Here is a 57,671-nt window from a genome sequence, read left to right as displayed (position 1 = left end):
TTTAAATCATTTTTATGAAAAACTTTTGAAACTAAAAGACTTAATGAACACGAATGCAGCAAAACAAGAGGCTGAAGTTCGTCATCGTTATATGGAACAGTTTATTGAACAATTTATGAAAGAGTGGAATGCACAAATATGAAAATGTTAACTGTGGAAAACTTATCGAAATCATACGGAGAAAAACCGTTATTTGATGGATTATCATGTAGTATTACAGAAGGACAACGTGTCGGAATTATTGGTGTAAACGGTACTGGTAAATCGACATTATTAAAAATTATTGCAGGGTTAGAAACTCCTGATACAGGTGATATGACGCATTCACGTGGTTATACAATTAGTTATTTATCACAGCAACCAGAGTTTGATGAAAAACTAACAGTATTAGAGCAAGTGTTCCATGGTGATACTCCTTTAATTCGTCTTCTTCGTGATTATGAACAATCGTTATTAAATATCGAAAAAGATCCAAGTAATGAAAAAGTACAGGAACAATTATTTGCAGTGCAACAACGTATGGATGCGATGAGTGCGTGGGAAGCAAATGCAAATGCAAAATCGTTATTAACGAAATTAGGAATTACTGATTTCACAGCAACTGTTGGGAATTTATCTGGTGGACAGAAAAAACGTATTGCGATGGCGCAGTGCTTTATTGAAACACCGGATCTATTAATTTTAGATGAGCCTACGAACCATCTTGACCATGAGACAGTGGAATGGTTAGAGGAATATTTAGCACGATATAATGGTGCCGTATTACTTGTAACCCATGATCGTTATTTCTTAGATCGTGTGACGAATCGTATTTTCGAATTAGATAATGGAAAACTGTATAGTTATGAAGGGAATTACAGTACATTTTTAGAAGCGAAAGCACTTCGTGAAGAACAAGAAATTGCGCAAGAATCAAAACGTCAAAACTTATATCGCCGTGAACTAGCATGGATCCGCCGCGGTGCAAAAGCTCGTTCGACAAAGCAAAAAGCACGTATTCAACGATTTGATGAGTTAAAAGGTCAAGAAGGACCAGCTGCAAAACAGTCAGTTGATATTGCGCTTAGCGGGAGTCGCCTTGGCAAAAAAGTACTTGAGTTAAAAGATGTAACGAAAAAATTCGGTGATAAAACGGTATTACACAACTTTAATCATATAGTGAAGCCGGGCGATCGCATCGGGATTATCGGAGCGAATGGAAGCGGGAAATCTTCTCTTTTAAATATGCTTGCAGGTAAGCTGTCTCCTGATAGTGGTGAAGTTGAAGTAGGACAAACTGTAAAAGTTGCTTATTATACGCAAGAAAATGAAGAGATGAATTTAAATCAGCGTATGATTGAATACATTAAAGAGATTGCAGAAGTGATTCATACGACAGATGGAAAAGTAATTGGTGCATCTCAAATGCTAGAACGTTTCTTATTCCCGACGCATTCACATGGTACACCGCTTGGTAAACTATCTGGTGGTGAAAGAAGACGTTTATTTTTATTACGTATTTTAATGGGCGAACCGAATGTACTATTACTGGATGAACCTACGAATGATTTAGATACACAAACATTAACAGTACTGGAAGATTATTTAGAAGATTTCCCAGGTGTCGTTTTAACTGTATCGCATGACCGTTACTTCTTAGATAAAGTAGTAGATGAATTGTTCATCTTTAGTGGCGGAGGCGAAGTGCGTGAATTCCTAGGTAGTTATACGGACTTTTTAGAAATGGAAAAGACGAAAGAACTTATTGAGAAGGCGGAAGTTCAAAAAGAGAAAAAAGTGGTAGAAGAAGCGCCGAAACAACAACGTAAACGTAAACTCTCATACAATGAGCAGCGTGAATGGGAAACAATTGAAGATACAATTGCCGAACTAGAAGAGAAAATTGAGTCAATTGGAGAAGAACTTGCGAAAGTTGGATCTGATTTCACAAAGGCACAAGAATTATCTGAAGCACAGCAGAAAACAGAAGAAGAGCTAGAAAAAACGATGGAAAGATGGAGTGAACTATCAGACATCGTTGAAGGATTAAAATAAAAACAAGCTGCATATATTGAAAAGTAAAGAGAAAAACTTTACACTATTGGTAGAACCTATTTTAGGAGGGAAAAAATGAGAACATCTAATCCAATGTTGAAAAAAGAGGCATTCCGTAAAGAGGGAGCAAGCGCTTCTGCGATGACGATTGGCGGAACAGTAGGCAAAACGTTTATTATGCTTATCTTGCTACTTGCAACGTCTGTCTATTCATACATACAGATGATAGAGGGTACGATGAAAATGCCAGTATTAATTGGTGCTTTAATCGTTGCGGCAATCATCGCATTTGCGTCTATGTTCTTCCCGCGTATTTCACCTTTTGGTGCACCAATCTATGCGGCAGTAGAAGGGGTAGTATTAGGTAGTATTTCAGCTGTTTATACAATGAAGTTTGGCGATTCTATCGTTTTAAACGCTGTATTACTAACAATCTCAATTCTATTTGCAATGTTAGTGTTATATGCAACGCGCGTAGTAAAAGTAACGGATAAATTCCGTACAGGCGTGATGGCAGCGACACTTGGAATTATGGTTATGTACTTAGTCGTATTTTTACTAAACATGTTTGGTGTAACGGTTCCGTACATTCACCAAGGTGGTACAATCGGTATTATTATTAGTGCAGTTGTAATCGTAGTTGCTGCATTAAACTTATTACTAGATTTCGATTTAATCGAAAATGGTGTACGTAGTCAAGCTCCGAAATATATGGAGTGGTACACTGCAATGGGACTAATGCTTACATTAGTTTGGTTATACTTAGAAATTCTTCGTTTCGTTTCTTACTTTACGAAAAATGACTAATAAAAAAACCCTGCATGAAAAATGCAGGATTTTTTTATTTTTAAAGATAAATTGAGAATGTAGTATTATTGGATGCTGTTAACTTGAAATGAAGGGGATGGAGTATGATGAAAGAGAAGAAAGGGATTATGAAAAAGCTATTTTCTAAAAGTTTTTTCATAGAACTAGATGATGCTTTAACGTATCCATCATCAGAAGTTATTACTACAGCAATAGAAAGATATGCGGCTGAGTGTAATGAAAGACTACAATTCGAGAGTAAAGTTAAACCGATTACTTTTTACTTAGAAAATGTAATGTACAGCGTTGAGATAAAGATGGCTCGCGGTGGATATTACATTTCATGCAGTGAAGTATAAAGTGAAACTTTAATCAGTGGAGGGTTTCTTCATCCCCCACTAATTATTAGTTGAACCAATCGGACTTTAATGGGCAGCCCGACCCCCACCTAAATTCTTTGCTTTCGCTGAATTGTGAGGTGGGGGTCTTACTGCCCATTAAAGCGGGATAAATTTTGAAACCCTACATGTTTAAAATATGTAAGGTTTCTTTTTTTCTTTTATAGCATATAAAATAATATTTTTCACTTTAAAATATATTATTTTACACTTTTTACCCTTCATACATTTTTCTTTACAATAAAGAAAAATATGTGAGGTGGTATAACTTATGATGAATCGAGTTGTATTAATCGGTAGATTGACAAAGGAGCCAGAATTATACTACACAAAGCAAGGCGTCGCTTATGCACGCGTATGCGTTGCGGTGAATAGAGGTTTTCGAAATAGTTTAGGTGAGCAACAAGTAGATTTTATTAATTGTGTCGTTTGGAGAAAATCGGCTGAGAATGTAACTGAATATTGTAAGAAGGGGTCACTTGTTGGAATTACCGGACGTATTCATACGAGGAATTACGAGGATGATCAAGGAAAGAGAATATATATAACGGAAGTTCTGATTGAGAGTATTACATTTTTGGAGAAAAGGCGGGAGGGTGCATCACAATAAGAGGGCTTAGTAGTATAGCCCTCTATCACTTTTGATTGATACCTTCCCAAACAACATCTAATTGTTGATTGAGTATATTTTTCGCGTTTATTTCATTAGCATGTAATAGTGAATTGGACATTAATGTATAAAAATAAGTACTCATAATAGTAGAAGTGATAATATGTATATCCCATTTACTGTTTAATTTTCCTGTCTCTTTTGCTTCTGCGATAATTGAAGACAAACCATCTTGTAGCTGGTGTATACTTTTTACTTCATTTTCTACTAAGGAGTTAGACTTTATAATCTCAAATACGGCATGCTTCATTAAATCACCATGTCCAGTAAAACGGTCTAGTAAGTCTCCTAGAACAAGTTTAATTCTTTCTTTTGGATGCTCCACATTTTCATATGCTTTTAAACTTTCATTCCATAGCTCAATTTGAGAATCACCTAAAAATAATAATATGTTTTCTTTTTTCGGAAAGTAGTTGAAGAAAGTTCCTTTTGCAATCCCGCATGCAGTAGTAATATCTTGAACCGTTACATTTTCGTACCCGCGTTCTTGGAAGAGCTGTACTGCTTTTAGGAATATAAGTTCTTTTAATTCTTTTTTTCTCGTTTCTCTAAGCATATAATCTACTCCTAACACAAACAATTATATCTGTTTAATAGATAATCTCAAATGAAATCTTACTTCATGATTAAGTTTATTGTTTTATAAAGTTTAATGTAATTGAAAGAAGGGTAAAGAATGCCGTTTCTCATTTTTGTCATAAATGAAAACTGTATAGTAGATGTGCTTGTCTATCAGAAACCCATTTCGGAATACGTTTCATTACTTCGTTTCTTACTATAGTTAAAGGTTTACTTTCCATTTGCGCCATTTTTCCAACGTTCCATGCAGTGTTTGAGATTTTCTCAATTCTATCTCGTCTTTTTTGTTCGTATTCTATAAATGCTTGACGATAGTGGGTATTATTCTTGATACATTCAGCAAGAATAATCGCATCTTCAATTGCCTGACAAGCGCCTTGACCTAAATTAGGAGTAAGTGCATGGGCGGCATCCCCAATAAAGACGATGCGTTTTTCAAAAAACTGTTTCATTGGTGTAATGTCTACAATGTCACGTTTAATCATAGTAACGTCCGATGCATTATTTAAAATAGATGGGATGGGATTGTGGTAAGTTTTGAAATGATTATATAAATCAGCTGTTGTGTAAGCCTTGTATTTTGGATCTCTAGCTTTCGCATTTATGAGCGCATACCAGTATACTTCGTTGTTAGGAAGAGGGACAATACCAAATCTACCGTTCGTTCCCCAAGTTTCAATAAAATCGTTTGTTAAAGAAAGGTTGTTAGTAGAAGTTACGCAGCGCCAACACGTATATCCTGCATAGCGATAATTATCAGTTTGTGTCACTTGTTTTCGAACGACAGAATGAATACCATCAGCAGCAATCAGTATATTGCCGGATGCTTCACTACCATCTTGAAATACTATTTTTAAGACGTTTTCTTCATTCTGTTCTATTTTTACGCATTCTTTTCCCCATTCGACGGTATCTTCTTGTAGTTCAAAAAGTAGTAATTGATGTAAATCTTTTCTATGAATAGAGTACATTTTTGGATAACAAGCTGGAATGATCAATTTATTGAAAACAGTTCCTTTTTCGGATACAAGGTTAAAGCCGTCACTTTCGTTGCCGAATTTTTTAATTCTCTCAGAAATCCCATACGGTTCAAGTGCTTGCATCGCATTCGGAGCAATGATAATCCCTGCACCAGCAACAGTAGGTTCAGTGTTCTTATCATATACTTTTACATCTAATCCTATTTTTTGTAAGGAAATTGCTGCGCAAAGACCAGCAATACCGCCACCAATAATTATGACATTATTCATTTGTTATCCCTCCACTTTAGAGTGACTTTGATCATAAAATGACCATGGTCATTTTATGGGTTAAGCTTAATCCCTTTTTATGGTATTGTCAATTAGACTTTTAACTATAGTTTTGGAACGATTAGGTGAAAATATAATGAAGGAAACTTCTAAGAAATGTAGAAAAGGAATTAGCAAAATTAAGCATCCGAGTAGGAGTATAGAGTGATAACATGTTACAATACACGTAAGAACACGCAATAAAGGAGAGTTTTTTACGTGAAGATTAAAGCAATTGAACCGACGCCAAGTCCAAATACAATGAAAGTTATTTTGAATGAAGTATTACCATCAGGAGCGCGTAATAATTATACAAATGAAAATAAAGAACAAGCACCAATGCAAGTGCAAGAAATTTTGAAAATTGAAGGCATTAAAGGTGTATATCATGTAGCTGACTTTTTAGCAGTTGAGCGAAATGCAAAGTTTGATTGGAAAGTTTTATTACAACAAGTTCGTGCTGTGTTCGGCGAAGAGGTAGTAGAAGAAAGTGAAGAACAACAACTTGCGCATTTTGGGGAAGTGAAAGTGTTTGTTCAAATGTTCTTTACAATTCCAATGCAAATAAAGTTAACAGATGGAACAACAGAAGAACGTGTTGGTTTACCAGATCGTTTTAAAGAATCAATTATGAAAGTTCAAATGTCTGCACCAAACGTTGTAAAAGAACGTAAATGGGTGGAACAAAGTACACGTTACGGTAATTTTGAAGAAATAGGGAAAGAAGTAGTAGAAGAGATTGTTGCTGCTTATTCAGAGGAACGTGTAAATGAAACGGTTAAAGAATTATTAAACCAGGCAGGTGCTGTTGAAGTAACGATTCAAAAGCGTGAGCCATATAAAGTAACAGAAGAGATGATGAAAGATGCTGACTGGAAAAACCGTTTTGCAGCATTAGAACAAATGGATCCTACTGGAGAAGATATGCCAGTGTTGAAGATGGCATTAGATGATGAAAAAGTTTCGATCCGCCGTTTAGCAACAGCGTATTTAGGTATGGTAAAAGGTGATGGAGTATTGCCGTTATTATATAAAGCGTTATTAGATCGTTCAGTAAGTGTTCGCCGTACAGCGGGTGATTGCTTATCTGACGTAGGTGATCCAGCAGCGATGTTCGTTATGATTAAATCACTGAAAGATTCAAGTAAATTAGTACGCTGGCGTGCAGCGATGTTCTTATTTGAACTTGGAGATGAAAGTGCGATTCCGGCATTAAAAGCAGCGCAAGATGATCCAGAGTTTGAAGTAGCGATGCAAGCGCGTCTAGCATTAGAGCGTATTGAAGGCGGAGAAGAAGCAAAAGGTTCTGTATGGAAACAAATGACGGAGTCTCGTAAAGGGGAATAATGTATGATTGTTTTCTATGATAGTTGGTGCCCGATGTGTACGGCGGTTGCAGAACGTACGAAAAAATTAGATAAAAAGGGTAAAATGAAATTTGTTTCATTTCGAGATGAAGATGTAGTTGAGAAGTACGAACTCTCTCAAGAACTACAAAGTAAGATGGAACAAAGATTGTATATTTTAAAAAATAATAAGTGGTATGACGGAATTCATAGCATACATGTATTAGCAAAGGCCGTTCCATCTTACTGGTTTGCTGTTCCTTTTCTAAAACTATCTATCGTACTCGGATTTGGAAGTAAAGTATACGATTATATCGCTAACAATAGAAAACTTCTCCCAGTTGGACATTGCCGTGAAGGGGTATGTGAAATCCCTACAAAAAAATGAAATCATCGTAATCTTTCTTTTGCACCTAGTAATAGAGCGTGATATGATGAATTTGGAATGAAAGTTGAAGGAGAGATTACAAGATGTCAAATGCTTATGAAGAATACATGCGCCAAATGGTAATTCCAATGCGCCAAGAATTAGTGCGTTCTGGTTTTGAAGAGTTAACTACAGAAGAAGCTGTAACAGAATTTATGGAAAACACGGCAGGTACGACTTTAGTAGTTGTAAACTCTGTTTGTGGTTGTGCAGCTGGTTTAGCACGCCCATCAGCAGGTCAAGCAGTTGTTCGTGCTGAAAAACAACCTGATCATCTTGTAACTGTATTCGCAGGTCAAGATAAAGATGCTACTGCAAAAATGCGTGAATACTTCGGAGAAATCCCTCCATCTTCACCATCTATGGCATTGCTAAAAGGAAAAGAAGTTGTTCACTTCATTCACCGTCATGAAATTGAAGGTGCAACTATGGACGAAATTATTACAAACTTAGAACAAGCTTTCGAAAAGAATTGCTAAAGAAGGGGGAGAGTAAATCTCCCTCTTTTCTTTATATAGAGGTGAAAAAATGATCGTAACAACAGCAGGAAGAACAAACAAAGAAATGACAGAGTATGCAAACGAGGTAGCGGCAGAATTAAATGGTTCATTCGTTAAACGTAATGATATACCAGTACATAAACTGCATGAGCAATATGGACAAGATGTACTCGTTGTAGGGAAAAATCGATTAGCTATTTATCCAAAAGGAACGGAAGAGTCGTTTTTCTTTCATCCAAACTCAGCGATGTTTCGTGTGAAAAGACTAATGCGCGGAGAACATGACCCGTTTGTACAAGCCACACAATTAGAGAGTGGAATGACAGTGTTAGATTGTACGCTCGGTATGGCATCAGATAGTATTGTAGCTAGTTATATTGTTGGTGAAAACGGAAAAGTAACGGGACTTGAAGGCAATGAATATATGGCTTATATTATGGGAAATGGTTTAAAAACATGGTCTTTATCCGTTTCTGAAATTGATGAAGCAATGAAACGAATCGATGTGAAGCAAACGGAGCATTACACATTTTTAACACAATGTGAAGATAATAGTTATGATGTTGTGTACCTTGATCCAATGTTTGAAGAAACTGTTATAGAATCAGATGGAATAAAAGGATTAAAACACTTCGCTTTGTATCATGATATTACTGACGAAACAATTGCAGAAGCGAAGCGTGTGGCGAGAAAGCGTGTCGTTTTGAAAGATCATTTCCGTAGTTCTAGATTTGAAAAACACAATTTTCACGTATATAAAAGAAAAAGTGCTAAGTTTCACTTTGGTGTAATTGACCCTTGCTAATTGTTTGAAAAGATGTATAATAAGCAATAATTAATTAAATATATTGTCGGTGATGAAGAGAGTAGTCTTTTTTAGAAGGAAAGCGAGCTAGGGATGGTGTGAGCCTAGTGCGGAAGAAAAAGATGAAGCGCACTTCGGAGATGCTTCTTGAACGAATAGTAGAGTAAGCCGAGGCCCCCTGTCCTCGTTATAAACGGGAAAGTGGTTCGTAATGAACAACAAGGGTGGTACCACGGGTTTAAACTCGTCTCTTTTTAGAGACGAGTTTTTTGTGTTTTAAAAAATAAGGAGGTTATATAGTATGGATTATAAAACGCAGTTTGGGGAAAGTTTATCCGTTATTTTTACGAATGCATTAACACAAAATCAAATTTTAGATTTAATTGAAACACCGAAACAAGATGAATTCGGTGATGCAGCATTTCCGTGTTTTTCACTTGCAAAGCAATATAAAAAATCACCAGCTAGTATCGCAAAGGAAGTTGCGGAGAAATTAAATGATCCATTTTTTACGAAAGTAGAGGCCGTTGGTCCTTACGTAAATGTATTTTTTAATCGTGAAACTGTAAGTGATGATGTATTAAAAACGATTTTAGCTGAGAAAGAAGAGTACGGTCAAAATCACTTTGGATGTGAAAAAACTGTAGTACTTGATTATTCCTCTCCTAATATCGCGAAACCTTTCTCAATGGGGCATTTACGTTCTACAATGATTGGAAATTCACTGAAACATATCGCTGAAAAATGTGGTTATGAAGTTGTAGGAATTAATTATATTGGGGATTGGGGAACACAGTTTGGAAAGTTAATTACCGCTTATAAAAAGTGGGGAAATGAAGCAGTAGTTAAAGAGGATCCAATACGTGAACTATTTAAGTTATACGTTCAATTCCATGAAGAGGTAAAAAACGACGAAGGACTAGAAGAAGATGGACGTGCTTGGTTTAAGAAATTAGAAGAAGGTGATGAAGAAGCTGTTGAGCTTTGGAATTGGTTCCGCCACGAATCTTTAAAAGAATTTTCTCGTATTTATGAACTTCTCGGTGTTGAATTTACTAATTTTCAAGGAGAAGCTTTTTATAATAACTTAATGGAAGATTTTATTGGGATTTTAGAGGAGCATGATTTGCTTGAAGAGTCAGAAGGCGCGTTAGTCGTTAATTTAGAAGGCGAGGGAATGCCTCCGTGCTTAATAAGAAAATCTGATGGTGCGACGATTTACGCAACGCGTGACTTAACGGCAGCGTTATATCGTCAAAACACATATGCGTTTGATAAAGCGTTATATGTAGTTGGTCCAGAACAAAGTTTACATTTTAATCAATTTTTCACTGTATTAAAAAAGCTTGGTTACAATTGGGTTGATGGCATGGAACATGTACCGTTTGGATTCATTTTAAAAGACGGTAAGAAAATGTCGACACGTAAAGGAAGAGTTATTTTACTTGAAGAAGTACTTGAGGAAGCCATAGACCTTGCAAAACAAAATATTGAAGAGAAAAATCCAAACTTAAAACAAAAAGAAGAAGTAGCAAAGCAAGTCGGTGTAGGGGCAGTTATTTTCCACGATTTGAAAAATGAGCGTATGCATAATATCGAATTCTCATTAGAAAATATGCTGAAATTTGAAGGGGAAACAGGACCGTACGTACAGTACACGCATGCACGAGCTTGCTCTATTTTAAGAAAAGAAAGTGTAGAATTTGAAACGTGTACGTTTGCATTAAAAGATGACCATAGTTGGAGCGTCGTAAAATTACTGAATAAGTTCCCACAAGTAATTGAGACAGCCTTCAACAAAAATGAGCCATCAATCATTTCAAAATACGTATTAGATGTAGCACAATCGTTTAATAAATACTACGGTAATGTTCGTATATTAGAAGAGAGCGAAGAGAAAGACAGCAGACTTGCATTAGTGTATGCTGTGACAGTTGTATTAAAAGAGGGATTACGTTTACTTGGGGTGGATGCTCCTGAGGAGATGTAAAATAAATAGGTATACGTATCATAGTAGATATGTATGCCTATTTATTTTTATAGAAAATGTGAAAGCAGAAGTTTTATTTTATTAACTCTAAACTTTTCTAGAATTGTTTCAAGTGTAGGAATGTCCGTATTAAATGGAGAATTGTAATGTCATATATATAAAGGAGGCGTTAAATTTGGAAACGTACGATTGGAATAGTAAAATAATATATTTAAAAAATACGAGAGATTTATATTACAATGACGATTATGTAAGTTTTTTAGTAAATATAGTTTGGAAGATTTCTAAGCCAGTACATATCGTTGATTACGGTTGTGGATATGGTTATTTAGGCTTAATATTAATGCCATTACTTCCAGAAGGTTCAAAGTATACAGGTATTGATAGCGGAGAAAGATTACTAGCTGAAGCGAGAGATTTGTTTCGCTTACTTCCGTATGAGTCACGATTTCTTGAGGGGGATGCTACAGAAATTGAATTGAACGATACATACGATATAGCAATCTGTCATGCTTTCTTATTACATATAAGTTTACCAAAAGCAATGCTACAAAAAATGATGCATTCAGTTAAAAAGGGCGGAAAAATAATTTGTTTTGAACCACATTGGATATCAAATATGTCGTCATACTTTTTAGATGGAGAGAATCAATCGGAAATTATTAGGCTAGGAGCTTTGCAGAAGTTATTTGAAAGTGACACGCAGAGAAGCGGAAAAGATGGAAATATTGGTATGAAAATACCGATGTTTTTAAGTGAACTAGGCGTAAAAAACATTGAATGTAGAGTAAGTGATAAAGTGAACTTTTTAGATCCTAATATGCATCATAATGATAAAGAAAAATTGTATCACTCATTAAAAGAAGAGGGGATTGCAGGGAATCCAGGTGATAAACAGCAATTTATAGAACGTTTAATGGCTAGAGGATTAACATATGATGATGCGCTAGCTCAATATAAAGTTGAAATCCGATTTTATAAAGTTTTTCATCTACATTCCTCTTTAGTATATGCCCCGAATATGAAAATTACCTTTGGTGACATAGAATGTTAAAAGGCAGCAATTTATTGAGAATTGTCATTTTTTTCGGTAAGTCGATATCCACCGTATAATCGCTGATATATTTAAATTATCGCCGATATAATTTCATGTACTGATTTGAGCTTCCAAAAGATAAGATCCTCATGTTACGTTATTCCATTTAATCAAACAAAATATGGAGAAAAACAATCATTTTTACTATATTTTGTTATAAATTCGAATAATATTAAATAATACTATCCATTATAGGAGATTTTAGTTGAATACCTACAATATGATGTGTAAAATCTAAGCAAGTAGCAGTGCAAAAAATTATTCGAGGTGAATACATGCTAGATTTTAAGCAGTTAGATGCTTGTTTGAAAGACAAGAGATTTATAGATGGATTACAGGAAATAAATAATGAAATTTCATATATAAAAGAAAAGAATACTTTATCTTATTTGAAGAGTTGGCTTGCTAATATTCCTTCACATAAGGAGTTTGATATATTAATACGTCTTACTGATGAAGGGCTTATGCACCAATACAGTTCATTCCTCATTCGCTACGCCTACAAAAAATTCCCAAATATGAGAACGCTCTCTTTATATTGTGATGAGTTAATTGATGAGCGGAAAATACTTGAAGTAGAACAGTTGTTAAAAGATTCATTAGAAGAGGTAAATAAAGAAGAGATAGAAGTTGATCTTTTAGCGAAAACATATTTTACGTTAGTACGATGTTTGTTAGAAATGAAACGAAATGAAGAAGCGCTTATTTATATGCAAAAGGCAGAGGAGTACAGTGCACGTGCCGTATTTGATAAATGGGGTTACGTCTATATGCATACAGGTGAATGGGAGAAAGCAGAAGAACAATTTATAGCTGGCATGCAGCATAAAGATTGTGAAGAGTTATCTACTTATTTATTAGCACAGTTATATGCAAATAAAGGGGAACAAAAACGTGCATTACAGCTAATTGATGATGCAATTGTAAAGTTCCCGCAAGTACCATATTTTCATTTTGAAAAGGTGAAATATTTATTAGATTTAGGGAAGTATGAAGAAGTGTTAGACGTAATAGATAACATAAATAATCAGCTTCCTTATCATGCGTATAAAACTTACTTTGTACATTTACGTGCAGAAGCGCTTTACAAAATGAATAAACTTGTAGATTTACAACAGTTATTAAAAGAAGAAACAAGTTTAAAAGAGTCTTTATATCATAATTTAGAAAAAAATCCAGATGGCCAAAAGGTTCACTTACCGATAGTTCCCATTGTACAAAAGGATAATTATTGTGTGCCGACAAGTTTAGAAATGATGTTGCAGTTATGGGGAGAAAAACGTACGCAAGATGAAATAGCAGAGTTCATTTTTGATATGACGGGCTCGAAGTTTTCAGATACTGTTTCTTATTTAGAAGATTTAGGTTATGAATATCGTTATTTTAAAGGAAATGTGGAAACTTATAAGAAATTACTCGGCGAAGGAATTCCCGTTTTATTAAGTATTGATATTGAGCATGCTTCACATGTGCAAGTGTTAGCTGGGTATGATGATAGGTTACAAGCTTTTTATGTTCAAGATCCAAACTTTATCGAACCAGTCATTGTGGAGTATAGTAAGTTACAAGAAAAATATCGTTATACAGGGTGTTTAGCGATTACGTTTGTTCCGCAAGAAAAGAAGGGACAATTATCATTTTTAAATGAGGAAGAGCATCATTATTTTAAATCCATTTTTTCTTTAACGGATCATTTAGATGAACAAGATAATGAGGGGATTCATAAGTTAGTACAATTTTTAAAAGAGACGAGTGATAATCCGAATACGTGGTTGTATACGGTTAAGCACTTAGATGTTGAAGTAGATAACGAGTTTATTATATCTTGTATTGAAAAGTTAATGGAGAAGTTTCCAAACTCAGATTTTGTTAAATTACATGGTGCACAGTGCTTTATTCGCCTTGAAGAGTTAGAAAAAGCGGGGCAAATGCTTGCGAGTGTTGAGAAGAAAAATAATCGTGCTTTATATCATTTAATAAACGGAAGGTATGCTTTTGAGCAGGAAAGTTATATAGAAGCGATTTCAAGTTTTCGTTTCTCGTTACAATTAGACGCAGATCAGCCGATTGCTTGGAGTTTTCTCGCTTTATCGTATATGTATATCGATCAGTCTGAAAAGGCGTTACAGTTTTCTCAAGTTGCCTTGGAACGTAGTCCAGAACGATTCACTTTAACGAATCACGGGTTAATATTAATAGATTTAGAAAGATATGAAGAAGCGTATGAAATCTTTAATGATTTGTTAAAAGAATATAAAAATGAAGCACATGTATGGTATGAGCGAGCGAGATGTGCGCATCATTTAGGGAAATTATATTTAGCGATAAAAGGGCTTAAAATAGCAATTCATTTGGATAGTAATGCACCATACATTTATACGAAACTTGCGGAAATATACGAATCTGATTTGAAGGATGAAGAAAGTACGAAAGAAGTTTTATTAAAAGGTATTGAGAATTGTGACGATAAGGCACCTCTATACGTAAAGCTCGGTGATTACCATTTCCAAAATGATAGTCTGGAAGAAGCTGAAACATTGTATGCTCGTGCTTTGGAAGAAAATCATGATGATGTATACTCTCACTTCGGACTTACACAAGTTTATATGGCAAGAGAACAATATAAAGAAGCAAAAGAATATATTCTCAGTATCGAAAAACAAATTGAAAAGAGTCAAGATTTCCTTATGAACGCAGGGATGGTTTTATGGGATGCAGAGGTTGAACTTGGTGGAAGTGAAGAAGGATTTAAAGTAGCGTTGTCTAAGTTAGAGAGTGGTATAAAGCAGAGCGAATATAATGTAGCAAGTGCGTTAGATGAATATGTGAATCGAATTAAAGGAACAGTATTTGTACAAAGAGGTATAGCATTCTTAAGAACGTTACAGAAAGAAAGAAATGAAGTAAGTGAATACGGCTGTTATACAGGTATTTTATATGAATCGATTGGACAGTACGGCCAAGCGATGAAAAGATATAATAAGGCGATAGAACAAAAGGAAACGGCATTACCGTATTACCGAATTGGTGAAACACTTATGCTATTAGGGCAATTGACGGAAGCAAAACAAGCGTATGAAAGATGTTTAGAGCTTGATGGGAATTTCGTAGGTGTACATTTACAGCTTGCGGAAATATACGAAAAAGAAGAAAATCGTTCTAAAGAACAAAGTCATATGGTTCAGGCGATGAAAGAAGAGCCGTTGCATATTAATATGGAATATTTGGCACAGCTTTCAGTAGAAATGAATCTACAGAAAGAATTGCTAACTGAGCTAGAACAATTAGCAGACGAAGTACCTGAAATATGGAGATTAGATGCGGTTGCATATGTGTATGGAGCGATGGATGAAATAGATAAAGAACAAGAACAGATTGAATACGCACTACAATTAGATGGTGAGCATACAGAAGTTCTATATCATTATGCAAAAGTACTAGTGAAAAATAGAAATGCAAAAGCAATTGAAATTGCGATGAAAGTGATACAAAAAGATGCAAATAATGAACGTATATTTGATGTATATGTAAAAGCGATAGAACAACATAAGAAATGGTCTAATATACGAGATTTTCTTCATACACTAAAAGTGAAAAAGGCAGAAAGAAGTATGGCATTTATGTATGCTGCATCTGCGGTTACAGAAAGATGGATTGAACGTCAACAAAATGATCAGCCGAAGAAATCCATAATTACGAGAGCTTTTTATCGCATGAAAAACCGTGCGAAAGAAATTTCGATTATTACTACAATCATTGATTTATATGAAATTTCGTTAAAGTTAAATCAAAAAAATAGTTTGGCAGCGCAGCGATTTGCACTATTTTACGAGAATGTGACGATGAACAACGAGGCAATAGATGTATTGCAAACATCGTTAGAAAATAAATGGGATTACGATGTAGCGAAGCAGCTTGTAAATGTTTTCATAGAGTGTGAGGAAGAAGATATGTTACGGGATGCTTCAGAGTTAACGAAGCAAATGGTTCGAGAATTACCAGATGATTATGATACTCTTCTTTTACAAGCACAAGTATTGTTTAAAGCAGGGGAAGAAAGAAAAGCAGAAAAGATTACCTTACAATTAACGGAGCAAACACCGTTTGTAAATAGAGCGTTTCTTGCTTTAGGAGAAATATATCAAAGTCAAGAACGGTTTGAAGAGGCAATTCATGTATTAGAAAATGCTTCTATACATCATCCAAATGAAACAGCGATTCTTCTTTCTTTAGCATCTGCATATCATGGTGCCGGTCAAACACTAAAGGCAGAGAAAATAGCGAATGAAGTATTAAAAATTAATGCGAATGATCTGTTAGCGAGATACGATCGTGCTTGTTATTTAGCACAGTTAAACAGAAAGGAAGAGGCGAAGGAAGAACTTGAAATTGTACTTCGTGAGGATGAGTCGGGATTTTTCGCTGAACTTATTGAGGATGATGAAAATTTAGCAGCATTGCAAGAATTTGAAAAGTAATTGTATAAGAATAGGGAAAAAGGGTATAAATAAAATATATTTCGAATTAGTTGACAATTCGTTGCCAAATGGCATAAAATAGCTTTTAACAAAGTATACAAATCTGAAGACGAGAAAGAGTAAAATAGTGTACTGTTCCCCAGAGAGCCGGTATGTTGCTGAAAGCCGGCGTGCAGACGTTATTTGAAAATCATCTCCGAGGAGCCGAGGCTGAAAGTGAGTAAGCCCGGACGGATGTCTACCGTTACAAAGAACACGTATGATAGTACGTTGCTAAGTGCTATTAGTGAAGAGCTAATAGAATTAGGGTGGTAACGCGGGTAAACCCGTCCCTACTTTATAGGGACGGGTTTTTTGTGTGCTTTAAAACATTCAAAGGAGTGATTGTAGATGAAGAAAGTAGATGTAAAAGAGTCAGCTGTAGGGAGAGAAACACGTATTCGTAAGCAGTGGAACGAGCAAAGTATTTTCGAGCAATCAATTCAGAATCGAGAAGGCGCACAGTCTTTCGTATTTTATGAAGGACCACCAACTGCGAATGGATTACCGCATGTAGGTCATGCACTTGGACGGACAATTAAAGATGTAGTAGCAAGATATAAAACGATGGCTGGATATAAAGTGTTAAGAAAAGCGGGATGGGATACGCACGGTTTACCTGTAGAATTAGGTGTTGAGAAGCAACTCGGTATTTCTGGTAAACATGAAATCGAAGAGTATGGAATTGAGCCATTTATTCAGAAGTGTAAAGAAAGTGTATTCACATATGAAAAGCAGTGGCGTGAATTTACTGAAAGCATCGGTTATTGGGTAGATATGGATAATCCATACGTTACGCTAGAGAATCCATATATCGAAAGTGTATGGCATATTTTAGGAACGATTCATGAAAAAGGCTTATTGTATAAGGGACATAGAGTTTCACCATATTGCCCAAGTTGTCAAACGTCACTAAGTTCACATGAGGTTGCGCAAGGGTATAAAACAGTAAAAGATTTAAGTGCAACAGTTAAGTTTAAAGTGAAAGATAGTGAAAATGAGTATTTCCTAGGTTGGACAACGACACCTTGGACGCTTCCAGCAAATGTTGCGCTCGCTGTACATCCAAATATGGAATACGTGAAAGCGAAACAAGAAGGTCATGTATATATTGTTGCAAAAGAACGTGTACAAGATGTATTAAAAGAAGACTATGAAGTACTATCTGTCCATAAAGGTGAAGAATTAGTAAACACATCGTATACAGCACCATTTCCAATGAAAGAAGTTACAAATGGCTACCGAGTTATAGCAGCAGATTTTGTCACGGCAAATAGTGGTACAGGACTTGTTCATATCGCTCCAGCATATGGGGAGGACGATTATAGAGTCGTTCAAAGTGAAGGATTGTCATTCCTGCATGTTGTAGATGAGAAAGGTGAGTATACAGAAGCAGTACCATTTTTGAAAGGGAAATTTGTGAAAGATTGTGACGTGGATATTGTTCGTTATTTAGCGAAGGAAGGCTTACTATATCATAAAGAAAAGTATGAACATAGCTACCCGCATTGCTGGCGCTGTGATTCACCACTTCTTTATTATGCAGGAGAGAGTTGGTTAATCCGAACAACTGCAATTAAAGATAAATTTTTACAAAATAACGATTCTGTTACTTGGTATCCAGACCATATGAAACATGGACGCTTTGGTAAGTTTTTAGAAAATATGGTGGACTGGAATATTAGCCGAAATAGATATTGGGGAACACCATTAAACGTATGGGAATGTGAAAGTTGCGATCATCAATTCGCACCGAAAAGCATTGTGGATTTAAGAAAGCATAGTATGAAAGAAACACCGGAAGATTTAGAACTGCATAAACCGTATGTAGATGAAGTGCAAGTTTGCTGCGAAAAATGCGGAAGTACAATGAATCGTACACCAGAAGTAATTGATGTTTGGTTTGATAGTGGTTCCATGCCATTTGCGCAATATCATTATCCATTTGAAAATAAAGAGTTATTTGAAGAGCAGTTTCCAGCAGATGTTATTGCGGAAGGCATTGATCAAACACGCGGCTGGTTTTATAGTTTATTAGCAGTATCAGCGCTATATACAGGAAAAGTGCCTTATAAGCGAGTGTTATCACTAGGGCATGTATTAGACGAAGAAGGACAGAAAATGTCTAAAAGTAAAGGGAATGCACTAGATCCAGTTGATTTAGTAAATCAGTTTGGTGCAGATGCTTTAAGATGGGCGCTACTCGTTGACAGTGCTCCGTGGAATGCGAAGCGTTTTTCTGAAAGAACAGTACTAGAAGCCAAATCTAAGTTTGTAGATACATTAGTCAATGTGTATAGCTTCTACGTTTTATATGCAAATTTAGATGGGTATAATCCGAAAGAAACGTATGATGTAAAGCGGACGAAATTGGATGAATGGGTATTATCAAGATTGCATAGCACAACGAAAAAGGTAAGAACAGCACTTGATGATTATCAATTTACGAATGCAGCTCGTGAAATCGCGACGCTTGTAGATGAAGTAAGTAACTGGTACGTAAGACGATCACGTAATCGTTTCTGGGAATCTGGTATGAATGCTGAAAAAGCAGCTGCGTATGAAACACTTCATGACGTGCTTGTGACAATTAGTAAGTTAATCGCACCGTTTACACCGTTTGTCGCTGAAGATATTCATTTGAATTTAACTGGAAGTAGCGTTCATTTAGAGGATTATCCAGTTGTAAATGAATCATTACTTCAGCCGAAATTAGAAGCGGAAATGGATGCTGTTTTACAAGTTGTTGAACTTGGAAGAAGTAACCGTAATCAGCATTCTTTAAAAGTAAAACAGCCGTTAGCGGAACTTGTACTACTTGAGCATAATGAAAATGATATGGAATGGGAATCGTATCGTGATATCGTCATGGATGAGTTAAATGTGAAGGCGTTCCATGTTGAACTCGATGAAACGAAATACACGTCCTATCAATTAAAGCTGAACTTTAAAACGGCTGGGCCAAAGTTTGGTAAAAATGTGAATGCAGTAAATGGCTGGCTAAAACAATTATCACAAGACAAGGTACAAAACTTTGTCTCTACAGAAAAAGCAGTTTACGAAGCAGCATCAGGAGAAGAAGTAGTTGTAACGACTGAAGATGTATTAGTAGAGAAAGTTGCAAAATCAGGATTCTCTAATACGACTAACGGACAATATACAGTTATGTTAGATACGAATGTAACAAAAGAATTGTTACAAGAAGGAGTAGCACGTGAATTTATTCGAGCGGTTCAAGAATATCGTAAGCAACTAAATTTACCGGTTAATTTACGAGTCGATGTTATTCTTGATACAGAGGAAGAACTAAAGCAAACATTAACGAACCATAAAGATTTATTGGAAGAAAATTTACTCGTTAAGCAGTTTACATTTGGTCATTTAACGAATGAAGACGATGAACTATCTTTAGGTGAGACAAAACTTAGAATTAAATTAAGTGCAGCTAATTAAAGAAAAAAGGAAGTTGGAATGATTCCAACTTCCTTTTTGTATGATGGGAATTTATCCGGCTATTTTCCGCATAATCCATTCGATAGGACCTCTAGAAAATTTATTTCTCTATAACACACTAATTAAAATGCTGTGAAAATTTATTTCTAAAGTATTGTTTTCATTTTACACATAAATATTGAGAAAATTTCACTCACCTTAAATAGAAAGGTAATAGAATTGTTTATAGAGAATTACTCGTAGATTCAATTTTTATCCATCCATTTTGCGGAAATGATTGCCGATTGGTAATGGGATAAGGTTGAGCTACTTTATTAGGGGGAGTGGTTCTATGTTTAATAAAAAAATGGTGGCAATGGCAATGACTGTGCCATTAGTAATGGGGACGATTTCTACGGTTTCAGCATTGGAAAAACAGCAGCAAGTAAAGCTAGAAGCTTATTCGCCGCAGAAAAAAGCAACTGAATATTTAAAAGAAAATGCTGCGCAGTATGGATTGAAAACAGACCTTTCAGACTTGCAATATATTTCTACAACAGAAACATCAGTAGCTTCATATGTTAGGTTCCAACAAGTTGTTAATGGTGCACCTGTATTTTCAAAACAAATTACAGTTACTCTTAACGGAGAGGGAAAAGGAGTACTTGCTGTTTCTGATTATCAATCCGTTAAAGGGGTGAAGGAAGTAACGACAAAAATTAGTGAAAAAGATGCAATACAAAAATCAATGGCGTATGTTGGAGAAGCAAGTGAGCAAAACTTATGGGCTCCTACAGAGAAAGAATTCGGATATATTGTGGAAGAAGGAATTGCACGTCCAGTATATAAAGTTGTAGTCCATTCTAATAACCCGTTTGGTGCATGGGAAACATTTATTGATGCAGAAAATGGAAAGTTAATTAAAAAGGTTGATATAAACCGAAAAGTAGAAGGAACAGGAAAAGTATTTTTACCTAACCCTGTCGTATCAAGCGGGAGTTTAGCAGGATTAAAAGATAATAACGATGCCGATTCAACTACGCTAACGAACCAATTGAAGACTGTTACGTTAAAAGGTTTAGATGGGACAGGATTTTTAATTGGAGAGTATGTAACGATTTCTTCCAAAGCAAAAACGAAATCTGCAAATTTACAATTCAACTATACACGCGCAAATGATAGCTTTGAAGATGTTATGTCGTATTATCATATTGATACATTACAGCGTTACATTCAAGGGTTAGGTTTTAAAAATATTAATAATCGCTCTATTAAAGTGAATGTGAATGGAACGACGGCTGATAACTCATTTTATTCTCCGACAACGAAAGCTTTAACTTTCGGTACTGGCGGAGTAGATGATGCAGAAGATGCTGGTATTATCGCACATGAATATGGGCATTCGATTCAAGATAACCAAGTTCCTGGCTTTGGTAGTTCAGCAGAAGGCGGAGCGATGGGAGAAGGATTTGGTGACTTCTTAGGTGCTACGTATGAAGATGCTGTATCGACTACAGGATACGGAAAAGCATGTGTTGGAGAGTGGGATGCGGCGGCTTACTCTAGTTCAGATCCAACATGCCTGCGCCGATTAGATACGAATAAAGTGTATCCGAAAGATTTAAAAAATCAAGTACATGCTGATGGGGAAATTTGGTCGCAAGGACAATATGAGATGGCACAAACTTTTGGCCGTGATGTTGCAACAAAAATTATTTTACAATCGCACTGGTCATTAACACCAAACTCTAAATTCAGTGATGGAGCAAAAGCGATTAAGCAAGCGGATGCTCTTTTATATGGCGGACAACATGCTGCTGAAATTGATCGTATTTGGGCAGCGAGAGGAATTAGTACGAATTAATATGAAAAGTCGTGGCATTTATAAGCCACGACTTTTTAATTTGCTTAAGAACTGGTACTAGTAAAGTAAGCTATAGGAATGGTAGTGTGAACTTATTCGCATTCTATTTATTTTTTTCATCTTTAAAAACAAAATGCTCTTTAAATTTTCTAGACTCAACTTTTTGGCCGTTTCTCATAGAGCGGAAAGGGTGTTCTTGCCAAGTAATGATTACATCAACTTCATCTGCTTTTGTAGCAACTGGAAAATTAGCATGTTTAAATCCAGTTTTTCCACTCGCTAAACGACTTTCCTTTCGGGAGAAGAGTTCATACTTCGTTTTCGTTTTTGGCTCGTTGCGGAATACTTCGACTTGTACGTTATATACTTCACTGTTGCCAACATTTTTTACTGAAAATTGATATGTTTGAAATTCATCTTTTTTAGCTTGAAGCATCTTTTTGCTTATTTTTTTTGGTTCATCAATATTCACTTGCCATTGATCAGAGTTTTGGGAGATTGGTAAAGACTTTGGTGAATAGGCGTACGTTTCATTTACTACGATTAGGCATAACAAAAGGAGGAAGAAACTTATTGTTTTTTTCATATACACACCTCGCTTTAAATTTGTTAATTAATATGCGTAAAAAACACAATTTTTATGTAATAAAATGGAAAAAGGTGATGATTTGATTCAAATTAATTTAAAAAAACTTGAAGAGGTAGTAGATGGAGAAGGATTACGAGAATCGTTTCACAATATGGAGATACAAGGTATCTGTATTGACTCCCAGAAAATTAAGAAAAGGAATTTGTTTGTCCCAATTATTAGAGTGAAAGATGGACATGATTATGTGAAAGAGGCAATGGATAATGGAGCTGTCGCTTCCTTATGGAAAAAGTCTTACAGCACTCCGCCAAAAGGGGTAGCAATTATATTTGTAGATGATACTTTGTTTGCTTTGCAACAATTGGCACAGTTTTATCGAAAAGAGCTAAATGTAAACGTAATCGGAATCACTGGTAGTAATGGCAAGACAACAGTAAAAGATATTGTAAGTACGGTTTTAAGAACAACTTATTGTGTGCATAAAACAAAGGAGAATTTAAATAGTCAAATCGGTTTGCCGTTAACAATTTTAGAAATGGAAAGAGATACAGAGTTTTTAATACTTGAAATGGGGATGAGTGAAAAAGGACAAATTCGAAACTTATCAAAAATAGCACAGCCAGATGTAGCGATTATTACAATGATCGGTCAGTCTCACTTAGAAACGCTTGGATCAAGAGAAGAGATTACGAAGGCTAAATTAGAAATTATTGATGGGTTAAAAGGAAATGGTTTGTTTTTATATAATGGTGATGAACCATTGCTTTTGCAAAATAAGAATCTATCGAGTATAAATTGTAAGGCATTTGGTGAAACGTATACAAATGATTTGTTTCCAACAAACGTGCAATTAGATGAATATGGTGTTCATTTTAAATTAAATGATTCAAAAATACAGTACGATGTCCCCTTACATGGAAAGCATAATATATTAAATACGATCGTCGGAATCGCTGTAGGTCAATTTTACAATGTCCCTACATTAAAAATACAGGAGGCATTGCGGCAAGTTAATATTACTCAAATGCGCTTTCAATTTTTAACTGCTAAAACAGGCTTTACGGTTATTAACGATGCATGGAATGCCAGTCCTTCTTCAATGAAGGTTGCAATTGAGACATTACAGAAATTAAATGCCTATGAGAAAAAAATTATAGTGATTGGGGATATGTTGGAGTTAGGAAAGAAAGCTGAAACATATCATAGAGAAATTGGCAAAATGTTAAATGAAGAGAGCATTCAATATGTATTTACCTATGGAGAGCTAGCTGAAATTGTAGCGGAAGAAGCAAGAAAGAAATATGATTCAGGAAAAGTACGGTCATTTAATAATAAGACCAAGATAGCAGAGGAAGTATTGAAAATTATTTCGAAAAAGGATGTTGTATTACTGAAAGGCTCACGTGGTATGGCTTTAGAGGAGATTGTACAAAATTGGATTTGAAAAATCAAAATATATTTAAAAAGGCTTGCGTTTTATAAAGTAAAGAGATAGAATACTCTGTAAATATAAAAAGTGAGGATCAGGAAAAGTACATAATGCAAAGGTCTACAGAGAGCAATCGGTTGCTGAGATGATTGCGATACTGCATGATGGAAAGACACCTGTGAGTGTTGCTTTGAACGTGATAATTAGTAAAAGCAAACGGTACCTACCGTTATCAGGGCTAAGATGGTCATTATGACAATTTGGGTGGTACCGCGGAAAAATCCGTCCCTATTTATAGGGGCGGATTTTTGTATTCTTTGAAAGGAGGTGAGTGACCGTGGATGATGACGATGACAACAATAACGTAAATAAATATAAATTTACTGGAGGGAAATGTAATGAAGCGTTCACTCACAAAAGAATGTACAAAGCAAAGCGGAAAAGTTGTATTACTTCAAGGATGGGTAAAGAAGATTCGTCATCTAGGTAATGTTAGTTTTTTATTAATAAGGGATCGATCAGGAGTTATGCAATGCGTATTAGAAAACGAGCTAGCTGGATTTAAAGTAGATGTGGAAAGTGTCGTTCAAGTCGTAGGCCAAATAGTGGAGACTTCAAAAACAGAATTAGGAGTTGAAGTACTTGCTCACGAAGTGAAAATATTAAATGGCGCAGAACCACTTCCGTTTGAAATAAATAAAAAGAAATTGCAAGTTGGCTTAGATCAACTACTGAATGAGCGGGTATTATCATTAAGACATGAGAGAACTGCGGCGATATTTAAAGTGAAATCTACACTCGTTCAGAGCTTTAGTGAATTTCTAATAGAGAACGATTTCACACGGATATTTACTCCGAAAATTGTTTCACAAGGGGCAGAAGGAGGGGCGAATGTTTTTAAACTTCCATACTTTCAAAAAGAAGCTTATTTAGCACAATCACCACAGTTTTATAAACAGATGATGGTAGCTGGAGGGTTAGAACGTGTTTTTGAAGTTGCCCCTGTTTATAGAGCAGAACATCATAATTCTTCCCGTCATTTGAATGAATATATATCGTTAGACGTAGAACTTGGATTTATTCATGATTTTTATGAAGTTATGCGATTAGAAACGGATGTTTTACGATATATGTTTCAACAAGTAGCAAAAAACTGTGAAAAAGAACTACAACTATTACAAATAGAAGTACCTGTTATTACAGAAATACCGAAAATTACATTGTTACAAGCGCAAGAAATTTTGAAAAGTAAGTACCGAAAAGAATCGCCAATTGGAGATTTAGATACAGAAGGTGAGAAGCTATTAGGGAAATATGTGAAGGAAACATATAAGAGTGAGTTTGTTTTCATTACACATTATCCGAAAGAAGCTAGGCCGATGTATACGATGCCGAATAATGAGAATCCATCTATTACTGATTCGTTCGACTTACTATATAAAGGACTAGAAATAACTTCAGGGGCACAGCGAATTCATGATTATGAAATGTTACTCGCTTCTTTTAAAGAAAAAGGATTACATCCAGATACATTTCAATCTTATTTAAATACATTCCGATACGGTTGTCCCCCGCACGGTGGTTGTGGAATTGGATTAGAGAGAGTTGTATACAAACTATTAGAATTAACAAATGTACGAGAGGCGAGTGCTTTTCCAAGGGACTGTACAAGACTTATCCCTTAAAAATAGGGGAAAGAAATGTATCCGTTGTGCTATTTTATAGTACAACGGATTTTTTAGTTCATAAAATTCAGCACTTTCTCACCAAATTTTAATGTGAGCTTAATTGTGCTCTCTTTTTTCACCTTTAGTATAAGCCTTAGAAACGAAAGAGATATACAAGGTGAAGGGAGAAATATTACATGCGTATTTTAGTTGTACCATCAGGATTTAAAGAAAGTTTAGGGGCGAAGGAAGCTGCTGATGTAATGAAAGAAGGGATTTTAAAAGTTATGCCACTTGCTACTGTAGAGACTTTACCAATGGTTGATGGTGGGGAAGGGTTTACAGAGGCAATTATAAATATTACTGGTGGAAAAATGTATAAAGTACAAGTAACGGGACCTATTGGAGATGAGATACAATCTTATTTTGGTGTTTTTGAAACGAGAAATGGTGAGCGTACAGCTGTTATTGAAATGGCTGCGGCGGCTGGGCTACGCCTTGTACCGAGAGATTTACGTGATCCAAGAAAAACGACTACTCATGGTGTTGGACAGTTAATAGAATTAGCTTTAAGTAAAGGAGTAGATCGTATATTAATAGGATGTGGTGATTCAGGTACGTCTGATGGAGGTGCTGGTATGGCTGAAGCGTTAGGTGTAAAGTTTTTAAATGAAGATGAAAAGGAAATACAAATTCAAGGTGGTACCTCTTTATTACAAGTTTCAAAAATAGATACGTCACAAGTAGATCCTAGATTAAGGCATGTTCAAATCGACGTTGCTTGTAATTGGTTTAATCAATTATGCGGCGAACAGGGAGTAGCTAGAGTGTTCGGTCCGCAAAAAGGTGCTAACGAAGCACAAGTAATAGAACTAGAAAAAGCATTGGAGCGCTATGCTACTATTATAAAAAAAGATATAGGTATAGATGTACATCATACACCAGGAAGTGGTGCATCTGGCGGTCTTGGTGCTGGACTGCAAGCTTTAATTGGGGCAACGCTTCATCCGAGATACGACATTATTATGAAGTATATGGATTTAAATAAACTATTGTTAAAGTGTGATCTTGTATTTACTGCGGAAGGAAGTATTGATTTTCAAACACCACGTGGGAAAATTCCAGCTGAAGTGGCTAAATGTGCAAAAAAATATGGATTACCAGTAATAGCGTTAGTAGGGACAGTTGGTAAAGGTGCACGTATTAATTACGATTACGGAATTGATGCATATACAAGCATATTACCAATGCCATCTTCGTTAGAAAATGCATTTTTTAATGCGGAGAAATGGCTTCGTGATTGTACAGAGAGTACGATGCGTACAGTTTTAGTTGGATATCAAATCGCTTCTCGTTTAAATAAAAGTGGGTACGTATCATGATTGAAAAAAATGTAGTGGAATTACATGTGAATAATAATGATACTCCGAAAGTTAAGTCATCCTGGGTTCTGCCCGTAGCACTTATATTAATTGTAGAAATAGTTCTTTTGCTTCCATCATCATTAACGATGGAAGCAAAATGGAGTTTGTTTGGATTTTGCTGTGCCATTATATTATGGACAACAACAACGATAAATTCGGCCTATATTGCACTCGGTTCTGTCTTATTTCTAATTATTTCAGGAACAGCAAAGCAAGATCTTTTATTTGATTCGTTAGCTTCAGATGTGATTTGGCTTATGATAGGTTCTTTTATTTTAGGAAGGGCACTTCAAGTTACCGGTTTAGCTGAGAAAATGACGTACTTTGTTGTGAATCGTGCTCGAAATATTTCAGGCTTGTGCGGGATTTTAACAATGATGATTCAAATACTTGCCTTTTTTATTCCATCAACATCTGGACGCGCAGCGGTTGTATTACCTGTTTTTCAAGCTATATCAAAAGAAATTGGGAGTAGAAGAATTACGAAAGCATTAGCAATTTTAATGCCTACAGTTATTTTAGTTTCAACAAGTTCTACAATTATTGGGGCAGGCTCACATTTAATCGCCCTAGATATGTTAAAGGAATTTAATAATAAAAACATCACATTTGTAGAGTGGTTAATATGGGGATTACCATTTGGAATCATAATGAGCTTTATAAGTTGTCGCGTAATATTAGTATTATTTTTAGACAAAGAGGAAGTAAAAACGAAACTGCAACAGAAAAAAGTTAAGTTTGAATTATCGCGAAATGAAAAGTATACAATCAGTATTTTAATAGCGATGGTAGCATTTTGGCTAACGGAATGGTTACACGGTTTGGAAATTGCAACCGTAACTATAATAGGAGTATTTTTATTAACTTTACCAAAACTCGGTGTGATGCAGTGGAAAGAAAGTTTAAAAGGTGTCTCTTGGAATTTAATTTTATTTGTTGGAGCAGCAATTGCATTAGGGAAATCATTAATGGAGAGTGGTGCAGCGCAATGGATTATGCAGAAGTTATTTTTAGTAACTGAATTAATTAATAAGCAGTCCATTTTTATCGTGTTACTCGTAATTGTTATTCTTTCAGTCACATCACATTTATATATTACATCTCACACAACGAGAGCAGTAATTTTTATTCCGCCATTACTATACTTTGCAAGTAGTCTGCAATTAAATGAAGTAGCTGTCTTATTTTTAGGTATTGTTGGAATGAATTATTGTTTAACCTTTCCGGTCAGTTCTAAAGCATTACTATTATTTCAAGAAAGTGATAGAGAAACGTTTCAGCCACAAGATTTGTTAAAGTTAAGTAGTTATTTAAGTGTTATTTATATATTTGTAATGGTTATATTTTACTATGCATATTGGCAATGGGTTGGATTGTCACTTTAAAAATCAGGAATATATTTCATTCCTGATTTTTTTCAATAAGGATAAAACATATTGGGTATTTTTTCTTTTGAAGGAAAGTATTACTTGTTATACTAAAATGGTGCAAATATATATTATAGGAGGCTTTTATGGGAGAAAGGATTTTAATCGTCGAGGATGAAGAAAAAATTGCTCGTGTCGTGCAGTTGGAATTAGAGTTTGAAGGATATGAAAGTGAAATTGCAAAAACAGGTACAGAGGCAATGGAAAAGTTCGGCAATGGTAACTGGGATTTAATATTACTTGATGTAATGCTTCCAAATATAAGTGGGTTAGAAGTTCTTCGAAGAATACGTTTGAAAAATGCTGTAATACCTATTATTTTATTAACTGCTCGTGACTCAGTTGTTGACAAGGTTAGTGGTTTAGATCAAGGAGCAAGTGACTATATCACAAAGCCTTTTCAAATAGAAGAACTTTTAGCGAGAATTCGTGCTTGTTTAAGAATTTCAAATGTAGTAAAAGAAGAGGAAAATAGTAGTTATCAAATTGCAGATTTATATTTAGATGAGAAAACGAGAGAAGTGAAAAGAGGTAATAATCTAGTCGACTTAACACCACGTGAATTTGATTTATTACTCTTTTTAATGAAGCATGAAAATCAAGTGTTAAACCGTGAGCAAATTGTAACGAATGTTTGGGGATTTGATTATTATGGCGATACAAATGTTGTTGACGTATATATTCGATACTTGCGTAAAAAAGTAGATTGTAATGTGGACGTACCACTTATTCACACTGTTAGAGGTGTTGGGTATGTCTTAAAGGTGTAATATATGAAAATTAAAAATAAAATATATTTATTCTCTACAGTATGGTTACTACTTATTTTATTAATTATTAATAGTTCAATATATTTTTTGTTTTATAAAGTGACTACGAACGGAGAGTTAGAACGATTGAAACGTGAGGCAATACATATCATTGATGGAATGAACGCAGATTCAGCAAAGAAAGTAGATGCAATAAATCTATTGCAACCATACTTGCCTTCAAACGGTATGATTAGAATTATTAATGAAAATTCAAAGGTAATGATTAGGCAAGAAGTGGATAGTACAAAACCAATCCCAGCAGTAAATACGAAATTTGAAAGAAAAGAATCAGCTGGAATTTATGAGAGAAATGGTGGGAAATTCGCTTATATAAAAATGCCAATCATTTGGAATGATGGGAAAATCGTTTCGTTAGAAATGACAGAACGTTTAGATAGTTTGCAAGAGAATTTAAATATGTTAAAAAATGTATTAGTTATTGCATCACTTTTCGTTTTAATTCCGTCTTTTTTTGCGGGAAGAATGTTAAGTAAACTCATTTTAAAACCTGTAAATTCTTTAATACAAACAATGGAGCATATACAAGATAGAGGGATATTCAAAAAAATACCGCTTGAGAAAAAATCAAAAGATGAATTGTACAAAATGGGAACGACATTTAATAAAATGATTGATTTATTACATCAGAACTTTGAAAAGCAACAACAGTTCGTTTCAGATGCTTCACATGAATTGAGAACACCGTTAACTGTTATTGAAAGTTATGCGAAATTATTAAAAAGATGGGGAATGAAAAAACAAGATGTTTTGGAAGAATCTGTAGAAGCGATTTATTCGGAGGCAGTAAGAATGAAAGGTATGACGAATCAAATGCTGCTTCTTGCAAACAGTAGTGCTGAGTGGAATTTGGAGACTAACGAATCAGATTTGGTCCGATTATGTCAGGTGACTGCTGAGCAGTTAGAAAAAACATATGCTCGGACTTTTCGTGTTATAACAGAGGAAGAAAAGGTTGTTGTAAATATTGACGAACAAAAAATAAAACAAGTATTAGTAGTTTTATTAGATAATGCAATGAAATACAGTAGAGATTCTATAGATATTATAGTAGGAATACAAAAAGAAAAAGTCTTTTTTTCTATTCAAGATTATGGTATGGGAATTCCTAAGGAAGATATACAGAAAGTGTTTGATCGTTTCTTTCGAGTTGATAAAGCGAGGAGTAGGGAAACAGGGGGTACCGGTTTAGGTTTATCGATTGCCAAACAAATTATTGATGCTCATGAAGGAGATATACAACTTGAAAGTGAAGAAGGAAAATGGACGAAAGTTACAGTAAATTTACCTCATTTTTCATAAAGGGATAGGAGCTTTAAAAATGAAAAAGAAATGGAAAATTGCATTGTTAGTTTGCTTTGCGGTTGTAAGTGTAGCGTTTGTATCACAACGTATTGTTTCAAAGCAAGGAGAAACAATATTATCTGAGAAGCAAATTCAAAGTATTGTATCTGAACAGTATCCTGGAAAAATTAAAAGTATGAAATTAGTAAATAAAGGGGAACAAGATTTTTATAAGGTAAACCTTTCAAATGAACAAGGCTCATATGAAATAATAGTAGATGCCAAAAATGGAGAGATAAAACGTGCAAAAGAAATATCATTAAAAAGTAATACAATAACGAAAGAGAAAGCAGAAGAAATGGCGCTACAGAAAGTACAAGGTGTAATTAAACATACTATATTAGAAAAAAGAAATGAGATAGAAGTGTTCGTAATTACGGTAGAAACAAATGATAAGCAAAGTAAGGCAGTTGAGATTGAAAAAACAACTGGTAAAATTCAATTGTTAGAGAAATCGATGACAAAAGTTACAGAAGAGCAGGCAAAAGAAATTGCAGTGCAGCAAGTGCCAGGGAATATAAAGGGAATTAAGCTTGAGCAAAAAAACGAAAAAAATATATATGTAATAGAAATAGAGAAAAGTGCAAATGAGAATGTAATAGTAGAAATTGACGAAAGTTCAGGCGTTTTTATTGGTACTTCACAAATACAAAAAGCTATAACAGAAGAGCAGGCGAAAGAAGTGGCGCTACAAAAAGTACCAGGTGGATTTATCGAGAAGGTAAGTGTAGTTGATATAAATGGTATGGCTACCTACCAAATTATAATAAAAAAACAAACAGAAACGGTTGATGTAAGAGTACATACAATAACAGGAGAAATTATATCAACTACATCGGTAAATAACGCTATTCAGCAAAAGGAGTCATCACAGCAACAAGATGACGATGACCAAGAAGAGGGCAATGATGATCAAGATGATGACGACGAAGGATAATGACAACAATAAACGGATTCTCATCAAATTTTAATGTTTCTCACAGTTTTCTTTCATTTTAACATTTTAGTATGTAAGTAAGAAAGAAATGAAGAGGAGGAACATGAAATGAAATTATGGATTGGGATCGTCATGGTGCTTTTAATTGCTGGAGGGACAGCATATGGTGTAAATGCAATGGAACATGAAGAAACGGGATATGAAGAGTCTAAAGGAAAAACGTACGAAAGTAAAAAGCTTAGTCCTGAAACAGCTAAACAAATTGCAGTTGAAAAGGTAAATGGAGTTGTAGAGGAAATTGATGTAGAACGTATGGACGATAATGGTGTATATGAAATAGAGGTAGAAACAAATGTAGGTGAGGAAGAAATATATATTAATAAGAAAAACGAGAATATTATAGCGGAAAAGGAATTTGAATTTATAAAAAATGAAGATGATGAAGACCAAGATGAAGACCAAGATGAAGACGATATGGATCATGATGATCTAGATGATTAATAACATTGTCCTATTGTACAAAGTTACAATGAAACATTCTTTTCGACAAAAAAATAATATATCCCTTGACAGTTACAAATATAACCGATATACTTCATATTAATTTCAAAAGAAAATATATTCTAAATATTTAAATGTGTTGAATAGGAGTAGTAAGGTCGTATATTTGTACAGAGAGCTATGGGTTGGTGTGACATAGTCAAATGACATCCTGAACTCGCCTAGGAGCAGTAAGGTAGAACGGAATCACATTCTTAGTAAATCTTAACGGTTAACCTTCGATATTAGGTTTGTAATCAGACGATTACTACTAAGGTGGATTCATAATGGAATCAATAAGGGTGGTACCGCGTTAAGTAAATGGCTTAGCGTCTCTTTATATAGAGACGCTAAGCCATTTTTTATTTTATAGAAAAAGAAATGGAGGGTTTATTCGGATTGGTCTATAAAATTTATTTATCTATATAAAAAGATTTAAGTAGGAGGAAAACAAAATGAAACAGACGGAGCAATGGACTTCGAAATTAGGATTTATAATGGCTGCAGCAGGATCGGCAATTGGACTTGGTGCAATATGGAAGTTTCCTTATATCGCTGGTAAGAGCGGGGGAGGAGCATTCTTTTTAATCTTTATATTATTTACTGTATTAATAGGGCTACCGTTACTTATAGCTGAATTTATGATTGGACGCAGTACGCAGAAACAAGCAGTTGGAGCATTTAAAAGTATTGCACCAAATACTGGATGGCACTGGATTGGACGCCTTGGCGTTGGAACGTGTTTTATACTACTTTCGTTTTATAGTGTTGTAGGTGGTTGGGTACTCATTTATTTATTTAGAGGAGTAACTGGACAACTTATTACTCCGGGACAAAATTACGGAGCGTTATTTACTGAAACAATTGGAAATCCCGCTTGGGCGATTATGGGCCATTGCGCTTTTATGTTCATTACAATTTGGGTTGTATCAAAAGGTGTACAAAATGGAATTGAAAAAGCAAGTAAATATATGTTGCCAGCATTATTCGTTTTATTTGTCGCTCTTATTGTTCGCTCACTAACACTTGATAACGCAATGAAAGGTGTAAAGTTTTTCTTACAACCAGATTTTTCAAAGATTACTTCAGAAAGTATTTTGTTCGCAATGGGTCAATCATTCTTTGCGATTAGTATCGGAATTTCGATTATGGTCACGTATAGTTCCTATTTAAATAAAAAAGAAAGTTTACCAAAATCAGCAATAACAATTGTTGGATTGAATTTATTTGTTTCATTATTTGCAGGTCTTGCTATTTTTCCGGCCGTATTTTCATTAGGAATGGAGCCAACAGAAGGGCCTGGATTATTATTTATCGTATTGCCATCAGTATTTAGTCAAATTCCATTTGGTGGTTTTTTCTTAACTGTATTTCTTGCACTATTTACATTTGCGACATTAACTTCTGCATTTTCTCTACTAGAGACAGTTGTATCAGCATTAGCGAATGGTGAACAAGAAAGAAGAACGAAATTATCATGGATGATTGGTTTCGGCATTTTCTTAGTAGGTATACCATCAGCGTTATCATTTGGAGTATGGAGTGATATTACGATTTTCGGAAAGAATATTTTTGATGCAGTAGACTTCCTATCTAGTAATATACTAATGCCGCTTGGAGCACTATTTATTAGTATTTTCGTTTCATTCAAAATGGAAAAGAAGGTACTAGAAACAGAGTTTTTTGTAGGTGGGAATTATGGTAAGAAAGTATTTACTTGCTGGGCGTTTTTACTTCGATTTATAGCGCCACTTGCAATCATCATCGTCTTTTTAAATGTAATAGGGATTATTTAACATTAAATGTTATAATATTCAGTGAAAAGGAAGGTGATGATCATAAAGGCGAATTTGATAGAAGCAGGGAAATACATGAATATTAGAGGGAAAAAGCTATACGTTGAAACGCATGGAAATCCTAAAAATAAACCAGTATTATACTTGCATGGTGGACCAGGAGAAAATTGCTATGATTTTTCATTTTATCAAGCAGAACGTTTACAAGATTCTTTATTTGTAATTATGATAGATCAAAGAGGAGTTTGTCGCTCAGAGGAAATTACTGAGGACGAAGCTTTTGGATTAAATGATTTGATTGAAGATTTTGAGGAACTAAGAAAAGTATTGCAAATTGAGAAGTGGTCTGTAATTGGACATTCTTTCGGTGGATATGTAGCATTGTTGTATGCATCGGTATATCCAAGTTCAATAGAGAAAATAATATTTGAAGGGCCGACTTTCGATTTTGCATTAACAAGTAGAGCTTTGTTACAAAAGACAGGGCATTTATTAAAAAAGTATGGAAAAGAAGAAGTAGCGGAAGAGTCTCTTGCTTATTCATCTAGCAATGCTAGTTCAGAAGAGCTGTTAGAAGCTTATATAAGACTAAGTGATGAACTAGAAGAAAAAAGAATGGAGATTTACAATAATAAGGAAGATGTGACAGACGAGAGTTTATATAGTGATGAAGAATGGGAAGTATTTTCAAATCGCTCTAAAATTCATTTTGATAGATTAAAATTAGAGGGAGCAGTTCATACTTCATTATTACCTAAAATAAAAGATTTACAAAATCCAATGTTATTAATTGTAGGGAAATATGATGTCGTAACGTGTGAAAAACAAATTGAAACGTTTAATAAAGATGCTCAAAATGGGAAGTATATTGTATTCGAAGAGAGTAGTCATACACCGCATTATGAGGAAGCAGATCGATATGCAGAATTAGTCATTCAGTTTTTGAAATAATGTAGAAAGGGAGCTTCGTATAATGCGAAGCTCCCTTTTTATATTTTTGGATAAGTAATTTTTATGTTAGGCCATTTGTTTTGCCAGTTCTTTTTAGTAACTCTAGCATTGTACATATGTAATCGTTCTTTTGTTTCAAGAAAATGGGCTGTCGGTCTCACTTGTAAGGCAATCACATCTTCAATACCACATGGAGCCGTTAATATGACGTTGTTTAGCTCATCAAGTGTAACTCCTATAGCCGTTGCTGTTTCAGGGAATTTAGAAATAGCATCAACAGAAGAAGAATACGGTGGCATATTATTCACTACATGCATACGAGCTTGATTTTTTACCGACCAAGGTATAGAAGCATCCATATTTATCAGTGCTTTCTCTAGTGATTGCTCATATGCCTCATCTGTATGTAATTGATCAAAATAAATGACATCAATATCTGGTGTAGCCGTTCGTATTTCGTAGTCATGTAAGGTATCCCAAATTTTAGAGCGAACAAACCCGGCGCAAATCCACCAATCAGGTAGCTCTAGCGATTCTGCCATTTGTAATACGTTCATCATCCATTCGTCATTTTCTATTAAGCGAATTATATCTTGCTCTGTTTGTATAGTCATTTGTTATCCCACCTACTTTTTTATAGATGACTAATTCATCAATTTAATAATCCAAGTGATCCAGTAAGCACCTGGTATGAATAATAGTTGTGCTAATAACGTACCGAAAAGTCTAGAAATCATTAGCCAACCATACATTTTACTCATTGCTTCTGCACCTTCTTCTGATTGAAGTGCTCGCTCTGTTAACAAAGCGATACGTGGATCAAGTAGCACTGTTAATAAAATAGTAGCAAAACCATTAATAAGACCAGAGGCTGTACTAGCCTTTGTCGCGTAAGTTGGAAGTAAAAAAGAAGCGTATAGGGCTGAAAGAACACCAGCTGTATAAATAGCAGTAGCAAACATGTTAATAAGCATAATACGTTTTGGAATACCACCTATGCGTAGCCTATGAATCATTTCTAATTTTGGAAAGCGTACATATTTTTTTGTGTACTTTAATTTTTGAATGTTATTTGTTTTCATCATTCGAATGAAAGAACCATCTGTTTCAAAGTTTTGAATGACATATCCAAATAGTTTGGTCAAAGTTGGATACAGTATAATCGCAAGTAATGTACCAAAAGAAGCTGATAATAGTACAAGACGTATTATATGCTCTAAATGAATAGAAGCATCTCGTTTAGCTTCGTCAACAATGCCGCCGAGTAAAAAGGCTTGTAGTAAATTTGACGTTCTAGAAATGAGTAATACAATTCCTACAACGGATAATGCAACAGCGATTTTCTTTAAACGTACACCAGCTAATCGAATGCTATAAGAGCTCGTTTCAACCGCGTGAATAACAATTGTGAAAGCCATTATAACAATTAAGGTAATTGACATTAGATTCACCGTTTCTATTAAAATAATTGTAACTTTTTTACTTTATCATATGTATCGTTTTTTGTAACTGAAAGTATGTGACATAGGAAAAGTAATTTTTAAGAAAAAAAGATAATGATAGTATAATAGAAGGAAAAGTGGGAAAAGATGTTATAGGATACTTATACAGTAAAATGAATGGGGGAAGAAAACATGTATACAACATTTCTATTTGATTTAGATGGAACATTGACGGATCCGAAAGAAGGAATTATAAATTCAGTATTGTATGCATTACAAAAGGTTGGAATTGAAGAATTACATGTAAGTGAATTAGACTCATTTATTGGTCCGCCCATTCAGCAATCATTCGTAGAGAGGTATAATATGAATGAAGGAGAAGTTGAACGAGCTGTTTTTTATTTCAGAGAGTATTTAAAGCAACGTGGATTGTTAGAAAATAATGTTTACGATGGTATCCCAAATCTTTTGAAACAATTAAAAGATACTGGAAATCGTTTATTTATAGCAACTTCAAAGCCTACTGTATTTGCTGAACAAGTTATAGAGCATTTTCAATTAACAAATTATTTCGAAGGTATCGTTGGAAGTAATTTAGATGGTACGAGAATAAAAAAGGAAGAAATCATTGCTCACATTTTACAAACAAATGAAGCCCTTAATAAAGAAGAAATTGTTATGATTGGAGATAGAAAACACGATATAATAGGAGCAAATTATAATGGAATTGCTTCAATCGGTATATTATATGGCTATGGTAGTGAAAGAGAATTGACTGAAGTTGGTGCGACTCATATAGTAAATGATGTAAAAGAACTACATCATTTTTGTGTAGACAGTAGTTTGATAGAGAAGTAAATATAGAGACTGAAAATCCCTTTATAACGTATGAAGATGAAATCGTTTATGTTTAAAGGGATTTTTCATATGTAATCGAATACTTATAATTAGACATTTTTAGCATGAAAAATTTGTATGAATAAGAGGAGGGATGTCAGAATCAAAAGATTAGTAGAAGTTTATCTATAAAAGTTTGAATTTTCAGTTTAAGGGAGGGGTATAATTGGAGCTAGTTATTATATTATTAGCACTTAGTTTACTAATGTTTGTAGCATATAGAGGGTTTTCTGTTATTTTATTTGCACCGATATTTGCATTATTTGCGGTATTTTTGACAGAGCCTAGTTTTGTATTACCTTTCTTTTCAAATATCTTTATGGAGAAGATGGTAGGTTTTATTAAACTATATTTTCCTGTATTTTTACTTGGAGCAATATTTGGAAAAGTAGTAGAAATGTCAGGAATCGCAGACTCGATTGCAAAGACAATTATAGAGCTAGTTGGTGAAAAGCGTACGATTTTAGCGATTGTATTAATGGGTGCTATCTTAACGTATAGTGGTGTTAGTGTGTATGTAGTAGTATTTGCTGTATATCCGTTTGCAGCTAAGCTGTTTCGACAAGCGAATATTCCGAAGCGTTTAATCCCTGGAACGATTGTACTTGGAGCGGTCACGTTTACTATGGATGCGCTACCTGGATCACCACAAATTCAAAACGTAATACCTACAACGTTTTTTAAAACAGATATTTATGCTGCGCCGATACTTGGTATTGTAGGGGCAATTTTTGTACTGACGTTAGGTTTACTATATTTAGAGAGTAGACGTAAGAAGGCGAAGGCAGCAGGAGAAGGGTATTTTGGTTTTAACGATGGGGATACTGAAATGGCAGCTTCTTTGCAAGTGCAAGTAGATCAAAAAGATATGCCATTACTGAAAAGCATTGAAATTACAAGAGTTCAGCAAGTGATTGCTTTTATACCACTTATTTTAGTAGGTGTAATGAATAAAGTTTTCACTATTATGATACCGAAGTGGTATCCGAATGGTTTTGATTTTTCTGCAATTGGTATGAAAGCATTTGGAAAAGTAGAATTAAGTGCAGTAGTTGGAATTTGGTCAGTAGAATTGGCACTTATTATAGGTATTGTAACAACGTTATTATTATATTGGAAACGAGTAGTAACAGGGTTTCAAGCTGGATTGAATACAAGTATTGGTGGAGCGTTACTTGCAACGATGAATACAGGAGCTGAGTTTGGATTCGGTGGTGTCATCGCAGCACTTCCAGGATTCGCGATTATGAGAGATGGTATTTCTGCCACATTTACAAACCCTCTAGTGAATGGAGCGGTAACGACAAATATTTTAGCCGGTATTACAGGCTCTGCATCAGGAGGAATGGGGATCGTTTTAAGTGCAATGGGAGACAAGTTTATTGCGGCGGCCAATCAATTTGATATTCCACTAGAAGTAATGCACCGCATCGTATCAATGGCATCAGGAGGAATGGATACATTACCACATAACGGAGCGATTATTACTATTCTTACAGTAACAGGTTTAACACATAAACAGTCATACAAAGATATATTTGCTATTACAATTTTGAAAACGGTTGCTGTGTTTTTAGTTATTGCATTCTATACTGTAACAGGAATTTATTAAGTCGATATTTTATAAACTAAAACATTAATTAGGGTAAGAAGGGGTGGAATATTTGCAAGAAGTTGCTGAGTTTCGTATGCCGAAGTCCGTATTATATGGAAGAAATTCGCTTGAAAAGCTGGGGGAACAATCTAAGAAGTTGGGGAAAAGAGCGTTTATAGTTACTGATACAATTATGGAGAATTTAGGATATGTTGAGACGTGTATACAACAATTAAATACGAAAGGTATTACTGTTATTACATATAATAAAGTAAATGCTGAGCCTACAAATATACACGTGTTAGAAGCGTTAACACTTTGTAAAGAAGGAAAGTGTGATTTTATTATTGGTATTGGCGGTGGAAGTTGTATTGATGCAGCGAAAGCAGTTGCGGTGTTATATACAAATGGTGGAGAAGTGGAAGATTATGTCCAAAAGGATATAGAAATAGACAATGATCCGCTACCACTAATTGCAATCCCAACAACTTCTGGTACTGGATCGGAAGTAACAAGTGTAGCAGTAATTACGAATAAACGAACAGATGTAAAAATGATGATGAAACACCCGAGTTTTACCCCACAAGTAGCGATTATTGACCCAATTTTAACACGTTCGGTGCCACCTAATATTACAGCAGCAACAGGGATAGATGCATTATGTCATGCAGTCGAAGCATATATTTCTAAAGTTTCACAATCACTTACCGATGTACTTGCACTTTCCGCAATTGAAAGTATTATGAAATATTTACGTATTGCATATGAAGATGGAGAGAATATGGAGGCAAGAGAAGCAATGATGATTGCGTCCTTACAAGCTGGAATCGCATTTTCAAATGCATCTGTTACGCTAGTTCATGGAATGTCCAGGCCGGTAGGGGCATTATTTCATGTACCACATGGTATATCCAATGCAATACTATTACCTACAGTTTTAGAATATACAAAGGTTAGTGCAGTAAAAAGACTAGCGGAAATAGGACGTTGTTTAAATAAAGATATGTATTCCTATTGTGATGAAGAAGTAGCGGACTACACGCTCGGGGAAATAAAAAAACTTTGTTTTGATCTTCGTATTCCAAATTTAAAAGAATACGGAATTGGTGAGGTTGAATTTGAAAAAGCTATTTCTAAAATGGCATCAGATGCAATTGAAAGTGGAAGTCCAGCAAATAATCCACGTGTGCCATCATATGATGAAATTAAACAGTTGTATCGAGAGTGTTTTCATTATCAATATGAAGATTCTATAATAATATTAGATAATTAATTTCAGAATATTCTTATAAAATTTCCTTGGAAATAGTTAAAACAAGACTTTATATTACAAACGTAAAGTCTTGTTTTATTATGTATAATATACATAATAAAATGTTGTAATTAGTTTTAAAAAACAGTATAAGGTGGGTGGGTTGTTGTAATGAAAACAATAGGTTTAATTGGTGGTATGAGTTGGGAATCGACTTCTGAATATTATCGAATCATAAATGAAGAAATAAAAGAGAGATTAGGAGGGTTACATTCAGCAAAATGTATGATTCATAGTGTGGACTTTGAAGAGATTGAACGATTCCAGTCTAACGGAGATTGGAATGGAGCAGGAGAAGTATTAGGGAATGCAGCATATTCATTACAAAAGGGAGGAGCCGATTTTATAATTATTTGCACAAATACAATGCATAAAGTAGTTGAGAAAATAAAGGAGAATATTCATATTCCAGTTTTACATATCGCTGATGCGACTGCAAAAGAAATTAAAAGGAAAGATATTCAAAAGGTTGGTTTACTTGGAACTAAATATACAATGGAGCAAGACTTTTATAAATTACGCATAGAAGAAAATCATATAAAAGTAATGGTTCCATCAAAAAAAGATAGAGAGAAGGTAAACGAAGTAATATATACAGAATTATGTTTAGGAAAGATAACATCTCAATCTAGGGAGTATTATAAAAGAGTAATAGAAGAGCTAGTACAAGAAGGGGCCCAAGGGATCATATTAGGTTGTACAGAAATAGGATTATTAATAAAGCAGGAAGACGTACTAGTTCCGATATTCGACACAACTCATATACATGCGGTTGAAGCAGTTAATTTTGCTTTACAAAATAGATTATAATTATATTATGTAACCTAGTTCTTGTGTGTGGAAAACATTCAGAAAATACTTTATAATGTAAGTGGTTACATTTAAGGGGGAATGCGTATGTTTTCAGTTCAACCAATCGCATTTGTACATAATGAAAGAAAGGAAATAAAAGATGATGAGTGGGGAGAAGTAAGATCCTATATTACTTTAACTGAAATGTATACAGAAGAAAGTATACAAGGGATTGAAGATTTTTCTCATATTGAAGTTGTTTTTTATTTTCATAAAGTAACTGATGAACAAATTCAATATTTTGCTAGACACCCTAGAAATAATCATGATTATCCTAAAGTAGGCATTTTTGCACAGCGCGGGAAAAACCGTCCGAATCGCATAGGAGCAACGATTGTAAAGGTGATAAAAAGAGAAGGGAAATCAATTATTGTTGAGGGGTTAGATGCTATTGATGGCACCCCTATATTGGATATAAAGCCGATAATGAAAGAGTTTATGCCAAAAGAAGAAATTCTACAGCCTAAATGGGCAACGGATATAATGAGACAGTATTGGAAGGGGAATGGAGTAAAATGAGAATATATGAGGCAACAATTGCAGATTTAGATGGACTAGCATCAGTTTTTAATAACTATCGTATGTTTTATAGACAAGATTCCGATATAGAAGGAGCAAAAGTATTTTTACGAAATCGAATTGAGAGAAAAGAATCTGTTATTTTCGTGGCAGTTGAAGATGGTGAATATGTTGGATTCACGCAATTATATCCATCATTTTCTTCCATTTCGATGAAAGAATTATGGATTTTAAATGATCTATTTGTACAAGCTACTAAGCGCGGGGCAGGAACAGGAAAAAAATTATTAGAAGCGGCTAAAGAATTCGCCTTAGAAAATGGTGCAAAAGGTGTAAAATTACAAACAGAGATTGATAATTTATCAGCACAGCGATTATACGCTGAAAATGGTTATTTGAGAGATAATCGTTATTTCCATTATGAATTAACATTTTAAAAAATATAAGATGAAAAGGGACGTTTCCATTGTGAAAATGTCTCTTTTCATTTGTATTATAGTTGATTTAAAATCCAATTTGTAGCATCTTCAAAGTTTTCTGCAATGTAGTTTGGTTCAATATGTGCCCATTTGTCTCGGTACGTATGTAAAGCATCATATCCAGCGCCTGTTCGAACTAATATCGTCGTCGCATGTACTGTTGCTCCTGCAACGATATCGGTCCAGCGATCACCAATTACAGCACATTTTGTTAAATTAAGTCCATGTTTTTCGGCTGCTTGTAGCAGCATACCTGTACTTGGTTTGCGGCATTCACAACCATCACCGTGTTTGTGAGGACATATGTAAATATCATCAAAGCCGAAACCTTCTAATTCTTGTGCAAAATCAGCAACAGTCGCTATCCCGCCTGCGATACCTGGCTGGTTTGTGAAAGAGAAAATTTTTATATTTTGATCCTTTAGTTTTTGCAGAGCTGCTTTTGTAAAAGGAAATAATGTAAAAGAACCTGGATAATGTATTGTAGTGTCACCACCAATTGTACCGTCACGATCAATAAAAATAGCTTCGATGTTTGTCATAGTTTTAGTCCTTTCCATGTATAAGTAGTTTAAAAATGTTTTACAAATCGATACCCATTCACTTCATATCCTTATTTTTTATAAAAAGGATGTGCTTCTACTCTTTTTGTTCCACTAACTAGCCATGTACCAATGCAATTATGTTTTTGGCTAATTGTTCTGCATAATCCATTAATACTTGTCCAATGCCTTTCCGTCGTATTGTAGAATCAACGCTAATAATTGAAATTTCCCCATAACGAGTTATAACTTCTAATTTTTTACGTATACAAAATAGAGGAACCTTTTAATTCTGTTGTTAAAGAGCAAAGTGCATCTATATCGTCTATCGTAGCTTCACGAATTTGAAAAGACGTATTATCCACTCCAATTAAATGTAATCAAACATTAAGTATTCTGTTAAAAAATATTTATTCCTGCTATGAAAATAAATATTTTATAATGATATATAGATAGTTATATGTTATTCTTTTCCTAGTTTGTATTGGAAATGGAAAGAAGGGGAATGTATGTTAGACGTGAATATCCGCACTGCCGGATATGATATAGGGGAAAAGACAATCCATGATATTGCCTTTTCAATTGAAAAAGGTGAATTAGTTGCACTTATTGGTGCGAATGGTGCTGGGAAGAGTACGACGATTAAAACGATGCTCGGTTTACTTGTAAATATGAATGGTGAAATATCATTTGGTGAAAAGAAAAATCCTTATGCATACGTGCCGGAACACCCGACATATTATGATTATTTGACGCTTTGGGAACATATCGAACTATTAATGGCTGCTCGCGAGAATGAAGTAGGAAGCTGGGAAAGAAAAGCAGAAGAGTTATTACATATGTTTCGAATGGATAAACATAAACATGAGTATTTATCAAAGTTTTCAAAAGGTATGAAACAAAAATCGATGCTCATTTTGGCATTTTTAACTGAACCAGATTTTTATATCATTGATGAACCTTTTATCGGTTTAGATCCAGTAGCTACGAAAGAGTTTTTAAGTTATTTATATAAAGAAAAAGAACGTGGCGCAGGTATTTTACTTTGTACGCACGTATTAGACACAGCTGAAAGAATTTGTGAGAGATTTTTACTCATTTCACAAGGTACATTAGTCGCAGATGGACATCTAGAATCTATCCAAACGTTAGCGGAAATGCCAGGGAGTTCATTATTAGACTGTTTTGATGTAATTGTAAGGCGTGAACAGCATGATTAAACAACAATTTTATAAAAGATTGCGTCATGAACTGGGACGGAAATGGAAGTCTATACGTTCTATAACTGATTGGACAGTCGCGCTATATATTATTATTCCAGCACTTATATTTATGGGGATTTATTATCGTTCACTATGGATAGAAGAATTATTGATGGGAGAGACAGTTTATTTTGGGTTAGGTCTACTCGCATTTTATGTGATTACATATTCGAGAGGAGTTCGCTCATTTTTTGAACAAGCGGATAGTTTATTTTTAATTTCGTATCCCACTCACATGCAAAAGTTAATCCAGTATGGCATGACATATACGTTAATTCGAATAGCGATAACGAATGTAGTGGTAGTAGTTGCTATGTTACCAGTGTTGATGAAAAGTATTGGAGTGACGAAAGTACAAATCGTATTATTTTGGATATTCTTTACTGCATTTCGATTTATGTTGTCGTTGTTAACGAGATTTATTCATATACGTGTGGGAAAACGATGGCTACTATGGATTGTAAAAAATGTGATATTTTCTATAAGTCTATCTTTTTTTGGATTGAGTCTGTTTCTTATTTATAAAAATCCCTTTTATTCTATACTATGTATCGGTCTAGCAGTTTTATTAATCATCGCATTGATAAAAGAAAAACTAAATTATAAAAATTGCTTTTTTAAAGAAGTTGAGAAAGAGAAAGAAGAAAGTATGCGCTGGACGAGTGGAATTATGCAAGTTGGTGGCCATGCGGCTAAACCAAGTAGTTCGAATAAAAAGCCGTGGATGTTTCCGCGTTCTAAAAAGTTTTTAGGAAAGAAAAAGGATTCTCGTATTGTTGAATCCTTTTTAAAAGAATTTTTCCGTACAAGTAGTGCACGAATATTTTATATTCAAATTGTATGTATAAGTACTGTCAGTATTATCATGAGTCCGAGATGGATTGCAGCTATTATTCTTGTATTTGCTTTAGTTGCAATTTCTCGTTATGCGCGCGATTATTGGAATGAATTTTCGGAAAAAATGTTTCTTCATTTATATTGTGATGAAGGAAAATTACTACTGTTAAGATGGAAGGCAGATCGCTATTTATTACTTCCAGTACTACTTTTGTATGGAATAGTTATACTTTCTCATTTTTATTTATTACCAGCTGTAATTGCCGGGATTCTTTTTATAGTTTGGATTAGTTGGATTGTATTTTTACCATAAAAAAAGAGCCGGAAAATGGCTCTTTTTCTAATCTGTCACACATTGATAAAGAAAATATACTAAAACGAGTATGCTTGCGGCGGAATACATGACATCTAAAGACATATGATCGCCTCCTCATTATTGTTGTATTGATATTGTATGAAATCTTACAATTTCATATTCAAGTGAAAAATATGTGAACGTTAACAAAATTGTAAAGTGCAAAAATTACAATCATTTTGTATAATAGAAGAAACAACCGTTATTTAAAATATAATGAGTGAAAGGGGAGGGAACATACATGCCAAATTGGTTTAGAAAAACCTTAGTCGCATTAATTACCGTATTTACATTTGGTTTAGTGACGCCTCCTTCCATATTGCTTGATAATGCCAAAGCTGCGGACAAGCCTACGAGCACAGCTGGGCAACAAAATTTGGAGAGTACGTCCTATACATATGAAGAAACGAATGACAGGTTAACCACCGATACTTTTATTACGTATGCAATGCAAGAAGCAGAGAAACAGTCGATGCAAAAGTTTGGCACTAAAATTGGCCCAGTAATTGAAGATGAGTTTAAAGATGTAATATTACCGAAAATTGAAGAGGCAATTGCTGAACTTGCCAATGATGTACCAGAAGATTCGCTACAATCATTAGCGATTTCTCAAAAACCAGCTGGTGGGAATAATGAAAAAATCTTTCACGTTTATGACACGAAATCAGGAAATGACTTATTGCGATTTCATGTAAGGAGAGATCATCCACCGCAAGATGGTTACTATTTTAATTTCCACTATCACCGTTTTGATGATGGGTACTCTGGACACCATGAGTTAGGGAATATTTATTGGAATACGAATGTACCACCAAAGTGGCTTTCTTAAAAAGAACAAGAGAAAATCTTGTTCTTTTTTTATGTGTATAGAAGGGTAAGACAACTACGGTGTTGAATAAGATAGGTTTAGAAAAAAGAAGTAAAGGGAGTATGGGAATGCAAAAATACATTGTTTTTGATTTTGATGGCACATTAGTAGATTCACAAAATATATTTGTACCAATTTATAATCAAATTGCTGAAAAGCACGGATATAAAACGGTAAGGGAAGAAGAAATTGAGTATTTACGTAAATTAACGATGCCAGAAAGATGTAAACAACTCGATGTACCACTATATAAACTACCGATATTAGCGCTGGAATTTTATAAATTGTATCAACCTGCTATAAAAGATCTCATTTTGTTCCATGGCATGAAGGATGTATTAGATGAACTCCATAAAAAAGGATACGGAATTGCAGTCATATCATCGAACTCAGAAGAGCATATTCGGGCGTTTTTACACAATAATAATATAGAAAATATACAAGAAGTATATTGTTCTAAAAATTTGTTCGGTAAAGATAAAATGATAAAAAGATTTTTAAAATCGAAAAAAATAACAGAGAAAGATATGTTATACGTCGGTGATGAACAGCGAGACGTAGCAGCGTGTAAAAAGGCTGGGGTGAATGTAATTTGGGTATCTTGGGGGTATGATGTTATTGAAACAGTGAAAAAAGATGCACCAGATTATATGGTCAATACACCAATGGAAATTGTACAAGTAGTACAAGGGGCGTATTCTTAATATGAATACACTTCGAGCAGGCATTCATCATATTGAATTTTGGGTAGCGAATTTAGAGGGATCCATTTCTTTTTACGATATGTTGTTTTCCATAATTGGATGGAGAAAGTTAAATGAAGTATCATATAGTACGGGAGAAAGTGAAATATATTTTAAAGAAGTAGATGAGGAAATCGTAAGGACGTTAGGTCCTAGACATATTTGTTACCAAGCTATTCATAGAGAAGTAGTTAATGAGGTAGCAGAGTTTCTTTCTAGTACGAAAATAAAGATAATACATGGTCCGATTGAAATGAATCATTATTCGGAAGGGTATTATACAATTGATTTTTATGATCCGAATGGGTTTATTATAGAAGTAGCGTATACACCAAATGTAGAAATGTAAGGGGAATATACATGAAAACAATTACAGCATGGCAAAACAATATACAAATAGTAAAAGATGCAGCAAATATTGAAGAAATTTCTAAAGGTTTCTCACCTGATAAGAAATATATAGTTACGACAATTGATAATGAAAAATATTTGTTACGGATTGGCGATATAAAAGAGTATGAAAGAAGGAAAATAGAATTTCAAATTTTAAATGAAATGGTAAAACGTAACGTACAGGCACAAAGGCCGATTGAAATAGGTATATTGGAAGAAGAAGGTGTATATAGTATTTTCTCATATATAGAAGGGGAAGATGCGAAGAAGCTATTGCCTACGTATTCACCAAAAGAACAATATGAGATCGGTATAGAGGCAGGAAAAGATTTAGCAAAAATGCATACATATGAAGCTCCTAATGATATCCTTCCGTGGTATGAAAGAGCAATGAAAAAACATCGAAAATATGTAGAGGCATATAAAACGTGTGGAATAAAAGTAAAAAATGATGATAAAATCATTAAGTTTATAGATGAAAATGAAATATATGTAAAGAACCGTCCAAATCGATTTCAACACGATGATTTTCATTTAGAGAATATAATTGTACGAGATGGGAAATATGTAGGTGTTGTTGATTTTAATGGCTACGACTGGGGCGACCCACTTCATGATTTCGTAAAAATTGCACTATTTGCAAGGGACATTAGTATTCCTTATTCAATTGGACAAATAGAAGGATACTTTTGTGGGAGAATACCAGAGGAGTTCTGGAAATTATATGCGGTGTACGTTGGCATGACAGTTTTCTCATCAGTTGTCTGGTCATTACGAGCAGCACCACATATGTTAGAGGATACGTTAGAACGCCTTACTATCGTTTTAGAGGATCATAAAAACTTTGAGTTATTAAAGCCAATCTGGTTTCAACCAGAAAAGATTGATATGAAATAGAAAAGGTAGGTGTGATTCACATCTACCTTTTTTTATTTACCATTCTTCGTTTTGAAGCAGTTGTAATGCTAACTTTAAATCTACATCTTTTTGTATATGTTCCGGAGTCCACGGGATATGTATATGCGGTTGTATGCCAATTCCGGACATTCCTTCGCCTTTATCTATAATAGAAAGCCGTGAAGTAGGGTAGTAAAGAGCGAATGTATCAGCCCATTCCATTACAGCTAAATTAGAATAATCATTTAAACCAGCAGTAGGACGACCTATTACTTTTACTTTCGATGATTTTTTTGCAACTTCTACAAAAGAATCACCAGAACTTCCACATGTCACATCTGTTAAGATGACTACTCTATTAGGTGATTTTCTTCCGTGTATTTTTAATGATTGAAGTTCTTTTGGTAAATCAGAAGGATCGACTGTAACGAATCCTTTTTTATAATTCTTTTTTAAATCTTGAATAAATATATCAGTGAATAATTTAGAAAGTTCGTCTAAAGAATCATAATCTTCCATTTCGATGTCTTTCATACGTAAATGAAAGTTTCGTTCTGTATGGTTTAATTGCATTGTATCTGAAGAATCGAAAAGGGAAATCTCTTTGTCTTCGAATATGTAAGGAAGTAATTTAAAAAATGCATCATCGCTCCCGCCACGATTCAAACGCACATCTATTATTAAGTTTGGAAAAGTATTAAGCTCGTCTTTATGTGAGTCTAATAATTTATTAATAGCTTCAGCATTTGTGAAGTCCGTCAAAGTAATTAAAAGTGTATCTTTATTATGCTGTTTAAATGAATAAATAGGCGTGTATTCATTTTGTTTATACTTTTGTAAAGTAATTGTTTCCGTCAATCCATCTTCATCTATAAGTGTACAATTGGATGATTTTAATAAAACATAATCCCATTTTTCGCGTTCATATGAAGTTTCGTTTAAATACTTTTTATATTTTATTAATAGCTCAGGAATTTTCATATGATCTATTGCAAGAATAGATTGTCCTTTTTTCACTCTTACTTCATGTGAAGTGGATGTAATATATAGGCGGTCTTCGTATCTTTTCACTTGGAAGCCAACACTGTTAAGAGGTTGATTGTTAGAGTACATTTTGAAAAACATATGATTATCTTTAAATTCTAGTAAGTAATCACGTACAATTTCAGTAAATTGTACTGGTGTCAGTTCTCCGTGTTTCTCTAATTTCTCGATTGTCTGTAAATAAGTAGTAGGATCGTCCCATCCTTTTTTATCAATACAACCGGAATAATCGTGATGAGTAATCGAAACAACTTCTTTGAAAATTTCTGTGTACACAGCTTTTCCTCCTGATAATTTAATTAGCTGAATAATAGAATTCTGTATCCTTTACGTATTATCCTTTTTTGAGATGGATAATTTAAAGGGAAATAAAGGGATGTGTTATCATCCCTCTATTAAAATATTTATTTAATTTTCTTAAATGCAAGCGGCTGCGTACTTAACATAGCAGGCACATGTAACTGAAGGGATGGGAATTCACCACTCACATTCATTTCATAAGAGAATAATAAACTCATTTTCATTTGGAATAAATCAACTTCTGCTGAGAAAATGTCATAGTGATGATGCCCTAATTGAATGTCCATCTCCATAAATTGTACATATAACGAATCATTTCGTTTGTATACTTGCAATGTTCCGTATGCAGGATGTTCAAAAGTACCAGTATAATCCTCTAATTTGTGAGAAGGTGTAGTCCCTTTAATTTGTTCAGGAAGGGATTCGGTTGTTTCTTTCATCATTTCCTTCATTTTTTCAGTATCTTCTACGGCACGTTTATGCCAGTCGATGGATTTTAATCCGAGTAGCTCGTCGTAAATTTGGTTAGCAAGATATATTGGCAGTAATGTACCTCCAGCATTTGTTAATATAACAAGACCTATATTTTCATTTGGCATAAATGAAACAAACGCTGAAAATCCGTCGATATTACCACCATGATGAATCAATTTATAACCACGATAAGCGCTAATAAACCAACCAAGACCGTAACTATTTAATGGAGATTCAGGAAGTGATAAAACTGGTTGATCTGGAATGGAATTATGTGGTGTAGACAGTTGTTGTAATAATTCAGGAGAGATTAGCTCGTGATCTCCAAATTTCCCTTTGTTTAAGTGAAGAAGTACCCAATTTGCCATATCTTCAATTGTAGAATTAATACACCCAGCAGCGCCAACTGTATCGATGTTACGGAATGGAACTTCTTTAATTTCACCTTCCTTTTCAATGTAAGGTAAAGCATAATCATCTGTAGTTTGTGAATCTGTAACAGAGAAGTTTGTTTGATCCATATTTAAAGGATCTAAAATATGCTCTGTAACGTATTGTTCCCACGTTTGATTCGTAATGTTTTCTACAATATAACTCATTGTTGCATACATTAAGTTGTTATAAAGGAATGCTGTACGGAACGGAGCATCAAGTGATAAATGTTTTATTTTTTCTACTAAATCTTTTCGAGTTAAAGAAGAGTTGTACCAAAGAGCATCATGACGACTTACCCCAGTGCGATGAGAAGCTAAGTCTCGTCCTGTAACTTGTGAGCTAGCAAGTAGTTCAGATAAAGAGAAGTTAGGTATATAAGTCTGGACAGGAGTATCCCAATTAAACTTTTTTTGCTGTGCTAATAAACTTAATGAAAGTGTGCCAAAAGCTTTCGTTGAGGAACCAATTGCGAACCGAGTATTTGGTGTAACAGCCTCTTTTGTCTCTATATTACGATAGCCGAAACCTTCTGAAATAATAACTTCACCGTCTTTTATAATAGCTACAGCAGCACCAGGAACATTTAAATCCTTCATCATTTTTTCAACCATTGTTTGTAAAGAAGTCATAACAGGAGTTTCAATTTTAGACATACTTCTAACCTCCAAATATAAATTTTGTTCTACCGCACTATACTTTCGGTAATAGAAAATAAAAACCTTTATAAATGTGGAAAGTTAATAATTTTGTAAGAATTATTGAAATGAAATTTTATTAATCAAGATTATTAAATTCACTGTTTTTCATGTTATGATAAATTTCATATACGATTGAAAGAAGGTTTTACTACATATGAAACATGCTGAATATGAATACTTAAATTTATGCCGCCATGTAATGGAGCATGGTACGAAGAAAGAAGATCGTACAGGGACAGGCACTGTATCTGTATTTGGATATCAAATGCGTTTTGATCTAAGTAAAGGTTTTCCTTTATTAACGACAAAGAGAGTGCCGTTTCGCCTTGTAGCAAGTGAGCTGCTTTGGTTTATGAAAGGTGATACAAATATTCGCTATTTATTGCAGCATAATAATAACATTTGGAATGAATGGGCATTTAAGAGCTGGGTAGAAAGTGACGAGTATACTGGTCCTGACATGACTGATTTCGGTCTTCGCTCACAACAAGATGAGGAATTTAAAGTACAGTACGATGAGCAAATGGAATTGTTTAAAAAGAACGTTTTAGAAGATGATGATTTCTCAAATAAATATGGTTATTTAGGAGACGTATACGGTAAGCAGTGGCGTGCTTGGAAAACGACAGCTGGTGAGACGCTTGATCAATTAAAAGATGTAATTGAAATGATTAAAAAAACGCCAGACTCACGTCGTCTAATTGTTTCTGCTTGGAATCCTGAAGATGTACCAAGTATGGCATTACCACCTTGTCATACGCTATTTCAGTTTTATGTAGCAGACGGTAAACTTTCTTGTCAGCTATATCAAAGAAGTGGGGATATATTCCTTGGAATCCCATTTAACATTGCAAGTTACTCGCTATTAACACATTTAATTGCACATGAATGCGGACTTGAAGTGGGAGAATTTGTTCATACAATTGGAGATGCACACATTTATACGAATCATTTTGAGCAAGTAGAAAAGCAATTGGCACGTGAACCACGTCCGTTCCCGAAACTTACATTAAATCCAGATGTAAAATCTGTGTTTGATTTTGAAATGGGAGATTTAACGATTGAAGGATATGATCCGCACCCAGCAATTAAAGCATCGGTTGCAGTGTAATTGTAGAGGAGATGAAAAGATGATAGTTTCATTTATGGTCGCAATGGACGAGAATAGAGTAATTGGTAAAGATAATAATTTACCTTGGCGTTTACCGAGTGAATTACAATATGTAAAGAAAACAACGATGGGTCATTCGCTTATTATGGGAAGAAAAAACTATGAAGCGATTGGTAGACCACTGCCTGGAAGACGTAATATTATTGTAACTCGTAATGAAGGGTATCATGTTGAAGGCTGTGAAGTAGCACATTCTGTAGAAGAAGTGTTTGAACTATGCAAAAATGAAGAAGAGATTTTTATTTTTGGCGGAGCGCAAATTTATGATCTCTTTTTACCTTACGTAGACAAGTTATATATAACAAAAATCCATCATGCATTTGAAGGAGATACATTCTTCCCAGAAATGGATATGACAAATTGGAAAGAAATTTTTATTGAAAAAGGTTTAACGGATGAAAAAAATCCGTATACGTACTATTATCATGTATATGAAAAGCAACAATAATAATAGAGGTTGATGTGAGTATTCGCATCAATCTTTTTATTTGTATCCGTTAATATAGGTTTATAGATGAGATTCGATAGTGCTATAATGAATGGTAGCATGTAAAAATGCTAAAATTTTCAAGAGTATTAAGATAGAAAGAGGAGGAGAATCGATTGAGAAAGATATGGGGGATTCTTTTTCTTTGCTTAACATTCATGTTAGTCGGATGTGGTAAAGAAGAAAAACCACAAGAAGCATTTGATACATATGCAAAAGCATGGAATAAACAAAAATTTGCAGAAATGTATGATCAATTATCAGAAAAGGCAAAAAAAGATATTTCAAAGAAAGAATTCACTGAGAAATATGAAAAAATTTATTCTGGCATTGAAGTGAAAGATTTAAAAGTAGAAACAGGGGAAGTAAAAGAAGATAAAAAAGATGAAGGTCCTGTTCCTTTTAAAGTAAGCATGGATACAGTGGGTGGAAAAATCACTTTCGGCCATGAAGCAAAGATGGTGAAAGAAAAAGATGGAGATAAAGAATCTTGGAAAGTAGATTGGACTCCTGATTTTATATTCCCAGGTATGACAAAAGATAGTAAAGTGCGTATGCAAACGACAGAGCCAAAACGTGGTGAAATATATGATCGTAATGGAAAAGGTCTTGCAACGAATGGGAAAGCTTCTGAAATCGGATTGATTCCTGAAGATTTAGGCGATACTGCTCCGCAAACGAAAGAAACAGTAGCGAAGTTATTAAATATGTCTGTAGAAGAAATTGATCAAAAATTAGCTGCTAAATGGGTAAAACCAGGCTATCTCGTACCAATTGGAATTTTGCCTGAAGGGGCAACGCAAAATACGTACATTGATTTACCGGGTGTTTCAACAAAACCTGTAAATGTTCGTACATATCCGTTAGGGGAAGCGGCAGCTCATCTGACTGGTTATATTGGAAAAGTAAATGCTGAAGATTTAAAAACGCTACAAAAGAAAGGCTATCAAGCGGATGATCCAGTTGGTAAAGCTGGTTTAGAGCAAGTATTAGAGGAAAAGCTACGTGGTAAAAAAGGCGGCCGTGTCTTTGTAGAAGATGCACAAGGGAAAGAAATTAAAAATTTGGCAAAAACAGATGCTGTTGATGGGGAAAATGTAACTTTAACGATCGATAGTGCTGTTCAAGAAAAAACTTATAATGAAATGAAAGGCGAGGCGGGTTCAAGTGCGGCAATTAATCCGAAAAGTGGAGAAACACTTGCACTTGTAAGTAGCCCAGCATATGATCCCAACATAATTGCAAGAGGGACATCAAAAGCACAACGTGAAGCGTGGAATAATAATCCGAAAAAACCGATGACGAATCGATTTACACAATTATCAGTTCCAGGATCTGTATTTAAGCCGATTACAGCTGCAATCGGTCTTGAAACGAAAACAATTGATCCAAAAGAAGAGTTGAAAATTGAAGGATTAAAATGGACAAAAGATTCTTCTTGGGGTAATTATTATGTAACGCGTGTAAAAGATGCAAATCCGATTGATTTTGATAAGGCGATGAAATACTCGGATAATATTTATTTCGCACAAGAAGCTTTGAAAATCGGGAAAGATAAATTTATGAGTGAAGCGAAAAAGTTCGGATTCGATGAGAAATTACCAATTGAATATGGATTCCCAGCTTCTAAAATCGCAAATGATGGTATTAAAAATGATATTCAAATGGCAGACACAGGTTATGGACAAGGGCAAGTATTAATGACTCCACTCCATCTAGCATTAACGTACGCACCAATTGTTAATGATGGAAATATACCTTCTCCATATATTATTAAAACAGATAAGCAACCAAAAGTTTGGAAAGAGAATGTCATTTCAAAAGGCAATCAGGATATATTAAAAACTGCTATGACGAAAGTAATTAATGATCCAGATGGTACTGGGAAAATTGCTAAGATTGATGGAATGACTCTTGCTGGAAAAACAGGTACAGCCGAATTAAAAGTATCAAAAGAGGCCGAAGGAAAAGAACTAGGCTGGTTCGCTGCATTTGATTTAAATTCACCAGATATGGTCATTACGATGATGATTGAAGATGTAAAAGGTAGAGGCGGAAGTAACATTCCTGCTGAAAAAGTGAAACATGTTTTTCAAAAATAGAAATTGAGGAAAACTATCTCCATGAAATGTGGAGGTAGTTTTTTTGTTTTACGAAAAATGTATTGAAGATATTAATTATTAACTTACGAAAAAAAAGTAGCTATTTTTATTGACATTAATAATAACTTTTTGTATTATACTTACATAAGGTAAGTTATTTACTTTAAAATTATGAATCTCAAATTAAAGATAAAATGTATAAAAGGGAGAGAATACAATGACAAAAGTACTATTTATTACAGCAAATCCAAATTCAGCAGAAGGTTCTTACGGAATGGCAGTAGGGGAAGCTTTCATCGAAGCTTATAAAAACGAACATCCACAAGACGAAGTTGTAACAGTTGATCTATTCAACACTACAGTACCAGCAATCGATGCAGATGTATTCGCTGCTTGGGGTAAATTTGCAGCAGGTGAAGGCTTTGAAACTTTAACTGAAGTTCAACAACAAAAAGTTGCAGCAATGAACACAAACTTAGAAACATTTATGCATGCAGACCGTTATGTATTCGTAACTCCAATGTGGAACTTTAGCTATCCACCAGTAGTAAAAGCATACTTAGACAACTTAGCAATCGCGGGTAAAACATTCAAGTATACTGAAAATGGTCCAGTTGGCTTATTAGAAGGCAAAAAAGCACTTCACATTCAAGCGACAGGTGGCGTTTATTCTGAAGGAGCATATGCAGCTGTAGACTTCGGCCGCAATCACTTAAAAACAGTATTAGGATTCATCGGTGTAAATGATACTGAATATATTGCAGTTGAAGGTATGAATGCCAACCCTGAAAAAGCACCAGAAATTAAAGAAGCAGCAATTGCTAATGCTCGTGAATTAGCAAAACGTTTCTAATATAGAATACTTAAAAATGTCCAAGCACTTGTTGTTTGGACATTTTTTCTTCTTTTTCCTTCGTTTGTCTAGTATAATGAAGGTCGGAATGATAATAGGTGGGGGTTCTGTATGATTCAAACGTTTTTTAAAATCTTTTATTTAATTTTAATCGTAATTGCGATTACACCGAGAATGTGGCGTCTGAAAAGACAAGTAAATACGATGTCGCCACAAGAAAAAGATAATGCTGTGTATAAAACGACAAATTGGTTTGGTAAGAAAATGGTACGAGTAGCTGGTGGGGCAGTTGAAGTAAAGGGACTGGAAAATGTTCCAAAAGATAAACCGGTACTAGTTGTAAGTAATCACCAGAGTAATATGGATATCCCTGTTTTACTAGGTTACTTAAATAAACCAATTGGATTCGTTTCAAAAGCAGAGATTAAAAAGTTCCCAGTTGTACCAACCTGGATGGAACTTATGAATTGTGTATTTATGAATCGTAATGATCGTCGTCAATCACTTCAAGCGATTAAAGATGGTATTGAGCTATTAAAAAATGGACATTCTATCGTAATTTTCCCAGAAGGGACAAGAAGTAAAGGTGGCGAAATTGGAGAGTTTAAGGCTGGAAGTTTTCACCTTGCAGTAAAATCTGGTGTAGCAATCTTACCTGTAACATTGGATGGGACATATAAAATGTTTGAAGCGAATGGAAACCGTATGAAACGAGCTCATGCAACAGTAACAATTTCTAAGCCGATTACACCTGAAGAGTATGCGAATATGGATATTAAAGAGTTAACGAAGCATACACAAGATGTTATCGCATCACAATTACATAAGTAAAAAAAGGTTTCAGCTTATATAAGCTGAAACCTTTTTTTATGCTGTAGGTAAGACATAAAAGAGTACGCAGAAAAACATCATTGCACTACCACCTAAAACGAAAAGATGCCAAATGGCATGATTGAAAGGCAACTTTTCCCAAAGAAAGAATATAGCCCCTACAGAATATAAAATTCCGCCCGCTAAAAGTAGTGAAAAACCATGTCCAGTTAGATTTTCATAAAGTGGTTTAATAGCAACGATTATAAGCCATCCCATAATGATATAACATAACGTTGATGCTTTAATAAAGCGACGTACAAAGAAAATTTTGAAGATGATACCCCCGATTGCTAGTGTCCATATAATAGCGAGTAACGTCCAGCCTAATGGTCCACGAAGCGTAATCAGTAAAAAAGGAGTATATGTGCCAGCGATTAATAAATAAATGGCTGAGTGATCTAGTATAGTAAATAATTTTTCTACTTTTGGATGGTGAATGCTATGTAACAATGTCGAAAACAAGTACAGTAAGAACATGCTTACACCATAAACCGTAAATGCAACTACAGCAGATGCGGTACCATGCTTAGAGGCATGAATAATCAATATAATTAAGGCAGGGATGCTTAAAATGGCACCGATACCATGTGTAATTGCATTTGCAATTTCTTCTTTCACAAAATGTGTCATTCGTGTCATTTTTTCAGTCATAATGCAAATCCTTTCTACTATCATAAAATAATATGTCGTTTCCCTTACCATATCATACACAAGGGCAATAGAAAATGAAATTTGTATAATTGATTATATTTTTGAATTTTTTTGACAAAAGGCAATGGATTTGTTGACGTTTTCAAACTTTTTTGACAAAATAAAATTATGCAATAGTAGGACAAGGAATCTACTAATAAAGGGGATGGAGAAATGTTTTCAAATATTGGCTTTCCAGGATTAATTTTAATTTTAGTAGCTGTACTCATATTGTTTGGGCCGAAAAAATTGCCAGAAATAGGAAAGGCTTTAGGGGAAACGTTAAAAGAATTCAAAAAATCAACGAAAGAATTGACTGATGATGCATTTCAAGAGAAGGAAAAGAAAGAAAAAATGTAATGAATTTTCTTCGAAATGGATAAATAAAGTGTGGTGAACGAGATGGAAGATCGGGAAATGAGCGTAGTAGAACATATTGTTGAGCTTCGCAAACGAGTAATATATACAGTGCTATCCTTTGTACTATTTTTAATTATCGGATTTACATTTACGAAGGATATTTATTTTTGGCTTGTAAAAGACTTACCAATGAAATTAACTGTTCTCGGTCCAAGTGATATATTGTGGATTTTTTTCTCGATTGCTACAGTATTTGCTATCGTTTGTACAATTCCTTTTGCTGCTATACAAATTTGGTTATTTGTAAAACCGGGTTTACATCCAAATGAACAAAAAATGACAGTCATGTATATACCGGTATTGTCTATATTATTTATTGCAGGTTTATGTTTTGGATATTTCGTTGTAATGCCGTTTTTATTTCATTTTTTAACTACGATAGGTAATGAAATGTTTAATACAATGTTTACGACAGAAAAGTATTTTCATTTTGTTCTTAATTTA

Annotated in this window: 52 protein-coding genes, 1 pseudogene and 4 other annotated features (2 of these 57 running past the window's edge); of the genes and pseudogenes, 43 read left to right on the top strand and 10 right to left on the bottom strand. The window is 34.5% G+C overall.

Translation table 11 applies throughout. The features are described from left to right. The 5 genes from ACTFOB_RS03550 to ACTFOB_RS03530 all read left to right on the top strand — a co-directional run. On the top strand, positions 1 to 142 hold the end of the coding sequence (locus ACTFOB_RS03550; protein ID WP_440024535.1) for an HD domain-containing protein. Its footprint begins 506 nt before the window's first position; only the last 142 of its 648 coding nucleotides appear in the window; its start codon lies beyond the left edge, outside the window; it ends in the stop codon at positions 140 to 142. Further along, on the top strand, positions 139 to 2,034 hold the full coding sequence (locus ACTFOB_RS03545) for an ABC-F family ATP-binding cassette domain-containing protein (protein ID WP_061679547.1): 1,896 nt from the start codon (positions 139 to 141) through the stop codon (positions 2,032 to 2,034). Before ACTFOB_RS03550 ends, ACTFOB_RS03545 begins: the two co-directional genes overlap by 4 nt. 75 nt (positions 2,035 to 2,109) lie before the next feature. Next, complete coding sequence (locus ACTFOB_RS03540) at positions 2,110 to 2,841, top strand: Bax inhibitor-1/YccA family protein (protein WP_001260642.1); 732 nt, start codon at positions 2,110 to 2,112, stop codon at positions 2,839 to 2,841. Positions 2,842 to 2,945: 104 nt separating this feature from the next. After that, positions 2,946 to 3,200: a DUF4318 domain-containing protein gene (locus tag ACTFOB_RS03535; protein WP_440024534.1), complete on the top strand. Its 255-nt coding sequence runs from the start codon at positions 2,946 to 2,948 to the stop codon at positions 3,198 to 3,200. Between the two features lie 310 nt (positions 3,201 to 3,510). Next, positions 3,511 to 3,849, top strand: coding sequence for a single-stranded DNA-binding protein (locus ACTFOB_RS03530; RefSeq protein ID WP_048540931.1), 339 nt, complete (start codon positions 3,511 to 3,513; stop codon positions 3,847 to 3,849). Positions 3,850 to 3,874: 25 nt separating this feature from the next. Here ACTFOB_RS03530 and ACTFOB_RS03525 read toward each other — a convergent pair whose 3' ends face one another. Beyond that, positions 3,875 to 4,465, bottom strand: a complete 591-nt coding sequence (locus ACTFOB_RS03525) for a TetR/AcrR family transcriptional regulator (RefSeq protein WP_440024533.1) — start codon at positions 4,463 to 4,465, stop codon at positions 3,875 to 3,877. Between the two features lie 139 nt (positions 4,466 to 4,604). Beyond that, positions 4,605 to 5,738, bottom strand: coding sequence for an FAD-dependent oxidoreductase (locus ACTFOB_RS03520; protein WP_440024531.1), 1,134 nt, complete (start codon positions 5,736 to 5,738; stop codon positions 4,605 to 4,607). 258 nt (positions 5,739 to 5,996) lie between these two features. Here ACTFOB_RS03520 and ACTFOB_RS03515 point away from each other — a divergent pair, with 258 nt between their 5' ends. The 9 genes from ACTFOB_RS03515 to ACTFOB_RS03475 all read left to right on the top strand — a co-directional run bounded on the left by ACTFOB_RS03515 (position 5,997) and on the right by ACTFOB_RS03475 (position 21,754). Then, positions 5,997 to 7,124, top strand: a complete 1,128-nt coding sequence (locus tag ACTFOB_RS03515) for a conserved virulence factor C family protein (RefSeq protein WP_440024530.1) — start codon at positions 5,997 to 5,999, stop codon at positions 7,122 to 7,124. Between the two features lie 3 nt (positions 7,125 to 7,127). Further along, positions 7,128 to 7,511: a thiol-disulfide oxidoreductase DCC family protein gene (locus tag ACTFOB_RS03510; protein WP_440024529.1), complete on the top strand. Its 384-nt coding sequence runs from the start codon at positions 7,128 to 7,130 to the stop codon at positions 7,509 to 7,511. 83 nt (positions 7,512 to 7,594) lie between these two features. Beyond that, entirely contained in the window at positions 7,595 to 8,029 is a 435-nt protein-coding gene (locus ACTFOB_RS03505) for a BrxA/BrxB family bacilliredoxin (RefSeq protein ID WP_000063705.1), read from the top strand. A gap of 49 nt (positions 8,030 to 8,078) precedes the next feature. Continuing rightward, positions 8,079 to 8,855 carry a class I SAM-dependent methyltransferase gene (locus tag ACTFOB_RS03500; RefSeq protein WP_440024527.1) on the top strand — a complete coding sequence of 259 codons (777 nt, stop codon included), beginning with the start codon at positions 8,079 to 8,081 and terminating at the stop codon, positions 8,853 to 8,855. Between the two features lie 40 nt (positions 8,856 to 8,895). Continuing rightward, positions 8,896 to 9,110: a binding site (T-box leader), on the top strand. Between the two features lie 46 nt (positions 9,111 to 9,156). Next, positions 9,157 to 10,845: an arginine--tRNA ligase gene (gene argS, locus ACTFOB_RS03495; protein ID WP_440024525.1), complete on the top strand. Its 1,689-nt coding sequence runs from the start codon at positions 9,157 to 9,159 to the stop codon at positions 10,843 to 10,845. Between the two features lie 175 nt (positions 10,846 to 11,020). Continuing rightward, entirely contained in the window at positions 11,021 to 11,899 is an 879-nt protein-coding gene (locus tag ACTFOB_RS03490; RefSeq protein ID WP_440024524.1) for a class I SAM-dependent methyltransferase, read from the top strand. 317 nt (positions 11,900 to 12,216) lie between these two features. Beyond that, positions 12,217 to 16,419, top strand: coding sequence for a tetratricopeptide repeat protein (locus tag ACTFOB_RS03485; protein WP_440024523.1), 4,203 nt, complete (start codon positions 12,217 to 12,219; stop codon positions 16,417 to 16,419). Positions 16,420 to 16,516: 97 nt separating this feature from the next. Then, positions 16,517 to 16,756, top strand: a binding site (T-box leader). Between the two features lie 53 nt (positions 16,757 to 16,809). After that, positions 16,810 to 19,911, top strand: coding sequence for an isoleucine--tRNA ligase (gene ileS, locus ACTFOB_RS03480; protein ID WP_440024522.1), 3,102 nt, complete (start codon positions 16,810 to 16,812; stop codon positions 19,909 to 19,911). A gap of 331 nt (positions 19,912 to 20,242) precedes the next feature. Further along, positions 20,243 to 21,754, top strand: a complete 1,512-nt coding sequence (locus ACTFOB_RS03475; protein ID WP_440024520.1) for a M36 family metallopeptidase — start codon at positions 20,243 to 20,245, stop codon at positions 21,752 to 21,754. Positions 21,755 to 21,857: 103 nt separating this feature from the next. Here the strand turns inward: ACTFOB_RS03475 and ACTFOB_RS03470 are convergent, their stop codons facing one another. After that, positions 21,858 to 22,340: a hypothetical protein gene (locus ACTFOB_RS03470; RefSeq protein WP_440024518.1), complete on the bottom strand. Its 483-nt coding sequence runs from the start codon at positions 22,338 to 22,340 to the stop codon at positions 21,858 to 21,860. Between the two features lie 64 nt (positions 22,341 to 22,404). Here ACTFOB_RS03470 and ACTFOB_RS03465 point away from each other — a divergent pair, with 64 nt between their 5' ends. The 10 genes from ACTFOB_RS03465 to ACTFOB_RS03420 all read left to right on the top strand — a co-directional run bounded on the left by ACTFOB_RS03465 (position 22,405) and on the right by ACTFOB_RS03420 (position 34,688). Next, entirely contained in the window at positions 22,405 to 23,787 is a 1,383-nt protein-coding gene (locus ACTFOB_RS03465) for a UDP-N-acetylmuramoyl-tripeptide--D-alanyl-D-alanine ligase (RefSeq protein ID WP_440024517.1), read from the top strand. 66 nt (positions 23,788 to 23,853) lie between these two features. Continuing rightward, positions 23,854 to 24,065: a binding site (T-box leader), on the top strand. 105 nt (positions 24,066 to 24,170) lie between these two features. Further along, on the top strand, positions 24,171 to 25,457 hold the full coding sequence (aspS, locus tag ACTFOB_RS03460) for an aspartate--tRNA(Asn) ligase (protein WP_440024516.1): 1,287 nt from the start codon (positions 24,171 to 24,173) through the stop codon (positions 25,455 to 25,457). A gap of 179 nt (positions 25,458 to 25,636) precedes the next feature. Continuing rightward, positions 25,637 to 26,821, top strand: coding sequence for a glycerate kinase family protein (locus tag ACTFOB_RS03455; protein ID WP_151630600.1), 1,185 nt, complete (start codon positions 25,637 to 25,639; stop codon positions 26,819 to 26,821). Further along, on the top strand, positions 26,818 to 28,248 hold the full coding sequence (locus ACTFOB_RS03450; RefSeq protein ID WP_440024514.1) for an SLC13 family permease: 1,431 nt from the start codon (positions 26,818 to 26,820) through the stop codon (positions 28,246 to 28,248). The genes ACTFOB_RS03455 and ACTFOB_RS03450 overlap by 4 nt, the downstream gene beginning before the upstream one ends. Positions 28,249 to 28,376: 128 nt before the next feature. Beyond that, positions 28,377 to 29,060, top strand: coding sequence for a response regulator transcription factor (locus tag ACTFOB_RS03445; RefSeq protein ID WP_151630598.1), 684 nt, complete (start codon positions 28,377 to 28,379; stop codon positions 29,058 to 29,060). Positions 29,061 to 29,063: 3 nt separating this feature from the next. Continuing rightward, positions 29,064 to 30,422, top strand: coding sequence for an ATP-binding protein (locus ACTFOB_RS03440; RefSeq protein ID WP_440024511.1), 1,359 nt, complete (start codon positions 29,064 to 29,066; stop codon positions 30,420 to 30,422). Between the two features lie 19 nt (positions 30,423 to 30,441). Continuing rightward, complete coding sequence (locus ACTFOB_RS03435) at positions 30,442 to 31,401, top strand: PepSY domain-containing protein (RefSeq protein WP_440024509.1); 960 nt, start codon at positions 30,442 to 30,444, stop codon at positions 31,399 to 31,401. Positions 31,402 to 31,509: 108 nt separating this feature from the next. Further along, on the top strand, positions 31,510 to 31,902 hold the full coding sequence (locus ACTFOB_RS03430) for a PepSY domain-containing protein (RefSeq protein WP_440024507.1): 393 nt from the start codon (positions 31,510 to 31,512) through the stop codon (positions 31,900 to 31,902). 130 nt (positions 31,903 to 32,032) lie between these two features. Then, positions 32,033 to 32,281, top strand: a binding site (T-box leader). A 115-nt stretch (positions 32,282 to 32,396) separates the two neighbouring features. Further along, positions 32,397 to 33,737 carry a sodium-dependent transporter gene (locus tag ACTFOB_RS03425; RefSeq protein ID WP_440024505.1) on the top strand — a complete coding sequence of 447 codons (1,341 nt, stop codon included), beginning with the start codon at positions 32,397 to 32,399 and terminating at the stop codon, positions 33,735 to 33,737. A gap of 36 nt (positions 33,738 to 33,773) precedes the next feature. Then, complete coding sequence (locus tag ACTFOB_RS03420; protein WP_440024798.1) at positions 33,774 to 34,688, top strand: alpha/beta fold hydrolase; 915 nt, start codon at positions 33,774 to 33,776, stop codon at positions 34,686 to 34,688. Between the two features lie 38 nt (positions 34,689 to 34,726). Here the strand turns inward: ACTFOB_RS03420 and ACTFOB_RS03415 are convergent, their stop codons facing one another. Together ACTFOB_RS03415 and ACTFOB_RS03410 are read right to left on the bottom strand one after the other, a co-directional pair. Continuing rightward, the gene (locus ACTFOB_RS03415; RefSeq protein WP_440024504.1) at positions 34,727 to 35,302 is read right to left on the bottom strand and encodes a nucleotidyltransferase family protein; all 576 of its coding nucleotides are present in this window, start codon (positions 35,300 to 35,302) and stop codon (positions 34,727 to 34,729) included. A gap of 30 nt (positions 35,303 to 35,332) precedes the next feature. Continuing rightward, positions 35,333 to 36,130 (bottom strand): lipid II flippase Amj family protein, encoded by a 798-nt coding sequence (locus ACTFOB_RS03410; RefSeq protein WP_440024503.1) that lies wholly within the window; start codon positions 36,128 to 36,130, stop codon positions 35,333 to 35,335. Between the two features lie 192 nt (positions 36,131 to 36,322). Here ACTFOB_RS03410 and ACTFOB_RS03405 point away from each other — a divergent pair, with 192 nt between their 5' ends. The 6 genes from ACTFOB_RS03405 (at position 36,323) to ACTFOB_RS03380 (ending at position 41,741) form a co-directional block, all read left to right on the top strand. Beyond that, positions 36,323 to 36,988, top strand: a complete 666-nt coding sequence (locus ACTFOB_RS03405) for an HAD family hydrolase (RefSeq protein WP_440024502.1) — start codon at positions 36,323 to 36,325, stop codon at positions 36,986 to 36,988. Between the two features lie 205 nt (positions 36,989 to 37,193). After that, entirely contained in the window at positions 37,194 to 38,639 is a 1,446-nt protein-coding gene (locus tag ACTFOB_RS03400; RefSeq protein ID WP_440024500.1) for a GntP family permease, read from the top strand. Between the two features lie 52 nt (positions 38,640 to 38,691). Beyond that, positions 38,692 to 39,894, top strand: coding sequence for an alcohol dehydrogenase EutG (eutG, locus tag ACTFOB_RS03395; protein ID WP_440024796.1), 1,203 nt, complete (start codon positions 38,692 to 38,694; stop codon positions 39,892 to 39,894). Positions 39,895 to 40,044: 150 nt separating this feature from the next. After that, positions 40,045 to 40,743: an aspartate/glutamate racemase family protein gene (locus ACTFOB_RS03390; protein WP_440024498.1), complete on the top strand. Its 699-nt coding sequence runs from the start codon at positions 40,045 to 40,047 to the stop codon at positions 40,741 to 40,743. Positions 40,744 to 40,830: 87 nt separating this feature from the next. Continuing rightward, positions 40,831 to 41,304: an SAM-dependent methyltransferase gene (locus ACTFOB_RS03385; RefSeq protein ID WP_440024497.1), complete on the top strand. Its 474-nt coding sequence runs from the start codon at positions 40,831 to 40,833 to the stop codon at positions 41,302 to 41,304. Next, a complete protein-coding gene (locus tag ACTFOB_RS03380) occupies positions 41,301 to 41,741 on the top strand; it encodes an N-acetyltransferase family protein (protein WP_429604914.1) in 441 nt (146 codons plus the stop codon). The genes ACTFOB_RS03385 and ACTFOB_RS03380 overlap by 4 nt, the downstream gene beginning before the upstream one ends. Positions 41,742 to 41,797: 56 nt before the next feature. Here ACTFOB_RS03380 and ACTFOB_RS03375 read toward each other — a convergent pair whose 3' ends face one another. Both ACTFOB_RS03375 and ACTFOB_RS03370 read right to left on the bottom strand, forming a co-directional pair. Then, the gene (locus tag ACTFOB_RS03375; protein ID WP_440024496.1) at positions 41,798 to 42,325 is read right to left on the bottom strand and encodes an HAD-IIIA family hydrolase; all 528 of its coding nucleotides are present in this window, start codon (positions 42,323 to 42,325) and stop codon (positions 41,798 to 41,800) included. Positions 42,326 to 42,396: 71 nt separating this feature from the next. Then, a pseudogene (locus tag ACTFOB_RS03370) lies at positions 42,397 to 42,690 on the bottom strand (GNAT family N-acetyltransferase). Between the two features lie 144 nt (positions 42,691 to 42,834). Here ACTFOB_RS03370 and ACTFOB_RS03365 point away from each other — a divergent pair. The 6 genes from ACTFOB_RS03365 (at position 42,835) to ACTFOB_RS03340 (ending at position 47,680) form a co-directional block, all read left to right on the top strand. Then, positions 42,835 to 43,545, top strand: a complete 711-nt coding sequence (locus tag ACTFOB_RS03365) for an ABC transporter ATP-binding protein (RefSeq protein WP_440024495.1) — start codon at positions 42,835 to 42,837, stop codon at positions 43,543 to 43,545. Next, positions 43,538 to 44,737, top strand: coding sequence for an ABC transporter permease (locus ACTFOB_RS03360; RefSeq protein ID WP_440024494.1), 1,200 nt, complete (start codon positions 43,538 to 43,540; stop codon positions 44,735 to 44,737). The genes ACTFOB_RS03365 and ACTFOB_RS03360 overlap by 8 nt, the downstream gene beginning before the upstream one ends. A 283-nt stretch (positions 44,738 to 45,020) precedes the next feature. Further along, positions 45,021 to 45,608, top strand: a complete 588-nt coding sequence (locus ACTFOB_RS03355) for a YpjP family protein (protein WP_001134412.1) — start codon at positions 45,021 to 45,023, stop codon at positions 45,606 to 45,608. Between the two features lie 107 nt (positions 45,609 to 45,715). Then, positions 45,716 to 46,351, top strand: coding sequence for an HAD family hydrolase (locus tag ACTFOB_RS03350; RefSeq protein WP_440024493.1), 636 nt, complete (start codon positions 45,716 to 45,718; stop codon positions 46,349 to 46,351). Between the two features lies 1 nt (position 46,352). Next, positions 46,353 to 46,739: a VOC family protein gene (locus ACTFOB_RS03345; protein WP_440024492.1), complete on the top strand. Its 387-nt coding sequence runs from the start codon at positions 46,353 to 46,355 to the stop codon at positions 46,737 to 46,739. Between the two features lie 11 nt (positions 46,740 to 46,750). Next, a complete protein-coding gene (locus ACTFOB_RS03340) occupies positions 46,751 to 47,680 on the top strand; it encodes an aminoglycoside phosphotransferase family protein (RefSeq protein WP_440024491.1) in 930 nt (309 codons plus the stop codon). A 36-nt stretch (positions 47,681 to 47,716) separates the two neighbouring features. Here ACTFOB_RS03340 and ACTFOB_RS03335 read toward each other — a convergent pair whose 3' ends face one another. Together ACTFOB_RS03335 and ACTFOB_RS03330 are read right to left on the bottom strand one after the other, a co-directional pair. Continuing rightward, positions 47,717 to 49,000, bottom strand: a complete 1,284-nt coding sequence (locus tag ACTFOB_RS03335; protein ID WP_440024489.1) for a S41 family peptidase — start codon at positions 48,998 to 49,000, stop codon at positions 47,717 to 47,719. A 128-nt stretch (positions 49,001 to 49,128) separates the two neighbouring features. Beyond that, a complete protein-coding gene (locus tag ACTFOB_RS03330) occupies positions 49,129 to 50,586 on the bottom strand; it encodes a serine hydrolase (protein WP_440024487.1) in 1,458 nt (485 codons plus the stop codon). Between the two features lie 199 nt (positions 50,587 to 50,785). Between ACTFOB_RS03330 and ACTFOB_RS03325 the strand changes: the two genes are divergently transcribed. The 5 genes from ACTFOB_RS03325 to ACTFOB_RS03305 all read left to right on the top strand — a co-directional run bounded on the left by ACTFOB_RS03325 (position 50,786) and on the right by ACTFOB_RS03305 (position 56,075). Continuing rightward, on the top strand, positions 50,786 to 51,742 hold the full coding sequence (locus tag ACTFOB_RS03325) for a thymidylate synthase (protein ID WP_440024485.1): 957 nt from the start codon (positions 50,786 to 50,788) through the stop codon (positions 51,740 to 51,742). A gap of 19 nt (positions 51,743 to 51,761) precedes the next feature. After that, complete coding sequence (locus tag ACTFOB_RS03320) at positions 51,762 to 52,250, top strand: dihydrofolate reductase (protein ID WP_440024483.1); 489 nt, start codon at positions 51,762 to 51,764, stop codon at positions 52,248 to 52,250. A gap of 155 nt (positions 52,251 to 52,405) precedes the next feature. Further along, positions 52,406 to 54,391 (top strand): penicillin-binding protein 3, encoded by a 1,986-nt coding sequence (gene pbpC / locus ACTFOB_RS03315; RefSeq protein ID WP_440024481.1) that lies wholly within the window; start codon positions 52,406 to 52,408, stop codon positions 54,389 to 54,391. A 217-nt stretch (positions 54,392 to 54,608) separates the two neighbouring features. Beyond that, positions 54,609 to 55,244 carry an FMN-dependent NADH-azoreductase gene (locus tag ACTFOB_RS03310; protein WP_440024479.1) on the top strand — a complete coding sequence of 212 codons (636 nt, stop codon included), beginning with the start codon at positions 54,609 to 54,611 and terminating at the stop codon, positions 55,242 to 55,244. 111 nt (positions 55,245 to 55,355) lie between these two features. Next, positions 55,356 to 56,075, top strand: a complete 720-nt coding sequence (locus ACTFOB_RS03305; protein WP_440024476.1) for a lysophospholipid acyltransferase family protein — start codon at positions 55,356 to 55,358, stop codon at positions 56,073 to 56,075. Between the two features lie 36 nt (positions 56,076 to 56,111). Here ACTFOB_RS03305 and trhA read toward each other — a convergent pair whose 3' ends face one another. Beyond that, on the bottom strand, positions 56,112 to 56,768 hold the full coding sequence (trhA, locus tag ACTFOB_RS03300; protein ID WP_000136877.1) for a PAQR family membrane homeostasis protein TrhA: 657 nt from the start codon (positions 56,766 to 56,768) through the stop codon (positions 56,112 to 56,114). 213 nt (positions 56,769 to 56,981) lie between these two features. Between trhA and ACTFOB_RS03295 the strand changes: the two genes are divergently transcribed. Together ACTFOB_RS03295 and tatC are read left to right on the top strand one after the other, a co-directional pair. Next, a complete protein-coding gene (locus ACTFOB_RS03295; RefSeq protein WP_000492443.1) occupies positions 56,982 to 57,167 on the top strand; it encodes a twin-arginine translocase TatA/TatE family subunit in 186 nt (61 codons plus the stop codon). A gap of 42 nt (positions 57,168 to 57,209) precedes the next feature. Next, a protein-coding gene (gene tatC, locus ACTFOB_RS03290) for a twin-arginine translocase subunit TatC (protein ID WP_440024474.1) crosses the window boundary here: on the top strand, positions 57,210 to 57,671 show its 5' portion. Its footprint extends 282 nt past the window's final position; only the first 462 of its 744 coding nucleotides appear in the window; the start codon lies at positions 57,210 to 57,212; the stop codon falls past the right edge of the window.

Source organism: Bacillus cereus group sp. MYBK79-1, assembly GCF_051915365.1.
In the GTDB taxonomy this organism is placed as follows: domain Bacteria; phylum Bacillota; class Bacilli; order Bacillales; family Bacillaceae_G; genus Bacillus_A.
This window is presented reverse-complemented; position numbering and strand designations above follow the sequence as displayed.

Excerpts from the sequence above, each read along its gene's own strand:
- ACTFOB_RS03545 (WP_061679547.1), top strand. The coding sequence starts at position 139 with ATGAAAATGTTAACTGTGGAAAACTTATCGAAATCATACGGAGAAAAA.
- ACTFOB_RS03540 (WP_001260642.1), top strand. The coding sequence starts at position 2,110 with ATGAGAACATCTAATCCAATGTTGAAAAAAGAGGCATTCCGTAAAGAG.
- ACTFOB_RS03535 (WP_440024534.1), top strand. The coding sequence starts at position 2,946 with ATGATGAAAGAGAAGAAAGGGATTATGAAAAAGCTATTTTCTAAAAGT.
- ACTFOB_RS03530 (WP_048540931.1), top strand. The coding sequence starts at position 3,511 with ATGATGAATCGAGTTGTATTAATCGGTAGATTGACAAAGGAGCCAGAA.
- ACTFOB_RS03525 (WP_440024533.1), bottom strand. The coding sequence starts at position 4,465 with ATGCTTAGAGAAACGAGAAAAAAAGAATTAAAAGAACTTATATTCCTA.
- ACTFOB_RS03520 (WP_440024531.1), bottom strand. The coding sequence starts at position 5,738 with ATGAATAATGTCATAATTATTGGTGGCGGTATTGCTGGTCTTTGCGCA.
- ACTFOB_RS03510 (WP_440024529.1), top strand. The coding sequence starts at position 7,128 with ATGATTGTTTTCTATGATAGTTGGTGCCCGATGTGTACGGCGGTTGCA.
- ACTFOB_RS03505 (WP_000063705.1), top strand. The coding sequence starts at position 7,595 with ATGTCAAATGCTTATGAAGAATACATGCGCCAAATGGTAATTCCAATG.
- ACTFOB_RS03500 (WP_440024527.1), top strand. The coding sequence starts at position 8,079 with ATGATCGTAACAACAGCAGGAAGAACAAACAAAGAAATGACAGAGTAT.
- argS (WP_440024525.1), top strand. The coding sequence starts at position 9,157 with ATGGATTATAAAACGCAGTTTGGGGAAAGTTTATCCGTTATTTTTACG.
- ACTFOB_RS03485 (WP_440024523.1), top strand. The coding sequence starts at position 12,217 with ATGCTAGATTTTAAGCAGTTAGATGCTTGTTTGAAAGACAAGAGATTT.
- ileS (WP_440024522.1), top strand. The coding sequence starts at position 16,810 with ATGAAGAAAGTAGATGTAAAAGAGTCAGCTGTAGGGAGAGAAACACGT.
- ACTFOB_RS03475 (WP_440024520.1), top strand. The coding sequence starts at position 20,243 with ATGTTTAATAAAAAAATGGTGGCAATGGCAATGACTGTGCCATTAGTA.
- ACTFOB_RS03470 (WP_440024518.1), bottom strand. The coding sequence starts at position 22,340 with ATGAAAAAAACAATAAGTTTCTTCCTCCTTTTGTTATGCCTAATCGTA.
- ACTFOB_RS03465 (WP_440024517.1), top strand. The coding sequence starts at position 22,405 with ATGGAAAAAGGTGATGATTTGATTCAAATTAATTTAAAAAAACTTGAA.
- aspS (WP_440024516.1), top strand. The coding sequence starts at position 24,171 with ATGAAGCGTTCACTCACAAAAGAATGTACAAAGCAAAGCGGAAAAGTT.
- ACTFOB_RS03455 (WP_151630600.1), top strand. The coding sequence starts at position 25,637 with ATGCGTATTTTAGTTGTACCATCAGGATTTAAAGAAAGTTTAGGGGCG.
- ACTFOB_RS03450 (WP_440024514.1), top strand. The coding sequence starts at position 26,818 with ATGATTGAAAAAAATGTAGTGGAATTACATGTGAATAATAATGATACT.
- ACTFOB_RS03445 (WP_151630598.1), top strand. The coding sequence starts at position 28,377 with ATGGGAGAAAGGATTTTAATCGTCGAGGATGAAGAAAAAATTGCTCGT.
- ACTFOB_RS03440 (WP_440024511.1), top strand. The coding sequence starts at position 29,064 with ATGAAAATTAAAAATAAAATATATTTATTCTCTACAGTATGGTTACTA.
- ACTFOB_RS03435 (WP_440024509.1), top strand. The coding sequence starts at position 30,442 with ATGAAAAAGAAATGGAAAATTGCATTGTTAGTTTGCTTTGCGGTTGTA.
- ACTFOB_RS03430 (WP_440024507.1), top strand. The coding sequence starts at position 31,510 with ATGAAATTATGGATTGGGATCGTCATGGTGCTTTTAATTGCTGGAGGG.
- ACTFOB_RS03425 (WP_440024505.1), top strand. The coding sequence starts at position 32,397 with ATGAAACAGACGGAGCAATGGACTTCGAAATTAGGATTTATAATGGCT.
- ACTFOB_RS03420 (WP_440024798.1), top strand. The coding sequence starts at position 33,774 with ATGATCATAAAGGCGAATTTGATAGAAGCAGGGAAATACATGAATATT.
- ACTFOB_RS03415 (WP_440024504.1), bottom strand. The coding sequence starts at position 35,302 with ATGACTATACAAACAGAGCAAGATATAATTCGCTTAATAGAAAATGAC.
- ACTFOB_RS03410 (WP_440024503.1), bottom strand. The coding sequence starts at position 36,130 with ATGTCAATTACCTTAATTGTTATAATGGCTTTCACAATTGTTATTCAC.
- ACTFOB_RS03405 (WP_440024502.1), top strand. The coding sequence starts at position 36,323 with ATGTATACAACATTTCTATTTGATTTAGATGGAACATTGACGGATCCG.
- ACTFOB_RS03390 (WP_440024498.1), top strand. The coding sequence starts at position 40,045 with ATGAAAACAATAGGTTTAATTGGTGGTATGAGTTGGGAATCGACTTCT.
- ACTFOB_RS03385 (WP_440024497.1), top strand. The coding sequence starts at position 40,831 with ATGTTTTCAGTTCAACCAATCGCATTTGTACATAATGAAAGAAAGGAA.
- ACTFOB_RS03380 (WP_429604914.1), top strand. The coding sequence starts at position 41,301 with ATGAGAATATATGAGGCAACAATTGCAGATTTAGATGGACTAGCATCA.
- ACTFOB_RS03375 (WP_440024496.1), bottom strand. The coding sequence starts at position 42,325 with ATGACAAACATCGAAGCTATTTTTATTGATCGTGACGGTACAATTGGT.
- ACTFOB_RS03365 (WP_440024495.1), top strand. The coding sequence starts at position 42,835 with ATGTTAGACGTGAATATCCGCACTGCCGGATATGATATAGGGGAAAAG.
- ACTFOB_RS03360 (WP_440024494.1), top strand. The coding sequence starts at position 43,538 with ATGATTAAACAACAATTTTATAAAAGATTGCGTCATGAACTGGGACGG.
- ACTFOB_RS03355 (WP_001134412.1), top strand. The coding sequence starts at position 45,021 with ATGCCAAATTGGTTTAGAAAAACCTTAGTCGCATTAATTACCGTATTT.
- ACTFOB_RS03350 (WP_440024493.1), top strand. The coding sequence starts at position 45,716 with ATGCAAAAATACATTGTTTTTGATTTTGATGGCACATTAGTAGATTCA.
- ACTFOB_RS03345 (WP_440024492.1), top strand. The coding sequence starts at position 46,353 with ATGAATACACTTCGAGCAGGCATTCATCATATTGAATTTTGGGTAGCG.
- ACTFOB_RS03340 (WP_440024491.1), top strand. The coding sequence starts at position 46,751 with ATGAAAACAATTACAGCATGGCAAAACAATATACAAATAGTAAAAGAT.
- ACTFOB_RS03330 (WP_440024487.1), bottom strand. The coding sequence starts at position 50,586 with ATGTCTAAAATTGAAACTCCTGTTATGACTTCTTTACAAACAATGGTT.
- ACTFOB_RS03325 (WP_440024485.1), top strand. The coding sequence starts at position 50,786 with ATGAAACATGCTGAATATGAATACTTAAATTTATGCCGCCATGTAATG.
- ACTFOB_RS03320 (WP_440024483.1), top strand. The coding sequence starts at position 51,762 with ATGATAGTTTCATTTATGGTCGCAATGGACGAGAATAGAGTAATTGGT.
- ACTFOB_RS03310 (WP_440024479.1), top strand. The coding sequence starts at position 54,609 with ATGACAAAAGTACTATTTATTACAGCAAATCCAAATTCAGCAGAAGGT.
- ACTFOB_RS03305 (WP_440024476.1), top strand. The coding sequence starts at position 55,356 with ATGATTCAAACGTTTTTTAAAATCTTTTATTTAATTTTAATCGTAATT.
- trhA (WP_000136877.1), bottom strand. The coding sequence starts at position 56,768 with ATGACTGAAAAAATGACACGAATGACACATTTTGTGAAAGAAGAAATT.
- ACTFOB_RS03295 (WP_000492443.1), top strand. The coding sequence starts at position 56,982 with ATGTTTTCAAATATTGGCTTTCCAGGATTAATTTTAATTTTAGTAGCT.